We start from the raw sequence: 56,540 nt of genomic DNA on the forward strand, positions 1-56,540 counted from the left end.
GTCGTTCGGCAATCGGTGTTTTCTCGATCAGGGCGATCAGCATTTGCACGGCCCTCTGGCCGAAGGTTTCGGCAGGTTGAGAAAGAGTGGTCAGCGGCGGATCACAGTAGGCAGCGAAAGGAATGTCATCAAAACCCACCAGTGAAATGTCCTCGGGCACCCGCAACCCCATTTGCTTGATGCGCTTGAGCGCGCCAATGGCCATCTCGTCGTTTTCACAAAACAGCGCGCTGGGGCGCTCGGTCAGCTCCAGCATCGCGCCGGCCCCGTCGTAACCGGCCTTCAACGTGAAGTCGCCGTGGCAGATCAGGTCAGGGTCGGCGGCGATACCGGCCTGGCGCAAGGCATCCTGGTAACCGGCGACGCGATCCAGGGTCAGGGGACTGCTTCGGGGCCCTTTGATGATGCCGATGCGCCGGTGGCCGAGGCCGATCAGGTGTTCGGTCATGGCCTGGGCGGCGGCCCGGTTGTCGAGGCTGATGGTCGGGTAAGGGGCGCCTTTGACTACTTCGCAGGCGTTGACCAGCGGCAAGGATTCGGCGCCAGGAGGAAGCGATTCGAAAGGGTTGCTCGCCCGCAACTGGATCACCCCGTCGGCCTGGTGCGCGTAGACGAGGGCAGCAAATTCGCGCTCGATTTCTTCCCGACCCTGGGTGTCGCACAACAGCAATCGATAACCGGCCGCCTGCGCAGCCTGTTGGGCGCCGCTGATGACCCGGGCGAAAAAGGTATTGGCGATGGTCGGGACCAGAATCACCAGGTTGCCGGTTCGCCGGGAGCGAAACTGCACGGCCATCAGGTTGGGCCGATAACCGGCCTGTTCCACCGCCGCGTTAACCTTGTCCCGAGTCTGGGGTAGCACCCGTTCGGGAGATTTCAGCGTTCGGGATACCGTGGCCACCGAAACTCCGGCCAGCCGGGCCACTTCACGGATATTGGACAAAATCACCTCGATTCGGCGCCAGGAATGCCGGCACGGTTGGGGAGCTTACCGCAGGTTGCGTGTCGCACAAATGCTCATGCAGGGTCCGACGGGTTTGACACGCTGCAAAACTGAGCCTAGATTTCCGCCATGATGTAACCGGTTACATCGTCATCAGTCCCAGCATGAGAGAGTCGTGATGAATCCTGTAGCAACCAAAATAAGAATGGGCTTTGTCGGCGGTGGAGAGGGCGCTTTCATCGGCCAGGCCCACCGTCAGGCCGCGGGCCTGGACGGTGGTTTTGAACTGGTGTGCGGTGCGTTCAGCCGTGATGCGCACAACAATCAGCAGACCGGTGCGGCGCTGGGGCTGGCCGCGTCCCGTTGCTACAGCGATTGGCAGGGCATGCTCGACCGCGAAGCGGCGCTGCCGGCCCACCTGCGCATGGAACTGCTGGTAATCGTCACCCCCAATCATCTGCACGCCCCCATCGCCAGCCAGGCGCTGAAGGCGGGTTTTCATGTGTTCAGCGAAAAGCCCGCCGCTTTGAATCTGCGTGAATTGTTGGCCCTCAAGCAAGTGCTTGAAGGGAGCGACCGGCTCTACGGCCTGGCCCATACCTATCTGGGTTATCCGATGGTCTGGCAGGCCCGGGAGATGGTACGCAGCGGCGTGATCGGTGCGGTGCGCAAAGTGTTGGTCGAATACCCCCAGGGCTGGCTCAGCCAGGACGTCGCCGGGCAAGGTAACAAACAGGCCGGCTGGCGCGACGATCCTGAACAGTCAGGGCTGGGTGGTTGTATTGGCGACATCGGCACCCATGCATTTTCCCTGGCGGAGTTCGTCGCCGACCAACCCATCGAGCAGATATGTGCGGCGTTGGGCACCCACATTCCGGGTCGGCAACTGGACGACGACGCTGCCATGTTGTTGCGCATGGCCGGCGGCGCCAGCGGCGTGCTGATTGCCAGCCAGGTCTGCGCGGGTGAAGAGAACCCGCTGAAAATCCGCCTGTATGGCGATAAGGGGGGATTGGAATGGCGCCAGGAAGAACCGGCCAGCCTGATCCATCGCCCCATCGATCAACCACTGCGAGTCTTGCGTTCCGGCGTGGGTCAGCCCTGGCTGTGTGAGGCCGCCCGCCAGCGGATGCGTCTGCCGGCCGGGCATCCCGAAGGTTATCTGGAGGCGATGGCCAACCTCTACGGTGATTTGGCCCGCGCCATACGGGACCCTGCGCCAGGGCCAGACGCCCCCGGCGTACCTGGCATCGAAACCGGCCTGCGGGGCATGGCCTTCATCGAAGCGGCCATCGCCAACCATCGCGGCGACGCGAAGTGGACCGCACTGGCCTGCACCCAATGAATCAGGAGAGCGCCGTCGTGAACCCCATTGCCGAAACCCCCACCGGCCTGCGTGGCCCAGGTATTTTCCTCGCGCAGTTCATGTCCGCCGATGCGCCTTTCGACACCCTGGCCAACATCGCCCAATGGGCGGCCTCGCAAGGTTACAAGGCCATACAACTGCCGACGTCGGGCACGCAATACATCGATCTGGCCCGCGCCGCCGAGAGCCAGGAATACTGCGACGAACTCAAGGCCACATGCGCCCAGGCCGGTGTCCAGATCAGCGAGTTGTCGACGCACCTGCAAGGCCAGTTGGTGGCGGTGCATCCGGCGTTCGACGCGCTGTTCGACGACTTCGCCCCGGCCCATCTGCGCGGCCAGCCCCAGGCGCGGACCGAATGGGCGATAGAGCAATTGAAGCTCGCCGCCCGCGCCAGCCAGCGACTGGGTCTTAAAGCCCATGCGACGTTTTCCGGTGCGCTGTTGTGGCCGTACCTGTACCCGTGGCCGCAACGTCCGTCTGGTCTGGTGGAGCAAGGATTCGCCGAACTGGCCCGACGCTGGCTGCCCATTCTGGACTGCTTCGACGCAGCCGGCGTGGACCTGTGCTACGAAATCCATCCGGGTGAAGACCTGCACGACGGCGCCTCGTTCGAACGCTTTTTGCAGGCCGTCGATCATCACCCGCGGGCGGCGATCCTCTACGACCCCAGCCATCTGCTCCTGCAACAGATGGACTACCTGGGCTTCATCGACCGCTATCACGAGCGCATCCGCATGTTCCACGTCAAGGACGCCGAGTTCCGCCCCGACGCCCGTTCCGGTGTGTACGGCGGCTACCAGGGCTGGGTCGATCGCCCCGGGCGCTTCCGTTCGCTGGGCGATGGCCAGATCGATTTCAAATCGATCTTCAGCAAACTGACCCAATACGATTTCAGCGGCTGGGCGGTGTTGGAGTGGGAGTGTTGCCTGAAGGACTCGCAACAGGGCGCCGCAGAAGGCGCGGCGTTCATCCGCCAGCACATGATCAGCAAGACCCGAAAGGCGTTTGACGATTTTGCCGGGGTAACGGCCGATGAAGATTCCAACCGGCGGTTATTGGGCCTGTTGAGGTAGCCGGCCCAACCCAAAACCCTATGGCGAGGACACTCATTGTGGGAGCAAGGCTTGCCCGCGATGAACGAAAACGCGGTTCAACGGTTAGACCGCGGTGCGGCCATCGCGGGCAAGCCTTGTTCCCACAGCGGCTCGCCACAATAGCGCTCCTGAGCATTTTTCTTCACAAGAACAACAATAAAACGGTGACTGTCATGACCACGATGAACGCACGCTTGAGCGTGATGATGTTTTTGCAGTTCTTTATCTGGGGAGGCTGGTTCGTCACCCTGGGGACCTTTCTGTCCAGCACCCTGGGTGCCAGCGGTGGACAGATCGGCATGGCGTTTTCCACCCAGTCCTGGGGAGCGATCATTGCGCCCTTCGTGATCGGCCTGATCGCCGACCGCTACTTCAATGCCGAACGCATCCTGGCGGTGCTGCACCTGTTGGGCGCGGTGTTGTTGTATCAGCTGTATTCAGCGCCGGACTTCAGCGTGTTTTACCCGTACGTGCTGGCCTACATGGTGATCTACATGCCGACGCTGGCCCTGGTCAATTCCGTGGCGTTCCGCCAGATGCGCGACCCGGCGCTGGAGTTCTCCCGCATCCGGGTGTGGGGCACGATCGGCTGGATCGTCGCGGGCGTGGTGATCAGCTTTGTGTTTGCCTGGGACTCGCGCGAAGCGATCTCGGCGGGTGGCTTGCGCAATACCTTCCTGATGGCGGGCATCGCCTCGCTGGTCTTGGGACTCTACAGCTTCACGTTGCCGGCCACGGCACCGCTCAAGGCGCAAGCGAACGGTGGTGGCGTCAAGCAACTGCTGGGCCTGGATGCCCTGGGGCTGTTAAAGGATCGCAGCTATCTGGTGTTCTTCATTGCCTCGATCCTGATCTGCATCCCCCTGGCGTTCTATTACCAGAACGCCAACCCGTTCCTGGCCGAAACCGGCATGACCAACCCCACGGCGAAAATGGCCATCGGGCAAGTGTCCGAAGTGCTGTTCATGTTGCTGTTGCCACTGTTCATCCAGCGCTTTGGCATCAAGCTGGCGCTGCTGGTGGGCATGCTGGCGTGGGCGCTGCGTTACGTGCTGTTCGCCTACGGCAATAACGGCGACCTGGCGTTCATGCTCTTCACCGGTATCGCCTTGCATGGCATCTGCTATGACTTCTTCTTTGTCTCGGGGCAGATCTACACCGATGCCAAGGCGCCGGAGCGTTTTCGCAGCTCGGCCCAGGGGCTGATTACGTTGGCGACCTATGGCGTTGGCATGCTGATCGGCTTTTGGGTGGCGGGGCAGGTGACCGATCACTATGCCGTGGACGGCGGCCATGAGTGGAAGAGCATCTGGTTGTTCCCGGCCGGTTTTGCGCTGCTGGTGTTCGTCTGCTTCCTGTTTACCTTCAACGGTCGGCAGGCGGTCGTGGCCGCTTCAAAGGCTTGAGGTGCTGGACGTCAGTCATTTATGGCTGACGTCCAGTTTGGTGTAGGTCACTTTCCCGCCTTCGCTGGACGAACCGACGTTGTCCAGGGTGTAGACGCCGGCCTTGAAGTAGAAGTTGTAGCCCTGCCAGGAACGGTCCAGCTTTACCTGCTTGCCCACGTTGTTGATCAGCACTGTGAGCTTGCCTTGCTTGTCCATCTGCAGGGAGTAGTTGAAGGTCTTGTTCAGCGCCACTTTCGGCAGGGTATAGATCACCGGGCTCTTCTTGTCCTTGGGTTTTACCCGATATTCCACATCGATATTGCCGGTGCCCTTGGCGTAGCGATACACCAGCTTCAACAGTGGCGTGGGGGCATCCTTGGCGTGGATCTGCGCCACGACTACACGGCCCTGTGAAGGAACCTGGTTCACCGCGAGGGTGCCTTTGAGGGTATTGACGCCGCTGTTGTAACGCCAGTTGCGCAACTTGCCGTCTTTGGTGGTTTCGCGCAATTCGGAGCGCGGGTAGTCACTTTTACCGGTATGGGAGCCAGTCACTGGCGCCCAGAAGATAATCCGCTCGCCGGTGCGGTTGAAGTACTTGTTTTGCAGCTTGGGCATGGCCTTGGTCGCCACGACCTGCGCCGGGGTCTGCACGGGCAGGGTGATGTTCCAGACAGTCAAATCAATCATGGTCAATGCTCCATCGGAACCGGCCATCACTCATTAGCCGGAATGGGCGAAATGACTTTGCGTGACACAGTGCCCATGGTATCGACGAAGGCTCGGTTCGCTGCAGGGGCACCTGACGAATGGCTCTGCGTCGAGTCTTCCAGAGGCTCGAACGGGGTGATGTCAATTTGATGCTGATCGGTTAGAGTACGCGCCGCCCGAGAGATGGATCCCGGGCGTTTTCTCATGGAGTATTCAATGAACCACCTCAGCAAAATTGTCGCCTGCGCACTGGTTGGCCTGGCCCTGGCGGGTTGCACCGGCACCCCGATGAAAACCAAGCAGTACGACAGCAGCCAATACACCGTCGTCGGTCACAGTGAAGCAAAGGCTACCGGCCTGCTGCTGTTCGGCATGATCCCGATCCGGCAGAACAACCGTTTCGTGCGCGCTCAGAATGCCGCGATCCTGGCCAAGGGCGGCGACGCGATGATCAACACCCAAGTGCAGGAAGACTGGTTCTGGGCCTGGGTCCTGACCGGTTACACCACCAAGGTGTCCGGTGATGTGGTCAAGCTGAACACCGTTCAGTAAGACCCCTGCCGTTGTGGGGGAGGGATGTGCAGGGCCGGCTGGCGTGGATCGATCTTATCCAGTCACCGCTAGCCAACAGCATGAGCACCTTCCTCCTCCCGAAGCTCAAGGCTCATGCCATCGCAACTTTGCGACCAGGCGCTGAGCCATTCGGGCATGGCCGGTGAGTGTTCGGCCAACCCCAGCGCGCGAACAAACTCTTGCGGTGCAATCGTGCCCTGGGCCGAACGGAACAGGCCACGCATCATCACCACGCCCACCACGCGCCCCTGGCTCAGGAAACGGTGTTCCATGAAGGTCCACTTCTCGTCCCAACCCAGCAGGCGGGTGTGCACCTCGAACGCTTCAAACAGCTTCAGCTCCCGCCGAAACTTGCCCCACACATCCCCCACGATCGGCACTGCCCGGTTGCGCAAGGCCACTTTGTAAGCGCCGCTGCGCAGCACGTAATCCATACGCCCTACGTCGGCCAGGGTGAAATAGCGCCCGTTGGTGACGTGGCGGTTGAGGTCCAGGTCCAACGGCCACACCCGCATGCGCACCACGGTGGTATCCAGGGGACCTGTCGGCTTGCGCCAGGGACGCCGAAACAGCATTAGCAACAGTCGGAACCAGAGATTCATAAAATGCGCGCCCGCAAGGGTGGAAAACGCTGCACTTTAGACAGGCGCCGAGGTTTGGGCCAGGTGCGCAAATGACTGTTTTCGCGCAAGTCGCGCATTTGGGCCATGTCCGGCGGGTTTGAACTCATCAAGAATCTGTGGCGAGGGGATTCACCCTAGGAGGTTGACCTCAAACTCCGCGCCAAATCTTCAACAAAGCCGCAACCTCAGCCTTTGGCCGCCATCGCAGTCACTTCCACTCGCATCCCTTCAACCGCCAACGCCGCCACACCCACTGCGGCGCGTACCGGCCAGGGTTTGGCGAAGAAGCGCTGGTACACCTCGTTGAAGGCCGCGCGGTCGGCCATGTCGGTGAGGTAAATGGTCAGGTGCAAGACCCGGTCCATGGAACTGCCGGCGCCTTCCAGGGCTGTCTTGAGCGCCTGCAATGTGCATTCGCTTTGCAGGGTGATGTCGCCCAGTTCCAGGCTGCCGTCGGGGCGAGTGGGGATCTGGGTGGAAACCAGCAGGCCGCCGAAACCAGCGACGTCGGAAGAGATGGAGTCGGCGTCCGGGTCGGGGATGAACGTGATGTCTTGGTTTGCCATGAAAGTCTCTTTCAAGAAAGGGTAATGGGACGCTCGCCACGCAAGCGGCCTTTGCGGGGCCAGTTTACCGTCCATCGTCGAGCCTTTCGTGATTTCCTTTTTCTGCCCATGAACACTGCGATTGCGTGTGCTTCACGGGCCATGTACGCCTACGTCGATGCGTGACAAGCGGTTCGTTGGAGGGGGCGGCTGTTTAGAAGTGGTCTCTGTTCTCATTGATGAAATCCACGAAAGCCCTCAACGGCGAGGGCAGGTAACGGCGGCCTGGGTAGTAGAGAAACGGTCCGGTAAAGCGCTGCCACCAGGGTTCGAGTACCGGCACGAGGGCGCCGCTGTCCAGGTAGGGCCGCAGCCAGTCCTCGAACAGGTAGACGATGCCCAAACCCTCCACTGCGGCTTGTACCGACAGGTCCACCGCGCCGCCGATCCGAACGATCAACGGGCCACTCGGGTCGACGCTGACGATTTCGCCGTCACGTTCATATTCCCAGAGTGGCATAGCGCCGCTAGGGAATTTGCCCCGCAGGCACGCGTGGTTCAGCAGGTCTCTCGGGTGTTCCGGTCTGCCCCTGGCATCCAGATATGCCGGTGAGGCGGCGGTCGCGAAGCGCTGGAACCGTGGGCCGATGGGGAGGGCGATCATGTCCAGCTCAAGGCGCTCGTCGTAACGAATGCCCGCGTCACAACCGGCGGCGAGCATGTCGACGAAGCTTTCTTCGGTGACCACTTCAAGGCGAATGTCGGGGTAGCTCTTGAGGAATGGCGCGATGATGGCGGGCAACACCAGGCGAGCGGCGCTGACCGGCACATTCAATCTGAGGGTGCCCGAGGGCCGATCACGGAAGTCATTGACCACATCCATCGCCGACTCGACTTCGCCCAAGGCCGGCACGATGCGCTCCATCAACCGGGCACCGGCCTCGGTCGGCACCACGCTGCGGGTGGTGCGGTTGAGCAGGCGCACGCCGAGTCGGCTTTCCAACCGTCGTACGGCATCGCTAAGGCTGGAGGCGGATTTACCGCTCACCCGAGCGCCTTCTCGAAACCCCCGCGCATTGACCACGGCCACAAAGGACAGCAGGTCTTGAATATCCGTCGCCATTGTTCTCTCTGCCGTACAACCTGTTCAGATTGCACCTGATTATCAGTGGAGTGGTCAACGCCTATAGTCGGCTCACGCACATTTATCCAAGGGGCACGAGATGAGCAGGGCACAGAACGCAGGGACTTTTTTACTGGGTGATCATACGGTCAATCGCATGGGTTACGGCGCGATGCAACTGGCGGGGGCCCAGGTATTCGGGCCGCCCAAGGATCCGGCGGCGGCCATCGCCGTGCTGCGTGAAGCCTTGGCGGCTGGGGTCAACCACATCGATACCGCTGACTTCTACGGACCTCATGTCACCAACCGGCTGATCCGTGAAGCGTTGCACCCCTACGCCGACGATTTGGTCATCGTGACCAAGGTCGGTGCCGTTCGCGGTGCCGATGCTTCTTGGAACCCCGCCCACAGCCCCGCCGAGCTGGTTCGTGCGGTCCACGACAACCTGCGCAACCTGGGCGTTGAGGCATTGGACGTGGTCAACCTGCGGGTGTGGGGAAATCTGCACTCGCCGACGCAAGCGTCTATCGAGGAACCGTTCACGGCACTGGCCGAGCTGCAGCGCCAAGGCCTGATCCGGCACCTGGGCCTGAGTAATGTCACTGCGTTGCAAGTCAAGGAGGCCCAGGGCATTGCCAAGGTGGTCTGTGTGCAGAACCACTACAACCTGACCCATCGCGACGACGAACAGCTCATTGCCGACCTGGGCCGGCAGGGTATCGCCTACGTGCCATTCTTCCCGCTGGGTGGGTTTACACCGCTGCAATCGGACACCCTTTCGAGCGTAGCCGCACGCCTGGAGGCGTCACCGTTGTGCGTGGCATTGGCGTGGCTGCTGCAACGCGCGCCGAATATCCTGCTGATTCCCGGTACGTCGTCAGTGACGCACCTGCGAGAAAACCTCACGGCGAGCGAACTGAGGATTCCAGTGCAGATGCTGGCCGAGTTGGACGGGTTGGCCTAGTGGCCTGTGTGGTTAGTTCTAACCACACAGGCCACTAGGCAGGCTGGAGCACCAACGTCGCGCCATCTTCCGGTATCCGCATCCGGCCTTCGAGCCCGGCCATCGCATCGGCGCCAGTTTGGGCGCGTGCGACGCCGGGAGACAGATCAGCTGCGCGCCTCATCCGTCTCGTTTCGATGATGGTCAGGCCAACTGTCGACGGGGCGCGCGCGGTCTTCGTTGAACATCTCCGTGAGCAACGCGTTAGCGCGCCGGTAGGCGTCGTGCCTGAACTTGAGGTCGTCTTCCGGCTGGGCGACGATTTCCTCCAGCATCTGCAGATTCAAACGACGGAACTGATCCGCTCGCTCGCGCGCTTCGTAAGCCCCGACACCCATCTGCACCAGCGCACTTCGGCCCAATGCCAACGCGCTCTCGAAGGTTTCCCGCTCGGCGGCCTGCACGCCCATCTGCCGCAGGGTGATCAGGTGCCCCATGTCCCGCGCACGGACGATCAGTTTCAATGCGGGGAAGTGCTCCCGGGCCAGTCGGGTCAGCGTCAGGTTGTCCTGCTGGTCGTCGATCGCATTGATCAACACCACCGCCTGGCTGGCGCCGGCCGCGTGGAGCAGATCGAGGCGAGTGGCGTCGCCGTAGAACACTTTCACGCCGAATTTGCGCAGCGTCTCGATGTTGTCGGGGTCATGGTCCAACACCACCACCTCGACGCCGCAGGACATCAACAGACGTCCGGCGATCTGTCCGAAACGGCCGAACCCGGCGATGATCACCCGTGGGTTCTGCTGATCGACGAGGTCGGATTCCTGGCGGTCTTTGCTGGTAGCGGACTCTATTCGATCCAGCAGCAGGATCAGCAAAGGCGTCAGGCACATGGACAGGGCCACCGCCAGCGTCAGGCTCTTGCCCCATGGGTCGGTCAGAATGCCGGCCAGCGTAGCGGCGCCGAACACCACGAAGGCGAACTCGCTGCCCTGGCCCAGCAATACCGCTTGCCATGAGCGTTGGCCGGTAGGAACGTTGAGGAACCGGCTGACGGTCTTGATCACCAGCAATTTGATCAGAATGAAGCCCAGGGTCAGGGTCAGGACCTTCAGCGGTGCATTGATCAGCGTGCCAAAATCAATCGACATGCCGACGCCGATAAAAAACAGCCCCAGCAGTAAGCCTTTGAACGGTTCGATGTCGCTTTCCAGGGCATGGCGATATTCAGAGCTGGCCAGCAGCACCCCGGCGAGGAACGCGCCCATGGCCATCGACAAGCCGGCCTCTTCCAGCAGAAAGCCGAAGCCGAACACCAGGAACAGCGCCACGGCGCTGAAGATCTCACGCAGACCCGAGCGCGCGGCGAAGCGCAGCAGCGGGCGCGTCACGTAGCGTCCCAACAGCACCACGACGCTGATGGCCACGACGATCTTGATGATCGAAAGCACCAGGGCGGTGCCTGACGGCGTGTCGCCGTGGGCCGACAACAACGGAATCATGGCAACCAGGGGAATGGCCGCGATGTCCTGGAACAACAGGACGGCGAAGCTGCTGCGCCCGACGGCGGTCGACGTCAGGTTGCGCTCGTTCATCGCTTGCATGGCGATGGCCGTGGAGGACAGGCTCAGGGTCAAGCCGACCAGCAGCGCGGCCGTCCAATTCAGCCCCAGGGCCGCGCAGAACACCGCGATTGCCCCGCCACAGGCGAGCATCTGCAAGGCGCCGCCACCGAACACCATCCTGCGCAACGCCCAGAGCCGCTTGGGATCGAGTTCGAGCCCGATCACGAACAGCATCAGGACGACACCGATTTCGGCGAATTCCAGGATCGCCTGTACGTCAGTCACGAGCTTGAGCCCCCACGGGCCGATCACGCACCCGGCCAGCAGATAACCCAACACCGGGCCCAGGCCCAACCTGACGGCAATCGGCACGATCAACACCGCCGAACCCAGGTAGATAAGCAGTTCAATCAGGCTGTGAGTCTCCATATCAATCTTCCTTCCAGGAGGCCAGGCGTGCGCTGTAGTGTTCGATTTGTGCGTCCAGGGCCTCGGACGCGCGGGCGTAAATAATCAGAATCATCAGGGCAATTCCGGGAGGTCGGTCCTGGTCAAAAGGCCGGACATCCTACCGAGGAAGGCGCGTGTTGTTTAGAACATTGTTTGCCGGCGTGTCGTGCCCGGGTCAATTGAGCGGTAGCGACACCTTGACCTCCAGGCCGCCTCCCTGCCGATTCCTGAGGGTCAGCGTCCCGCCATGCTCCAGCACCGTCGCCCGTGCCGCCGACAGGCCCAGGCCGACACCGCCGGTGTTCTTGTTGCGTGAGCCCTCGATGCGGAAGAAGGGTGCGAAGACTTGCTCGTGCAACTGCGGCGCGATGCCAGGCCCGCGGTCGTGGACGCGAATTTCGACGCGGTCCATGAACGCCTTGAGCTGAACGCCCGGCTCGCTGCCATATTTGCTCGCATTGTCGATCAGGTTGACCAGCGCTCGCTTGATCCCGATGGGCCGGCCCACGTAAACGAACCGTTGAGCGCCCTCGAATGAAACCTCGGTGCCGGCATCCTTGAAGTCGTCGACGACGGTGTGCAGCAGTTCGGCCAGGTCGAACGCGGTGGCGTGTTCGAGCCGAGCTTCGTCGCGGAAGAATTCCAGTGCGCAATTGACCATTGCCTGCATTTCATCCACGTCCCTGAACAGTCTCGATTGCTGTTCGGCGTCGTCGATGAATTCCCCCCGCAGGCGCATGCGGGTCAAGGGCGCGCGCAGGTCGTGGGAGATGGCCGCGAGCATTTGCGTGCGGTCCTGGACGAAGTGCTGGAGTTGGGCCTGCATGGCATTGAACGCGAGGATCGCCTGGCGGATTTCGTGAGGGCCGACCACGGGGATGGGCGGCGCCTTGAAGTCCACGCCAAAGCGCCTGGCGCCCTCGGCGAAGCGTTCCAGTGGGGTCGCCAGGTGCCGCGTGGCAATCAGGCCGACGATGAAAGTCGATAAAAGAATCAGCGCGATAATGATCAGGTTGCGCATCCATTCCTTCATGCCCCAACTGCGAGAGGGCACGGAAAACTCCACCCAGGAATGGTCGGCCAGTTGGATGAGGACCGCGTAACGTCTGTCTGGCTGATCGGCGGGCCAATCGCCGGGCTCGAAGGCCTCTATCCTGGCGTCGGGCCTGGCCAGTTGCTTGCGCAGGAACGCCGAGCCCTCACTGAATTGCGGGTCGTCGATCACCGGCAATCGCGCGTCCTCACGGCGGGGTAACCATTGCACGGCGAACGCCTGGTCGCTGGCCGCCCTGGCAATATCGGGCCGTTGTCCGGGCGCAACCGAGTCGATGATGCGGGTGATCGCGGCGACCTTCTCCATCAGGCCGGTTTCCATCAGGGGAGGGCGCGCCCAGGTCCCGGCCAACAGGCCGAACAGCTCGTTCAGGGCCAGTAAAGTCAGCATGGCGAGCATGGTGGTCAGGGCAATCCAGCGGGCTACCGTATCGCGTGGTCGATTGAAAGCTGAGTGCCGGGGCTTCATCGCTTCACCACATGAGGGCTGAAAAGATAGCCGCTGTTGCGAATGGTGCGGATCATCGATGGGCCAGTGATATCGCTCTCCAGCTTGCGGCGCAGCCGGCTGACCTGGACGTCGATGCTGCGATCGAACGCGTCGTACGTTTCGCCGCGGGCCAGGTCCAGCAGTTGCTGGCGAGTGAGGACCCGGCGCGGGTGTTCGGCAAAGACCAGCAGCAACTCAAACTCGCCGGTGGACAGCGGGATCATGACTTTGTCCGGTGAGCGCAACTCGCGACGGGTGACGTCCAGCTGCCAGTTTTCGAATTCCAGAATCAGACGCGAGGTGCTGTTCAATGTGCCCCTGGCTTCGCCGGTGCGCCTGAGCACGGCGCGCACCCTGGCCAGCAGCTCGCGCGCATCGAACGGCTTGGTCAGGTAATCATCCGCCCCCAGCTCCAGACCGACGACGCGATCACTCAGCTCACCCATGGCCGTGAGCATGATGATACCCACCGTATGCTCGGCCCGCAGGCGCTGGCAGAGCACCAGTCCACTGTCTCCCGGCAACATGACATCGAGGATGATCAGGTCCGGCAACCGACGCGCCACCGCCTGCCACAGGGCGGCACCGTCGGCGGCCACTTCGACGCTATAGCCATGTTGCTCGAGGAATTTACGCAAGAGGGCGAGGACTTCGAGGTCGTCGTCCACCAGTAATAGATGGCTCACAGTGGGCACGCAGGGCAATGAATACAGAGGGGATACTAGGGTCAATCCGGGGCCTGCGTCATATATTTCAACTTGGTAATAAAGTTGCCGACGGGCAATGTTGTGGAAATCTTCAGGCAAAAAAACAAGGGCAGGATCGCCCTATGTCAGTCAGTTAAAAGTAGCCAGCCCAACGCTGAACCCTGTTTGGACCGGGGCCATGGTTAACCCTTGTGGCGAGGGAGCTTGCTCCCGCTGGACTGCGCAGCAGTCCCAAAAAACCAGGGTCGCTTCGCAACCCAGCGGGAGCAAGCTCCCTCGCCACGGGATTTGTGCACGGCTGTGTTTCTCCTAACTGACCGGTATCGCCCCATCCCTTGCCGAGATAGCCTTGTATGCCGATCACCAAGCCCGTTGCGCTGTTTGTCCGTTGCACTGTTGTCGTAGGACTCGTGGCATTCGCCGGTGGCTGCACCAGCACGCCCGCTGCAACCCCTGGCAGTTGTGAACGTGCGAGCTACACCGTCGATGATCCGGCAGAGCCGGTCAACCGGGGCATCTTCGCCTTCAACCGGACTGTCGATGACTATGCGCTGGCCCCGGTTGCCCGTGGTTATCTCAAGCTTCCGGACGTGGTGCAGACTGGGGTCCATAACTTCGTCGCGAACTTCGGTGAGCCCAAGGTCTTCATCAACGATCTGCTGCAAGGCAACGCCCAGCGCTCGGTCAACACCCTGGGTCGCTTCGTCATCAACACCACCGCAGGCATCGTCGGGCTGATCGATGTGTCGGGCAAACTGGGTATCGAGCGACACAAGGCCGATTTCGGCCAGACGTTCGGCGCCTGGAACATCGCTCCCGGGCCGATCGTCGAACTGCCGCTACTGGGAACGTCCAGCCTGCGCGACGCAACGGGCAGACTGCTGAGTTCTGCGGTCGATCCGTTCGGCAGCAACAGCGACACGGTTGATACGTTGGGTACGATCAATACCGTAGGCGGGGTTGTCGATGGTCGTGCCGAGGCGCTCCCGCTGACGGACACGTTGCGCGCCCGACCGGATTACTACGCGGCGCTTCGTGACTCGGTAGCGCAGCGGCGCGCCGATTTTGTCGCCCAGGGCAAGTTGGGCGTGGTGGCGGGGGACGACGCCGATTGCCAGGGAGCGACCGTTGATGAGTAACCCTGTATTGGTGCTGCACCGGCGAGTGAAAACCCTCGACCGAGGCATTCTGCATTGCCGGGAGATCGAGCTGCAGCTGACGGAGGATGGTCGACATCTACTGCTCAGCCGCTACCTGGAGTTGTACAACCATGACCAGGCCGGTGCGAGCGACATCCAGAATTACCGGGTGCCGCTGGCGAGCATGATTCGCTGGATGGTCAGTCATGGGGAGCGGGTGACTCCACTGGTCCGGTAGCCTTGCGCTGACGTAGGGACTGCTAGACTTTACCGTCCAGTTATCTCTCGGAGAGATCGGATGAATAACAAAAACACGATTTGTCTCTGGTACGACGGTGCTGCGCTGGAGGCTGCGCAGTTCTACGCCGCGACGTTTCCAGACAGTGCGGTGCAGGCCGTTCATCACGCCCCCGGTGACTACCCGATGGGCAAGCAGGGCGATGTGCTGACGGTCGAGTTCACGGTGATGGGCATTCCATGCCTGGGGCTGAACGGAGGCCCGGCGTTCCAGCACAACGAAGCCTTTTCGTTTCAGGTCGCGACCGATGACCAGGCCGAAACGGACCGCTTGTGGGACGCGATTATCGGCAATGGCGGCCAGGCAAGTGCTTGCGGCTGGTGCAAGGACAAGTGGGGCCTGTCCTGGCAGATCACCCCTCGCGTGCTGACCGCCGCGATAGCCAATCCCGATCCAGCAGCCGCCAAGCGCGCGTTCGAAGCCATGATGGAGATGACAAAGATCGACATCGCGGCCATCGAAGCGGCGTTGAAAGGTTGAGCGGTGCAGGCTGACAGTCCGCTATCGCGAGCAGGCTCGCTCCCACATTGGATCTGTGTCGGTCTCGATGAGTGGGCCAACGCAACCCCCTGTGGGAGCGAGCCTGCTCGCGAAGACGGCGGGACATTCAACATTGCCGCAACCTGACTCACTGCCAGTCAGCTCACCCCCGGGCGGCTTCAGGCAACCTGGCAATCACCTTGATCTCGAACTGAAAACCATACAGCCACGTCACCCCCACCGCTGTCAGCGTTGGATGCGGTGCGCTGCCCCAGAATTCGGGCACCACTTTCCAGATCGTTTCGAATGTCGACTCTGGATCGACGATGAAGACCGTGACATCGACCACATCATCAAAGGTGCAATCGGCGGCGGCGAGAATCGCCTTCAGATTGTTGAACGCCAGCCGAACCTGGTCCTCCAGTTCGGGTTCTGGCGAGCCATCTCCGGTGCTGCCGACTTGCCCCGATACGAATAAAAAGCCATTGGAGCGAATCGCCGGCGAATAGCGATTACGCTCATAAAGTGCCTGGCGTCCGGCGGGGAAAACTACATCGCGCTGGGTCATGGGTGTCTCCATCAAAAGGTCGGATTCAACGTTGAGAGCACTCTAGGGGCTTGTGCGCGGACGATAAACGAGCAACCTTGGCGATCACTGTTTGTAAAATCCAAACAATCTGACGGATACCGGGGCAGCAATGGATCGTTTCGACGCGATGCAAGCATTCGTTCGAGTGGTGGAGGCGGGCAGCTTCACCAAGGCCGCCGAAACACTGCACATGAGCAAAACCACCGTGACCCAACTGGTGCAGCAACTGGAGGCACGGCTGCGCGTCAAGTTGCTCAACCGCACCACGCGCAAGGTCAACGTCACCGCTGACGGCGCCGCTTATTACGAGCGGGTGATCCGCCTGCTGGCCGACATGGACGATGCCGAGACCAGCCTGTCCGGCGCCCAGGCACTGCCCCGGGGACGACTGCGAGTGGATGTGCCAAGCCCGTTGGCGACCATGATCCTGGTGCCGGCATTGCCGCAATTTTACGCACGATACCCGGACATCCAGATCGACATGGGCGCCAGCGACCGCATCGTCGACATCATCGATGAAAATGTCGATTGCGTGGTGCGTGGCGGCGAGCTGACGGACCAGTCGCTGATCGCCCGGCGCGTCGGCGACCTGGCCCTTGGCGTGTTTGCCGCACCGAGCTATCTGCAGCGCGTCGGCACGCCTGCGCATCCGCGAGAACTGGAAGATTCCCAGCATCGTATCGTCGGTTTCCTCTGGGCGCGCACCGGCAAAGCGCTCCCTTACGCCATGCACAACCACGGCGAACATCTGCACATCAAAGGACGCTACGCACTGGCGGTCGACGATGGCAACGCCTACCTCGCGGCCGGCCTGGCGGGGTTGGGTGTGCTCTGGCTACCCGAGTACATGTCCAGACCCCACCAGGCGCGAGGGGAGTTGGTGCCCCTGTTCGAAGACTGGCGCCTCGACCCGATGCCGCTCTACGTGGCCTATCCTCCGAACCGGCACATCAGCGCCAAGTTGCGGGTGTTCATTGAGTGGGTGGTGGAGTTGATGGCGCAACACGGGCCTGTTATTGACCGGTCCAGGTTATGAAACCCGACCGCATGACTGTAGAGGAGACGCACCATGGACCGATTCACCGGCGGTTGCCTGTGCGGCAACGTTCGCATCCAAGCCTCGGGCCGTCCCTACCGGGTCGGCCTTTGCCACTGTCTTGACTGCCGCAAGCATCACGGGGCGCTCTTCTACGCCTCTGCCGTGTTCCCCCAGGATGCCGTGACGATCGAGGGTGAAACCCGGGACTACGCCGGGCGCTTCTTCTGCCCGCGCTGCGGCTCGTCGGTGTTCGCCCGTACCGGCGACGAGGTTGAAGTGAACCTGGGAACGCTGGATGCCCCGGATCAACTGGTGCCCACCTACGAAAGCTGGACGGTGCGCCGTGAGTCCTGGTTGCCGGCGTTTCCGTTCGCCAGGCACTACCCGCATGATCGTGAGGGTACGGGGCGCCTCGAGGAGTAGGCGCGGTATCGGGTCTTAGTCAAAGCCCACAATCGCCTTGATCTCCAGATACTCCTCGAACCCGTGAACCCCGTACTCACGGCCATTGCCCGAACGCTTGTAGCCACCGAACGGTGCCATCGGGTTCCACGCCGGGTAGTTCAACAGCACTTGCCCTGCGCGGATACGCGACGCAACGGCGCGCGCAAGCTCAAGATCCTGGCCCTGGACATGCGCGCCCAGCCCATAGACGGTGTCGTTGGCAATGGCGATGGCTTCATCCACCGTGTCATAGGGGATGATGCACAGCACCGGGCCGAAGATTTCTTCCTGGGCGATGCGCATGGCGCTGTCCACCTGGGAGAACACAGTCGGGCGCGTGTAGAAGCCTTTTTCAAAGCCCTGCACGCGTCCCGGTCCGCCGCACAGCAGTTTTGCGCCCTCGTTCAGGCCCACTTCGATCATGGCCTGCACGCGCTTGAACTGGGCTTGATTGGCGATGGGACCGAGGATGGTTTCTTCCGATTGCGGATCACCGACGATGATCGCATTGGCGGTGGCGGCAGCCAGGGCTTCGACCTGGGCCAATCGGTTCCTTGGCACGATCATGCGGGTCGGTGCGCTGCACGATTGGCCGACATTGCGAAACGCCGACATCACCCCCGGTGGCACGGCTTTGTCGAAGTCGGCGTCTGGCAGCAGCACATTCGGCGACTTGCCGCCCAACTCCTGGGTCACGCGTTTTACCGTCGGGGCGGCCGCCTGGGCCACCAGCGCGCCCGCGCGGTTCGAGCCGGTGATCGAGATCATGTCGATATCGGGATGCGCCGCTATCGCCGCACCGACCTCGGCACCGCTGCCGTTCACCAGGTTGAAGACGCCGGGAGGAAGACCCGCGTCATGCACCAGTTGCGCGAAGAACAGGGCGCTCAGGGGTGACAGTTCGCTGGGTTTGAGAACGACCGTGCAGCCCGCCGCAATGGCCGGAGCGACTTTTGCGGTGATCTGATACAGCGGCCAGTTCCACGGCGTAATTAGGCCGCAGACGCCGATGGGTTCGCGGGTAATGGCGGTGCCGCCTTCGACCTTCTGGAAACAATAGCTGGACAGCACATCACGGGCCACGCGCACGTGTTCGGCGGCCAGTGGCACTTGCATCGCCCGGGCAAAACCGATGGCCGCGCCCATTTCCAGAGAGAGTGCCTGGGCCAGCGCCTCCTTTCGTTCAAGGATCAGTTCATGGATTCTGCCGATCACCAGCGCGCGCGAGGCTGGCGAAGTCGAGGACCAGCCGGGGAAGGCCGCACGCGCCGCCGCGACCGCCCGATCAACATCCTCGCACGAGCCTTGGGCGACTTGGGCAACCACCTCTTCGGTGGCCGGGTTGATCACCGGCAACGTTGCCTCACGGGCCGGGGACGACCAGTCACCATTGATATAAAGCTGTCTGGTTGTGTGCGGGTCGAGGGTGTAGCTGTTCGAAGATCGGGTTGTCATCCAACGGGCTCCCTTAGAGCGTTTTATGGCATCGCCGGCAGCAGATCGTTATGCCGTGTCTGCCCAATAAGCTAACAAAGCGGCCCTGATGAAATGTGCCGTTCTTGACCTTGGCAAAGGAGAATCTGCTGTATCTGGCGCGCTAACTTGGCAAAAACGTAGCGGCACCGGTTTCAGAGTTTGGCCCTCGGCTTCGGACAAGCTTTCCAGTGCCGGCGACGCTGGCCGATTTAGGGTTTGCCAGGGCCGTTGTCGCGCAAAATTCGCAGCGCACGGGTGCAGGCGTTGGTGAGTTTTCTTGAGGCTGAGTTGAAAGCCTGAAGCCATCGCGAGCAGGCTCGCTCCCACAATGAATCTGTGGCGAACACAAAGATGGCTGCCCCATCAAAACCCTGTGGGGGCGAGCCTGCTCGCGATGGCGGCGGCCCATTCAACACAGATGCTGAAACTGCCCGCCCCAGGCGTAGATTCTGCCGCAAAGCGGCCTTCACAGCGTCGCCGCATGCACCATAACTGTCCGCAAACCCACAGAAACACGGGTGCAACGCCCGCGTCTGGAGCATCCCGCAAAGTCTGCTGGGCGAGCCCTGAAAAACGGTGGTTTGTACCAAACGGCCGGTATTTTTAACCGTTTATCCACGGTCTCATGGTGTTGTAATGAAAATGTGATGCAGCGTTGTACCGATGCTTCACGAACGGCATCAATGGTTGCCTCGGCATTGCCTTCAACAACAAATTCAGGACCGCACTCATGAGCTTTCTTCGACCCAAGTACATCACCTTCGACTGCTACGGCACGTTGACCAACTTCCAGATGGGCAGCATGACCCGCGAGCTGTTCGCCGATCGTGTCGATGCCGGGCAGATGGACCAGTTCGTCAAGGATTTCTCCGCTTATCGTCTGGATCAGGTGATGGGCGAGTGGCGGCCCTATGATGAAATCATCAAGACGTCCCTGATGCGGGTCTGCAAGCGCTGGGGTGTCGAATATCGGGGCGAAGGCCAGCTCTATTACGACGCCGTGCCAACGTGGGGCCCTCACGCCGATGTACCGGCGGGCCTGTCGAAAATCGCCGACAAAATTCCCCTGGTGATTTTTTCCAACGCGATGGACGAACAGATCATGTCCAACGTCGATAAGCTCGGCGCGCCTTTCCATAAAGTCTTTACTGCCCAGCAGGCCCAGGCCTACAAGCCGCGCCTGGCCGCCTTCGAATTCATGCTCGATAACCTCGGCTGCGGGCCGGAGGATGTGCTGCATGTCTCGTCCAGCTTCCGCTACGACCTGATGTCGGCCCACGACATGAAGATCAAGAACAAGGCCTTCGTCGCCCGCGGCCATGAGCAACCGGCGAACGCTATGTATGGCTACCACCAAATCCCGGACATCGGCGGTTTGGCCGGTCTGGTCGGGCTCTGAGTTGAGCGCACTCTTCAAGGTGAAAAGGGGTTAGACATGGGCAGTGAGTCTTACTGGCTCGATACCGCACCGGCCTTCACCGGTGCCCAGCTCGGCGGATTGCCCGGGCGGGTAGACGTGGCCATTGTCGGTGGCGGTTTCACCGGCCTGGCGGCGGCCCGGGCCCTGGCCTTGAAGGGCGCCAGCGTGGCGGTGCTGGAAGCGGGCAGGGTGATTGGCGAAGCGTCGGGGCGCAATGGCGGTCAGTGCAACACCGGCGTTGCCCAGGACTACGCGTCACTCACCGCCAGCCTCGGCGCCGATAAAGCGCGGGCTTATTACCTGGCTTATGAAAGCGCCGTACAGAGTGTGGTTTCGCTGGTGGAGCAGGAAGCGATTGCCTGCGATCTGACTCGCCACGGCAAGCTCAAGCTGGCCGCCAAGGCGTTGCACTACGAAGGGTTGGCACGCACCTGTGAGTTGATCCGCAAGGAAGTCGATGCCGACGTCGAGTTGCTGTCCGCCCAAGAGGTGCGGGCGGAGGTCAATTCGGCCCAGTTCCACGGTGGCCTGCTGCAGCGCAACGGCGTGCAGATGCATGTCGGGCGCTTCGGTGTCGGCCTGGCCGAGGCGGCGGCCCGTCACGGGGCGTTGGTGTTCCAGGGCGTGTCGGTGAAGGACTGGAAGGCGCGCACCGGCGGCTATCAGGTCAACACCAGCAAAGGCGCACTGCACGCCTCGCAGATCCTGCTGGCGACCGGCACCTGTCAGCAGGGTGGATTGGGCTGGTACCGGCGGCGAATCGTACCGGTGGGCAGCTTCGTCATCGCCACCGAAGTGTTGCCCCAGGCGCTGATCGACAGCTTGCTGCCGGCGCGTCGCTCCTACGTCACCAGCCGCATGATCGGTAACTACTTTCGCCTGACGCCGGACAACCGGCTGCTGTTTGGCGGTCGGGCGCGGTTTGCCATGTCCGACAGCGTTTCCGACGCCAAGAGCGGCAAGGTGCTGCAAGCAGCGATGGTGCAGATGTTCCCGCAGTTGGCCCACGTCAGGATCGACTATTGCTGGGGCGGGCTGGTGGACATGACGTCCGACCGTTTACCCCGGGCCGGCCAGCATGGGGGGGTGTATCACTCCATGGGCTACAGCGGCCACGGCGTGCAGATGTCGGTGCACATGGGGCAGGTCATGGCCCAGGTCATGGCCGGTGAGGTCGAGGCCAACCCTTGGCGCGAGCTGGATTGGCCGGCCATTCCCGGGCATTTCGGCAAGCCCTGGTTCCTGCCGCTGGTAGGCGCGTATTACCGCCTGCAGGACTACCTGCACTGAGTTTCATGGCGCTGTTTGGCGTTTCAACCACGTTGCGTTAATCGTGCGCAATCGAGCCCTATCATTTTCCGAAAGGTAGAACTGACATGACTGACAACAAAAATGGCATTGAAGACCAGTTGATCACCGGTGCAGAAAGTCTGCGTGTTTTCGAAGGGCTCAATCGCGGCATGTCTCGCCGCAATGCATTGCAGATGCTGGGGTTGGCAGGCGTGGCCGCAGCAGGTGCCGGCAGCCTGTTCGGCGCCGCCGGCAAACTGTTCGCCGAAGAAGCGGCAAGCCCGGGCAAAGGCAAGCCGGGCGGGCGTATCCGTGTCGCCGGCATCTCCAGTTCCACCGCCGACACCCTGGACCCGGCCAAAGGCTCATCGTCCACCGACTACGTGCGTCACTACATGTTCTACAACGGCCTGACGCGCTTCGACAGTCACATGGTGCCGCAACTCGAACTGGCCGAGCGCATCGACACCACCGACGCCACGCTCTGGGTGATTACCCTGCGCAAGGAAGTGACTTTCCACAATGGCAAGGGGCTGACCGCCGCTGACGTGGTGTTTTCCCTGTTGCGACACAAGGATCCGATCACGGGATCCAAGGTCTTGCCGCTGGCGTCGCAGTTTGCCGAGGTCAAGGCCAACGGCAGCCATGAAGTACAGATACGCCTGAGTGGTCCGAATGCCGAGCTGCCATCGGTCCTGGCCATCTCCCATCTGTTGATCGTGCCTGAAGGCACCACCGATTTCAGCCAGGGCATCGGTACCGGTCCGTTCAAGGTCAAGGAATTCAAGCCGGGGGTGCGCTCCATCGGTGCGCGCAATACCAATTACTGGAAACCTGGCCTGCCGTACCTGGACGAGATCGAGTTCATCGGCATTCCCGACGAGCCATCGCGGATCAACGCGCTGCTATCGGGCGATGTGCAGATCGTCAACGAGGTCAACCCGCGCTCGACCACGCGGATCAAGAACAGCGTTGGCCATCGGGTCGTGGACTCGCCGTCGGGTAACTACACTGACTTGATCATTCGTCAGGACCAGATGCCGGGCCAGAGCCCGGAGTTCACTCAGGCGATGAAGTTGCTGTTGGACCGTGAACAGATCAAGTCGGCAATCTTCCGTGGTTACGCCAGGGTCGGCAACGACCATCCGATCGCCCCCGGTGCACGGTTCTTCAATGCCGACCTGCCACAGCGGGCCTATGACCCGGAAAAGGCGCGCTTCCTGCTGAAGAAGGCGGGCATGGAAAGTATCACCATGCCGGTGATGTGCTCGCCGGCTGCCACCGGCTCGGTGGACGTTGCCGTGCTGCTGCAGCAATCGGCCAAGGAGGCCGGGCTCAAGCTTAATGTCAACCGCTTGCCGAGCGATGGCTACTGGTCCAACCACTGGGCCAAGCACCCGATCAGCTTCGGCAATATCAACCCGCGGCCCAACGCCGACATGCTGTTCTCGCAGTTCTTCCAGTCCACCGCGCCGTGGAACGAATCGGCCTGGAAGAACCCGCAGTTCGACCAGTTGCTGGTCCAGGCCCGGGGCGAAACCGACGAGGCCAAGCGCGGCAAGATGTACGCCGACATGCAGACCCTGGTGCATGACCACTGCGGCATCGGCATCCCGGTGTTCATCAGCAACATCGACGGTGTTGACCAGCGCGTCAAAGGCTATGGCACCAACCCGCTGGGCGGTTTCATGGGCTACATGTTCTCCGAGCAAGTTTGGCTGGACGCCTGATGAACGTCGGGTATTGGCTGGGTGACAGGGCAGGAGGGCAGGCTGATGAATAGCAGCACACTTTGGTTGATCGGCCGGCGCATGGGCGCCGCGATCGTGACGTTGTTGATCGTCTCGATGGTGGTGTTCGCCATCACAGCGGTGTTGCCGGGAGACGCGGCGCAACAAGCCCTCGGACAGTTCGCCACGCCGGAGCAAGTGGCGGCCCTGAGGGTAAAAATGGGCCTCGATCAGCCGGGTGTGTTGCGCTACCTGCATTGGCTGACGAGCCTGCTCGGCGGCGACATGGGCGAGTCTGTATCCAACGCCGTGCCGGTCACTGAACTGATGGCGGGACGGGTGCCCAACACCCTGATGCTGGCGGCCGCCACGGCGCTGGTATCGGTGCCGGTGGCATTGACCCTGGGCATTGGTTCGGCGATGGGGCGTGGTGGTCGCGTCGACAGCTTTATCAGCTTTTTTACCTTGATGATGGTGGCGGTACCGGAGTTTCTGGTCGCCACCCTGGCAGTGTTGATTTTCGCGGTGAATCTGGGTTGGCTCTCGGCGTTGTCCTATTCCAGCGAGATCACCTCACCGTGGCAATTCATGCGCACCTATGCCTTGCCGGTCATGACCCTGTGTTGCGTGATCATCGCGCAAATGGCGCGCATGACCCGGGCGGCGGTGATCGATCAACTCGACAGCCCCTACGTGGAGATGGCCCGTCTCAAAGGTGTGAGCCCGGTGCGGGTGGTACTGCGTCATGCGTTGCCCAACGCCATCGGGCCTATCGCCAACGCCATCGCCTTGAGTCTGTCCTACCTGCTGGGCGGGGTGGTGATCGTCGAGACAATTTTCAACTATCCCGGCATTGCCAGCCTGATGGTCGATGCCGTGACCAACCGTGATATGGCGTTGGTCCAGGCCTGCACCATGTTGTTTTGTACCGCGTACCTGACATTGGTGTTGATTGCTGATCTGTGCGCGATCCTTTCCAACCCGAGGCTGAGAAATCAATGAACAATCTCATTGTGAAACCCCCGACTGCGGCGGTCGCTCTGGCGTTGGGCAAAGACGCTCACGCCACGTCCTGGCTTGGACTGGTGGGCGCCGCGATGTGTGTATTCTGGTTGCTGGTGGCGATCTTCGGCCCGTGGCTGGCACCGCACCCGGTGGGGGAAGTGGTCTCTGACAATGTTTTCGACAGCCTTAGCGTCGTTTATCCGTTAGGCACCGATTACCTGGGCCGCGACATGCTCAGTCGGGTTCTGGTCGGCGCCCAGTTCACCGTGGGTCTGGCGCTGGTGGCTGCGGTCCTGGCCAGTGGGTTTGGGACCAGTTGCGCACTGTTGTCGGTGGTATCACCCAAGTGGCTGGATGAGCTGATCAGTCGCCTGATGGACGCCTTCATTTCGATCCCGAGCAAGATGCTGGCGTTGATCATGGTCTCGGCATTTGGCTCGTCGGTGACTTTGCTGGTGTGTACGGCGGTGTTGAGCTACTCGCCGGGCGCGTTCCGTATCGCCCGCAGCATGGCGGTGAACATCGAGGCGCTGGAGTACGTGCAAGTGGCCCGCACCCGTGGCGAGCGTCGACTGTACATCGCTTGCGTGGAAATCCTGCCCAACATGCTCAACCCGGTGCTGGCTGACCTGGGCCTGCGTTTCGGCTTCATCGTGCTGCTGCTCAGCGGCATGAGCTTCCTCGGCCTGGGTGTGCAACCACCGGATGCCGACCTGGGTTCGCTGGTGCGCGAAAACATTGGTGGCCTCAATCAGGGGGCGCCGGCCATTGTGATTCCGGCCCTGGCCATCGGCACCCTGACCATTGGCGTCAATCTGTTTATCGACCGTCTGTCTTCGCGACGTAGCCGACGTACGGGAGGGCATTGAAATGAGTGAATTGATCCGAGTCGAAAACCTGCGGGTAGTTGCTTGCGGCGAGCGCGGTGAGGTGGAGATCGTCAAGGGCGTGAGTTTCTCCCTGGAGAAAGGTGAAGTGCTGGCGCTGATCGGCGAGTCCGGTTCCGGCAAGACCACCATAGCCCTGGCGCTGCTCGGTTATGCCCGGCGCGGCTGTCGCCTGGCCGGTGGCGTGGTACAGATTGGCGAACATGACATGCTGGCGTTGAGCGACAGCGAGCTGCAAGGCCTGCGCGGCAATCGTGTCTCGTATATCGCCCAAAGCGCCGCCGCGGCGTTCAACCCGGCGAAAAAACTCATCGACCAGGTGGTGGAAGGGGCGTTGATTCATGGCCTGGGCAGCCGGCCCGTACTGGAAGCCAAGGCCATCGAACTGTTCCGCGACCTGGCGCTGCCCGATCCCGAGCGCATCGGCCAACGCTATCCCCATCAAGTCTCTGGCGGGCAACTGCAACGGGTGATGGCGGCCATGGCGCTGATCAGCGATCCGCTGCTGGTGGTGCTCGATGAACCGACCACGGCCCTGGACGTGACGACCCAGATCGACGTGTTGCGCGCTTTCAAGCGCGTTGTGCGCGAACGCGGCGCGACGGCGGTCTATGTGTCTCACGACCTGGCGGTCGTCGCGCAGATGGCCGATCAGATCGTGGTGCTCAACGGCGGGCAGATCTTCGAGCAGAGCGCCACCGCGCCACTGCTCAAAGGCCCGGCTCACGCCTACACCCGCAGCCTGCTGGCGGCGGCGCGGCCGGATACGACGATCCGTCCGCCCTGCGGCGTGGCCGGCGATGCGCCGCTGCTGACCATCCAGGGCTTGACCGCTGGCTACGGCAACAAGAATCAACAGGGCATGCCGTCGATCCGGGTGCTGGAAGACATCGACCTGACCGTGCGCCGGGGCCAGGCCATCGGTGTGATCGGCGAATCGGGCTCGGGCAAATCAACCCTGGCCCGGGTGGTGGCGGGGTTGTTGACCCCGGCACTCGGCGGGCTGACGTTTGACGGTCAACCCTTGGGCGGCAGCTTGTCCGAGCGCACTGACGAGCAATTCCGGCGCATCCAGATGGTTTTCCAGAACGCCGACACCGCACTCAACCCGATGCACAGCGTCAGCAACATTCTGAGCCGGCCACTGAAGATGTATTTCGGTCTCAAGGGCGTGGCGCTGCGTGAGCGCATCGGCGAGCTGCTGGACCTGGTACGTTTGCCTCGGGAGCTGGCCGAGCGTCGCCCGAGCGAACTCTCCGGTGGGCAAAAACAGCGAGTCAACCTGGCTCGGGCGCTGGCGGCCAAGCCGGATCTGATCCTGTGCGATGAAGTGACCTCGGCACTCGATACCGTGGTCGGTGCGGCAATCCTCGAGCTGCTGCGCGACCTGCGCCAGCAATTGGGTGTTTCGTACCTGTTCATCAGTCACGACATCTCCACGGTGCGGGCGCTGTGCGATGACATTGTGGTGATGTACAGCGGCCATAAGGTTCAAGAGGGCACCCGGCAATCGCTCGCCCAGCCACCCTTCCATCCCTACACCGACCTGCTGATCCATTCGGTGCCGGAATTGCGCCAGGGCTGGCTGGAAAACTGTGGCACCACCACCTGCGGCACGCTGCCCGCGTTGGGTGCAAAGACCAATGCGCCGCAGCTGTGTACCTTTCTCAATCGCTGCCCGGTGCGGGTCGATGGCCTGTGCAACCACACCGCGCCACCCCGGCGAATCATCGACGGTGGCAGTGAAGTCCTCTGCCATCACGACAGCGCCGAACTGCTCAAGAGCCAACAGGATGCCAACAGCATGATCGTGGGAGTCTACGCATGAACGCTCGTTTCGTGAGGTTGGCCGAGCAGGACCGGCCCGTCGTCAATTTGAAAGTCGATGGCGAACCCATCCAGGCCTTGCAGGGTGACACGCTGATGGTCGCGCTGTTGACCCGGGGCCCAGCGTTGCGCCAGTCGGAGTTCGATCCGGGCAGCCGGGCCGGTTTCTGCCTGATGGGCGCCTGCCAGGATTGCTGGGTCTGGACCCGCAACGGCGAACGGTTGCGGGCCTGTTCCAATGAAGTGCGCGAAGGGCTGGACATCATCACCAAGCAACCGGAGGCGATATGGCCACTGCGCGGCTGAGCAATCATCGAGTCGTCATTGTCGGCGCCGGGCCCGCCGGCATCCGTTGCGCCCAGACCCTGGTCGCGGCGGGCTTCAAGCCGATCCTGATCGACGAAAACCGTCGCGACGGCGGACAGATCTACCGGCGCCAGCCTGAAGGCTTCACCCGCAACTACGCCACGCTCTACGGCACCGAGGCGGACAAAGCCCAGGACTTGCACGAAAGCTTCGACCGTTTACGCCCACAGATTGACTATCGCCCGGACACGCTGGTGTGGAACCTCACGCCCGGGCAACTGTGCTGCGTCAGCCAGGGCCTGCATTCGACGGTGGATTACGATGCATTGATCCTTTGCACCGGCGCCACCGACCGCTTGATGCCGATCGAGGGCTGGCAGTTGGGCGGCACCTACAGCCTCGGCGGGGCGCAGATAGCCTTGAAGGCCCAGGCGGTGTCCATCGGCCACCGCGTGGTGTTCCTGGGCAGTGGGCCGTTGCTATACCTGGTCGCCAGCCAATACCTCAAGGCCGGCGCCAACGTAGCGGCGGTTTTGGACACCGCGCCGCTGGGCCTGCGCATCAAAGCCTTGCCCAAACTCATGGCGCGTCCAGGACTGCTGTTTACCGGCATGAAGCTGCTGGCTCAGTTGTATCGGGCGAAAATCGCGGTGCACCTGGGTGTCTCTCCGTTGCAAGTGCTGGGTGAGGCGACTTCCGGCGTCAGTGGCGTGCGGGTACGCACGGCGGCCGGTGAAACCTTGACGGTGGATTGCGACGCGGTGGCGCTGGGTTATCACCTGCGCCCGGAAACCCAACTGGCCGACCTGGCGGGCTGTGCTCTGCGCTTCGACGAGGCGTCGGGTCAATGGTGGCTGGACACGGACGAAGAGGGCCGAACCTCGGTCAGCGGCGTTTATGCCGCCGGAGATGGGTCGAAGATCCGTGGCGCTGATGCCGCCGAGCACGCCGGGCGCCTGGTCGCCCTGGCGTTGTTGAGCGATTTGCAGCAACCAGTGGACGCCGCGCAGGTCGCCGCGCAGCGTCAGGCGCTCAAAGTCATGGATGAATTTCGTCTCGGTCTGGCCCAGGCGTTTCCCTGGCCCGCCGCGCAAGCCAAGGCCTTGCCGGATGAGGCCATTGTCTGCCGCTGCGAGATGATCAGCGCCGGCGAATTGCGCCGTACCGTCAGTGAAAAGGGCGCCTGTGAAGTCAATCGGGCCAAGGCCTTCAGTCGGGTGGGCATGGGCCGCTGCCAAGGGCGTTATTGCTCTCAGGCCGGGGCCGAGGTCATTGCCGCAGCCGCCGGTGTCCACGTCCAGGAAGTCGGCCGGCAACGCGGCCAGGCGCCGGTCAAACCGCTTTCGATGCTCACCCGGGAGGTGACGCCATGACGGTCAATAAAGCCGATGTGCTCATCGTCGGCGGTGGTTTGATGGGCTCGGCGGCGGCGTTTTTCCTGCGCCAGCGGGGCCAGTCGGTGATCCTGCTGGAGCGAGACCAGATCGGTCAGTACGCCAGTGGCGTGAACTTCGGCAACGTGCGGCGCCAGGGGCGTTTTCTCGGCCAATTGGAACTGGCGAACCGTTCCTGGGCGTTGTGGAAGCGCCTGCCGGAACTGATTGATGATGACCTGGAGTTCATCGCCAGCGGGCACATGCGCGTGTGTTATCGCGAAGACGAGATCGCCGAACTGCAAGCCTATGCCGACGCTCCTGAGGCAGAGCAGTTGGACTTGAAGATCTTTCGTGGCGCTGAGCTGCATGAGCGCTTTGCGTTCCTCGGGCCAGACGTCAAGGGCGGCTCCTATGCGCCGCACGACGGTCACGCCAACCCGCGTCTGGCGGCCCCGGCGTTTGCCAGGGCGGCGCGGCGACTCGGCGCACGCATCGAGGAGCGCACCGAAGTGGCCGAAGTGCAGAAGGCCAATGGTGATTTCAGTGTCACAACCACCGATGGCCGTCAGTTCAGCGCCGCTCAACTGCTGATTACGGCGGGCGCCTGGGGGCAGAAACTCTCGGCGCAATTCGGTGAACCGGTGCCGCTGGACACTAACGGTCCACAGATGGCCGTCACCGAACCGGTGCCTTATGCCTTGCCGACGGTGATCGGCGTGTATACCAAAATTCCTGAGGAAGTGATCTATTTCCGGCAGATCCCGAGGGGCAACATCGTCATCGGTGGCGGCTATCGCAGCAAGCCGGACATGCTCAACCGCCGGGCCTATGTCGAGCCGCGCAGCATTCTCAACCAGCTTGACCAGATGCGTCGCTTGCTCCCAGGCGTCGGCAACCTGAACATCATTCGCGTGTGGAGCGGCATCGAAGGTTATCTGCCCGATTCCCTGCCGGTGATGGGCCCCAGCGGCAACGTGGACGGCTTGTATTATGCGTTCGGCTTCTGCGGTCACGGTTTCCAGCTCGGGCCGGGGGTTGGCGACGTCATGGCCGAGCTGATCAGCACCGGCAGTACCAGTACCTCGATCGAACCGTTCTCCATTCGCCGGTTCGCCCCCACTGCCGAGCAACGGAGCAAAGCCTCATGAAACCTCGCGTACTAGCTATTTTCGAACGCCTGCTGGCGTTTGAAACGGTCTCTTCAGAGTCGAACATGGCCCTGATCGAGTACGTGCGCGAGCTGCTGTTGAGCAAGGGCATCGAGTCGCTGATCGTCAAGGATGAAAGCGGCAAGAAGGCCAACCTTTTCGCCAGTACCGGCCCACGGGAGTTGCCGGGGATTCTGTTGTCCGGGCACACCGACGTGGTGCCGGCGGCGGGGCAGGCCTGGACCGTTCCGGCGTTCCAGGCGACGGTGCGGGACGGGCGGGTGTACGGTCGTGGCAGTTGCGACATGAAAGGGTTCATTGCCTTGGCCATCGATGCCATGCTTGATGCCGCCGACCATCCCCTGAACCGACCGCTGCAACTGGCGCTCTCCCATGACGAGGAAATCGGTTGCGTGGGGGTTCGCCGCTTGCTTGACGTGCTGCACCTGGCGCCGGTGCGGCCGTTTTTGTGCGTGATCGGCGAGCCGACCAACATGCAGTTCGTGCTCGGGCACAAGGGCAAAGGCTCTTATCGCACTTACTGCCGTGGCCTGGAGGCGCACTCGTCCCTGGCACCGCGCTCGGTCAATGCGATTCATGTGGCCTGCGATTTCATCGCCGCGTTGCGCCAGAGCCAGCAGCAGCTGCAAGAGCAGGGCGCCCGGGACGCCGATTACGACGTGCCCTACAGCACCGTGCACGTCGGGCAGATTGTCGGTGGCAAGGCGCTGAACATCGTGCCAAACCTGTGCACCCTGGATTTCGAAGTGCGCAACCTGCCGGCCGACGACCTGGATCAGTTCCTGGAGCAGCTGCGCGAGCACGCTGAAGTGATCGTGCGCGAGGCCAGGAAACTCTCCAGCGTGGCGGACATCGAGATCGAAACCCTGAATGTCTATCCGGGGCTGGATACTCATCCGAGCGTTGAGGCGGTGCGCTTTCTGAAGAACTTCGCCGCGACGGACACCGGCACCGCCAAGGTTTCCTTCGGCACCGAGGGTGGTCTCTTCAAGCAGCGCCTGGATGTGCCGGTGGTGGTCTGCGGCCCTGGCTCCATCGAGCAGGCGCACAAGCCCGACGAGTTCATTGAAATCAGCCAGATGGAAGCGGGGGAGCGTTTTCTGGAAGGGTTGCTCGGGTCCTTGAAACGGTAAGCCATACGCAGAGCAAATGTGGGAGCGGGCTTGTGGGAGCAAAGCTTGCTCGCGATTGCGGCGGATCAGGCGACATCGATCAAGAACCGTGTCATCGTTCATCGCGAGCAAGCTTTGCTCCCACAGGTTTCGGTGTTTAGCCTGGGGCTTCGGTAGAGCCTGCCGTCCCACCTCGAAACTTCAGCATCCAACACTGCCCAAAACCCGCTTTCAGCATCCTCATCCGCGGCATCTCCCTAGACTGGAAATACCTCGGAACAGGACGCGATCATGCTCAAGAATCAATTGAAAGACCCCAGCCTTTTAGTAGAACTCGCCTACGTCGACGGGCAGTGGATCGGTGCCGATGACGCCGCCACGCTCGACGTCATCGACCCGGCCACGGGGGACGTGCTCGCCCGGGTGCCGGCCATGCAGGGGGTGGAAACCCGGCGTGCCATCGACGCCGCCGAGCGCGCCTGGCCGGCCTGGCGTGCACGCCCGGCGGCGGAACGCGCGGTGCTGCTGGAGCGTTGGTATCAGGCCATGATCGACAACCTGGACGATCTCGCGCTGATCATGACGTTTGAGCAGGGCAAGCCGCTGAACGAAGCCAAAGGCGAAATCCGCTATGGCGCCGGTTTCGCTAAATGGTTTGCCGAAGAGGCTCGACGGGTTTATGGCGAAACCATCCCGGCCCCCAGCGGCGACCGTCGCCTGCTCACGCTCAAACAGCCGGTGGGCGTCTGCGCAGCGATCACCCCGTGGAATTTCCCCAACGCGATGATCACCCGCAAGTGCGCCCCAGCCTTGGCGGCGGGTTGCCCGGTGATCGTCAAACCGTCGGACCTGACACCCTTGTCGGCCCTGGCGCTGGCGGTGCTGGCCGAGCGGGTCGGGATTCCGCCGGGAGTGTTCAATGTTGTGACGGGCATGCCGGCGGGCATCGGCGAAGAGCTGACCGGCAACCCGACGGTGCGCAAGATTTCCTTCACCGGGTCCACGGCGGTTGGTCGACTGCTGATGCGCCAGAGCGCCGAACACATCAAGCGCCTGAGCCTGGAGCTGGGCGGCAACGCGCCGTTCATTGTGTTTGACGACGCGGACCTGGAGCAGGCCGTGGCCGGGATCATGCTCAGCAAGTTTCGCAACGCCGGCCAGACCTGCGTCTGCGCCAACCGCATCCTGGTGCAGGACGGCATTTACGAGCGTTTCGCCGAGCGCCTGGTGCAAGAGGTGGGCAAGCTCAAGGTCGGCAATGGCCTGGAGGCCGACGTGATGATCGGTCCGCTGATCAACATGGCGGCGGTGAACAAAGTCGCTCGACATATCGATGATGCGTTGAGTCAGGGGGCGCGTTTGCTCTGTGGCGGCATTCCCGAGGGTGACAGCCAGTTCGTCCAGCCCACGGTGCTGGGTGAGGCCCACGCCGATATGTTGCTGGCCAATGAAGAAACCTTTGGCCCGGTTGCGCCGCTGATGCGCTTTACTACCGAGGAGCAGGCGTTGGCTCTGGCCAATGCCACACCGTATGGCTTGGGCGCTTACTACTTCACCCAGGACCTGCGTCGTTCATGGCGGTTCGGCGAGGCGCTGGAGTTCGGTATGGTCGGCCTCAACACCGGGATCATTTCCATGGAAGTCGCGCCCTTCGGTGGCATCAAGCAATCGGGCCTGGGCCGGGAAGGCAGCAAATACGGCCTGGATGAATACCTTGAAGTGAAAGCTTTCCACATCGGTGGGCTGTGATGCGTCCATTGTTTGAACAAACACCAGGGAGCCACGATTGATGAGCAAACCATTTCGAATCGCTGCCATCGCCGGCGACGGCATCGGCAAGGAAGTCCTGCCTGAAGGGCTTCGGGTATTGGAGCAGGCCGCGAAAAAATGGCAGTTGTCGTTGAGCATCGAAGTGCTCGATTGGGCCCACTGCGACTACTACCTGGAACACGGGCAGATGATGCCCGCCGACTGGTTCGAGCAACTCAAGGGCTTCGATGCGATCTACTTCGGCGCCGTGGGCTGGCCGGACAAAGTGCCGGATCACATTTCCCTGTGGGGCTCGCTGCTCAAGTTCCGCCGCGACTTCGACCAGTACGTGAACATTCGCCCGGTGCGGCTGTTTCCGGGCGTGCCATGCCCCTTGGCCGGGCGAGAAGCGGGAGATATCGATTTCGTGGTGATCCGTGAGAACACCGAAGGCGAATACTCCTCCGTGGGCGGCAAGATGTTTGAAGGCACTGAGCATGAGTTCGTGCTCCAGGAGTCGGTGTTCACCCGGCGCGGGGTCGATCGGATTCTCAAGTTCGCCTTCGACCTGGCCCAGACCCGACCGCGCAAGCGCCTGACCGCGGCGACCAAGTCCAACGGGATCTCCATCAGCATGCCGTATTGGGACGAGCGCACGGCGTTGATGGCCGAGCAGTACCCGGATGTGCAATGGGACAAACAGCACATCGATATTCTGTGCGCCCGTTTCGTTCTGCAGCCGGACCGTTTTGATGTGGTGGTGGCGTCAAACCTGTTCGGCGACATCCTCTCCGACCTCGGCCCGGCCTGCGCCGGCACCATCGGCATCGCACCGTCGGCCAACCTCGATCCGCAGCGGCGCTTCCCGTCGCTGTTCGAACCGGTGCATGGCTCGGCGCCGGATATTTATGGACAGAACATCGCCAACCCGATTGCGATGATCTGGTCAGGCGCGTTGATGCTCGATTTCCTGGGCAATGGTGATGAACGTTATCGCGCCGCTCATGACGGGATTCTCAGGGCCATTGAGCAAGTGATTGCCCAGGGGCCGATCACCCCCGACCTGGGCGGACAGGGCTCGACCCAAGACGTCGGCATGGCCATCGTCGCGGCGCTTTGACGCTTTACTAACCTGTGACACCTTTTTGCCCGCTCACACTGCGGGCTTTTTTTTGGGCTTCGATCGCAAATCCAGATTCACCAAAAATCCCTGTGGGCGCAGGCTTGCTCGCGAAAGCGGAGTGTCAGCCAACGGGGGTTTTGACTGTGCCGCCGCCATCGCGAGCAGGCTCGCTCCCACAGTTTTTTTGGAGCGGCTGCAAGATTCACATCCACCGAAAATCCCTGTGGGAGCGGGCTTGCTCGCGAAAGCGGAGTGTCAGCCAACGGGGATTTTGACTGTGCCGCCGCCAACGCGAGCAGGCTCGTTCCCACAGTTTTTTTCGGGGTGGCTGCAAGATTCACATCCACCGCAGATCCCTGTGGGAGCGAGCCTGCTCGCGATGGCGGTGGTGCTATTTGACGACGTAAACCTTGCGTACATACACGCTGCTGTCCCAGGCGCAAGGGGCAGCCAGGGGGACGAACACAGTATCGCCGGCGTTGACCGTCAGATCGGTTCCGTCGGCTGTCTGCAGGGTGACGCTGCCTTCGATCAGGTGCATCAATTCATGCAGCTTGTGGGGTCTGGCCCGGCGGGTGTACGGCGTTGAGTCCCAGATACCAATGCGCAGGTGGGTCGCTTCTTCGACAAACAGATTGTGCGAGCGACATTGCGGTGGCGGGCTGAGCAGTATTGCGTCGTCGGGGGCCGCCGAAGGCGAGAGCATCGTGTGCGCCGGGAGTGCTGTCAGCCCGGGCTCGCTGGCATTCACGCGCACGGTATCGGCACAGAAGGCCCAGAAAGACCCAGGTTGCGCGTCGATCTCAAGCGCCGTACCACGGGCGATCACCGCACTTTCACCGGCGCGCAGGCGCAGCGTTTGTGCCTGGCTGCGCAGTTCAACGCCACCGGCATGCACCACGATCATTTCGCTGAACGGGTATTGGTCGCTGCTGAACTGACCGCTGGCGCGGACGACACCAGCGGCGATGCCATCCGCCCCGGCATAAGCGATGAGCCTGTCGAACGGATCATTGGCCCCCAATGAACCTGGGGTGAACGAGGTGGAGGCAAGGCTACCGTCGGCATGCGCCAACAGCACTGCAGTGGGTTCGAGCATGAACATGATTCTCCAAAAAAGACCTGGATAAGCGATGGGATTTGTCAGCCAACGGCCTGGGTCACCAGCACGAACTGCCGCACTGAGCCGGTCGCTTGCGGGGGCGTGCCACGGGCCATCTGGGCGACGGTGTCGACCTGCTTGAGGCCCGCCTCTTCGAGCCAGGGGCCCAGCCCGGTGTCGGAGGGAATGTCGATCCGAACGAACGCATCCGGCACCCGGGCCAGCAACACGGCGATCAGGTGCCTGGCCTGTTCAGGGTTCTGCGCGATGACCGGACCGATGCAACGGCCACGACCGAAGGGGCGCAGCAGGGCGAAAGCGCACAACTGGCCGTCCCGCTCAATACCCACTGCATGCTCAACGACATCGAACAGATCGGTGAGCACGGCCTGACGGTCCAGGCCGCTTCCCGCATTGGCCAGTTTGATCATTTGAGAGTGATCGGCTTCGGCCAACGGGCGGCAGCGTTCGTTGTCGGCCAACGCCTGCGGTGCAGGCGGCAGCGCCAGTCCCTGATGTTGCTGGATATGCCCAAAGTCAACGAATCCCTGGCTGACATACAGCGGTGCACCGGCCAGTGTTGCATTGAGGATGGCAGTGCGTGATCCGCACGCTTCAATGGCCAGCTCCATCAGCTTGCGACCGATCCCCTGGCCCTGGTATTCGTCATCGACAATCACCAGGCCTATGGTGGCGTAGCTTCCCTGGGCACAGGTGAATGCAGTGCCGATCAGGCGGCCCTGGTCCTCCACGACAAAACCCTGGGCGACGCGCTGCAGCATCGCCCAGTCCTCCAGGCGATGGGGCCATTTCAATTGCACGGATAAGGCATGGGCCGAGGGCACATCGGCGGCGGTCATGGCACGATAGACGTAGTCAGGGCGTTTCGAAGTGGACATGGCAGATCACCATTGAAAGGGGTGTAAACGGTCGGATTTATCCGCGGGTAATGCTTGTATCTCACCTGCAAGCAGGCCTGACAAGGGTCGCAAAACGATTCGGCAGGTTCCTTCCGCAACGGCGCTTGCGGCCACATTTCTTGCTCAAATCAGCGGCCGGGCCAGCAGTAAATACCGGATGGATTTTCGGAAGATGCCGGGCGCCACACACGGCTCAGTAGCTTCGCTCACGGTCCACCAGGCCAAGCATCGATTCGCCCCGTTGATGCCGGCGAATATTGTCCAATAACACGCCAAACGCACTCTCGGGTTGAGTCATCGCTGCGATATGGGGCGTCAGCATTATTTGCCGATGATTCCAGAACGGATGATCCGGCGCGGCCGGTTCCTGTTCCAGCACGTCGAGCACCGCCGCGCTGAGCTGGCCGCTGGCAAGGGCTTCAAGCAAATGCGCTTCTACCAGATGCCCACCGCGGCCCATATTGACCAGCGCCGCGCCTCTGGGCAGGTGTTGGAACAACTGACGGTTGAGAATTCCCTTGGTCTGTTCGGTCAGCGGCAGGACACACAGCACAATATCGCATTGGCTGAGGAAGGCCGGCAGTTGCCCGGTTCCGGCAAAGCACTCCACCCCATCAATGTGATGTTCGCTGCGCGCCCAACCCGACAAGGCGAAACCAAAGGTCTTCAAGGTGCTGAGTATCTGACGGGCCTGCAACCCCAGGCCCATGACCCCGACCCGACGCTGCTGCGCAGGTACCAACCGGTGTGCTTGCCAGCACCGCTCGGCCTGTTGCTGGCGATAGCGCAACATGTCGCGGTGCAAGCTGAGTACGGCGAAACTGGCGTATTCGCACATGCCCTGACTGATGCCGGGGTCGAGCAATCGCACCACCGGCAGCGTCGCCGGCAAGCGGCCCAGATCCAGTTGATCGACCCCCGCCGACAAGGCGAACAGCACTTGCAGATTGGGTAATAAGGTTTCGATATCGTCCGGTGCCTGCCAGGCCGCCAGGTAACGAATATCCCGAGGATCGCCGATGTCCGGCCAGGCACGCCATTGGATATCCGGGGCATGTTTGGCGAACAGGCGCTGCCATTGTTCGCCGCGCACCGGGTCAGCTTTATACAGCAGGGCCATGGGGCATTTCTCGCATGTGATAAGGAAGTATCAAGCATGCCCTAATGCCAGAGCAGGATCTGTCGAAAGGGCCTGTGCAGCAGCGTGTCGCTGCGTTGCAAGGCACCTCTGCCGGTAGATTCCATGGCGCGAGGTGCTCTTGGAGGATTCTGCTGTTTGCCGGGGTGTAAACAGTCGATCCGAATTTCTCAACGACCAAGTTCGGCTTAGACAATCGTGTCGAACGCTTAACCTGTGAACACACCGCAGCCGCTTCCTGGTTGCGAGGCTCACGATGGGAAATGCCATGAACAGTAAAGTCGAAGAAACCCCAAGTCTGCTCCGTCAACGTGATCAATTTGTGCCGCGTGGCCTGGTCACCGCCCACCCGCTGGTGATCGACCGGGCCCAGGGCTCGGAGTTGTGGGACGTGGACGGCAAGCGCTACCTGGACTTCGTCGGCGGCATCGGTGTACTGAACATCGGCCACAATCACCCCAAGGTGGTCGCGGCGGTGCAAGCCCAACTGCAAAAAGTCACCCATGCCTGTTTCCAGGTCGTGGCCTATCAACCTTATCTGGACTTGGCCAAGCGCCTGTGCGAAATGATCGGGGGTGAGCAAGCCTATAAAGCGGCGTTCTTCACCTCCGGCGCCGAGGCCGTAGAAAACGCGGTGAAGATCGCCCGAGCCTACACCCAGCGCTCGGCGGTGATCGCCTTTCGCGGGGGCTTCCATGGCCGGACGTTGCTGGGCACCACGCTCACCGGTATGAGTCAGCCTTATAAACAGAATTTCGGGCCATTCGCACCAGAGGTCTTTCACACGCCCTATCCGAATGCCTACCGGGGTGTCACCAGCGAAATGGCGCTTCAGGCGCTGGACGAATTGTTGGCCACTCAAGTGGCACCTGAGCGGGTCGCAGCGATCATCATCGAGCCGGTGCAAGGCGACGGAGGGTTCCTCTCGGCGCCCGTTGAGTTCCTCCAGGGTCTGCGCGCGCTGACGGAAAAGCACGGCATTGTGCTGATTCTCGATGAAATCCAGACCGGGTTTGGTCGCACCGGTAAATGGTTTGGCTTCCAGCATGCAGGCATCCAGCCAGACCTGGTCACCGTTGCCAAAAGCCTTGCTGGTGGCTTGCCGCTGTCGGGTGTGGTCGGCAAGGCCGAGATCATGGACGCGCCACTGCCTGGCGGACTGGGCGGTACCTATGGCGGTAACGCGCTGTCGTGCGCGGCGGCGCTGGCGGTGATCGAGGCTTACGAGCAGGAACAGCTGTTAGCCCGTGGCGAGGCCTTGGGCGAGCGGTTGCGTCAGGGCCTGTTGCGCCTGCAAACCCGTTACCCGCGTATTGGCGACGTGCGCGGCAGCGGCTTCATGCTGGCAATCGAGCTGATCAAGGATGACGATGCGCGTACCCCGGATGCCGACCTCAACCAGCGCTTGATCGACGAAGCGCGGGCCGGTGGATTGCTGGTCATCAAGTGCGGGGTGTACCGCAACGTATTGCGCTTCCTTGCCCCTCTGGTGACCAGCGAGGTGCAGGTCGATGAAGCCTTGCAGATCCTCGACGGTGCGCTGGCACGGGTCATGGGCTGAAGGCCTGGTGTTCATGGCGTTTGCCAGGGCAAGCGCCAATGCAAATCAAAGGAGCGTGGATCGATGGGACATCAGCGGAGGCTTTACCCATGAGGTTGACTGAATATCGGGCATTGTTGATCGACTGCGATGAGGTCCTGGTGGATCGGGACTCCGCCATCTGGACGGCGCTGCAGCCGCTGCTGGAAAACCACGGCGAATCGCCGGAAAAAACCCAGGTGCTGGCCGAGTTCGACGAGGTGCTGCAAGCGCTGTATCCACGTTTCGGCGAATTGGGCTTCAGCGGTTTGCTGTGTTTCGCCCACCGTCAGTTGGCCGAACGCTGGAAACTCAAGGTCAGTTGGGAGGAGGGCATGAGTTTCGCCCGCTCGGCCGCCGCCTGGACGTTGTTCGAGGATGCGCCGGGGGCGATGCTCTATCTGCGCAAGTTCTATCGCCTGCTGGTGCTGGGCGACCGCGATGCAGAAGACCGGGGTGCGTTGTGCGAGCGCCTGGGCATCGAGCCGGAAGATTTTATTTCACTGGCCAGTGACCCCTTGCACGATCCCGATTGGCTCAAGACCAACGACCTCGATGCGCAAGCTATTCTTCAAGTGACCCGCCCTGGCGCCCGCCCGGCCAAGGTTGGGGCGGTTTGCCTGATCTGTCGCAGCCCCGACAACCCGCCCAAGCCGTGCGCGGGCCAGTATTGCATCAACAGCATGGCCGACCTGGTGGCTCAGCATCAGCTGTCTTTACGGTGCTGATTTTGTTAGAAGATTGTCTTACAAATGGCAGGCAGAGGTAGGCGATGGAAGGTGTAGCGAAACTGGACCGGATCGATATCAGCATTCTGGTAGAGCTTCAGAAAGACGGCCGCATGACCAACGTCAGCCTGGCCGATGCCGTTGGCCTGTCCGCCAGCCCATGCCTGCAACGGGTCAAACGGCTGGAGTCGTTGGGGTACATCTCCAGCTACAAGGCCCACTTGAACCTGGCCAAGATTACCGACTCGGTGACGGTCTTCACCGAAATTACCTTGAGCGACCATAAGCGCGAGGACTTCGCCAAATTCGAATCCAACATCCGCCTGGTGGATGAAGTGCTCGAATGTCACCTGATCAGCGGCGGCTACGATTACCTGGTGCGCTTCATGACCCGCAGCATCCAGGATTACCAGGACGTGATGGAAAGCCTGCTGGACAGGAACATCGGCATCTCCAAGTACTTCAGCTACATCGTCATCAAGTCGCCTGTGCGCAAGGACGAGATTCCGTTGCGCAAACTGTTGCGGCATTGATTCAAGGAGAAGGGGTCACGGTGATCCAGCGCCATCCTCACTGGAGTGAATCAACGCACCCACCCGCTGGCCCAGGTCAGTCAAGCTGAAAGGTTTGGCCAATACTTGGGTCGTGGCGTCGACTGAAACCAGATTTTTACCCTCGGCGAAGCCGGTGATGAACAACACTTTCAGCAAGGGGTATCTGGCCTTCATTTCATTCGCCAGGCTGACGCCATTCATGGTTCCGGGCAGGCCGATGTCTGTCAGCAATAAATCGATGTGCTCGGTGTTATCGGCTTGCTTCAGGGCAGAGACGCTGTCCAGGGCATCGATCACGTGATAGCCGGTTTCAGTCAGAAATTCCGAGACCAACTGGCGAATTGCCGCTTCGTCGTCCACCACCAGGATGGTTTCGTTGGCGCCGGGCTGCAAGGGTGCGATTTCATCCAGATGAGCACTTTTGGCCCTGATGCGGGACTGGCTGACAACCGGAAAATACATTGTCACGGTCGTGCCCACGCCGACGCTGCTCTGAATCTTCACCTGCCCTCCGGATTGCTGGGCAAACCCGTAGATCATCGACAGACCCAGGCCGGATCCTTCGCCAATGCGCTTGGTGGTGAAGAACGGATCGAACACCCGAGACAGGATGTCGGCGCTGATCCCCGTCCCTGAGTCGGTAACCGAGATCGCCACATACGGACCCGGTGGCATCATTTTTTCGCTGGAAGATATCGCATCGATAACGCAGCGCTGCACGTCAAGTTTCAGGGTTCCGCCGCCGGGCATCGCGTCCCGGGCGTTGATCGCCAGATTGAGCAGTGCGTTCTCCAGTTCATTCGGGTCGCATTTGATCGGATCGTGGCCCTTGAAAGAGCATTCGACATGAATACTCGGTCCCACGGAGCGCCGGATCATTTCCTCCAGGCCAGCCACCACCTTGCGTGGTTCGAGAACTTCCGGTTGTAGCGATTGCTGCCTGGAAAATGCCAGCAGGCGCTGGGTCAGGGCGGCTGCACGTGTGGCTGAAGTGAGGGCGACCGAGTTGTAGCGAGACAATTCGTCATACCGTTGGCGGTCGATGCGCCGTTGCATCAGCTCCAGGCTACCGGTGATGCCGGCCAGAAGGTTGTTGAAGTCGTGGGCGATACCTCCCGTCAGTTGGCCTACCGCTTCCATCTTCTGACTTTGCCGCAGTTTCGACTCGGCCAGCGCACGCTCCTGTTGTTCGGCTTCAAGCTGCTCGGTACGGGTTGCGATGCGCTCTTCAAGCAGGTCGTTCCAGTCCCTCAGTGCCGCCTCCAGTTGCACCCGCTCGTCGATGTCTTCGACGGTGCCGTACCACTGCTCGCATCGTCCTTCAGGATCCAGGCTACAAAACGCGCGGATTCTGAACCATCGATATTCCCCTGTGGATTTTCGCAACTGGATCTGCGCGTCGAAGGGTTGCAAACTTGCCAAAGACTGGTTCCATAACCTGGCAAATGATATTCGGCCATCGGGGTGCGTTGCGTTTAACCACTGGCGCCCCAGTGTCTGCGCCGGCGACCTTGCGGTGTATTCATACCAGCGTTGATCCAGCGATGTCACCGCGCCATGGCTGTCGGCCGTCCAGGGCCAGAGTGGATTGAGCTGCGCGGCGATTCGATAGTGTCTTTCGCTTTCACGCAATTTTTCTTCAGTCAGGCGCATGGCCTGCATGGTTTTACCGCGTTTCAATGCCGCACCCAGCAGGTTGCTGTAGCCGCGCAGAAAGTCGATGTCGCTCTGGCTAAACTGCCGTGGGCTGCGGCTGTCGACTTCGAAGATGCCGAAGGGGCGCGTCTCGGTGGCGCCGTATACCAGCACATTGACGAACGCCTGGACGCCGTTGCGCCTTTGGAAGTCGTGATAGTGAAAGCGTGTTTCTGTTGCAATATTCGTGGAAATGACAGCGCCGCCGGTGTCCAGGGAATGCCGTTCCGGGGTGCCTTCCAGTGCCTGAACCCGGACTTCGCCGACGACGCCCGGCGCCCAGCCGACACCGTTGCGCACGAGGAAAGTGACCCCGTCGTCTTCCAGCGACATGAACTTCGCCAGATGGGTTTCCAGTGCCTCACCGACGAGACGACACGCCTCGTCGAGGATGTGCTCCAGGTCGTCTGAAACCAGGGCCAGCTCGCCGAACTCGGCAAGTACCTTGCGTTGACGTAATAAAGTGTCTTCGATTGTCATGGGGGTCACCCTTGGTACGTCTTGAATATCCGAGGGTTGGAGGACGGCTAGGTTCACCTGAATTGATGAGCGTGCCAGTCAGGGCCATATGCTGGATTTATGTCCCATCCCGAGGGCTCCAGTCCTGGTAGTACAGATGCACGCCCTTCCGGGTGGTGAGGTAGCTGGCGGACTGAATAACGCTCTCGACGGCGGACGTGCTCGCAGCGGTCTGGGCAGGGGAGGCAGCCAAGGGCAGGAAGGTGGACCGCACCATCGGTTTGGGACGGGTTTGCGTCTATGCTTATTCAGTGAGTTCCATCAGGCCCGTGCGTGAACACCGATCGGCCTATCAGGAGAATATGTGAGACTTTCGACATCGGCTGCAGCGCTGCTCTGTCTATTGCTTGGCACTGTGGTCAGGGCCGGGGAATATCAGGTGGTTACCGAAGAATGGGCCCCGTACAACTACCAGGAGAACAATCAGCTCACCGGCATGACCACGGAGATCGTGCGGGCCATCATGGCCCTGACCGGGGACGACTTCGAGGTGCTGCTGCAACCCAGTATGCGCGCCACCCAGGTACTGAGGACCCGAAGCAAGACCATCATGTTTTCCCTGTTCCGCACGGCGGAGCGCGAGCCGTTGTACAAGTGGGTCGGGCCGATCGTGGAAGAGTCCATTCATGCTTATCAGTTGGCCAATGTGCCGCCGCTGACCTCCCTCGAGCAACTGCTGCACGCCCCGCGGATCACCACGCGACATGCCGGCTTGGTGCCCAATATGTTGCAGTCACTGGGCTTCGACAACCTGGACAGAAGTGCAACCGAGAGTAAGCAGCTCTACCGCATGCTGCTCGCCGGGCGCACCGGCATCATCGTAGGCGACACCGATGCCGGGGTGGCTTACTACAGCCGCCAGTTGAATATCGCGCCTGGCACACTGCGCAAAATTCCCATCGAGCTCTATCGGTCCTCGCTTTACATCGCCTTCAGCCCTGACTCTGAAGACGAAGTGGTGGCTGCGTGGGCCAAGGCTTTGGAGCAGTTGCGCCGCTCTGGCGAAGTGGGGCGGATTCAGCGGCGGTATGAGCGGCCCGTTGGGCAATAAATGAAAGCTCGCGCCGCCTGAAAGCTGTACGGAGCGTGATTTTGCAGTGGTCATCCGGCCACCCTCGGAAAAGGACTTCATTGATGAAACGGCTACTCGCCTGCGCCCTCGTTGTTCCGGGCGAAAACCCTTTCCTCCATCCAACCCCCTCAAAGCAACCTTTAAATGCCAGAATCTCTTTACTAGATCGTTTTGGAGATCACGATGCTTCACGCATTTGAACAACGGCTCGACCCTTTTCCTCCCGACGAGGCGCCGCCACCACCTGAAGGTCTGGCCCGGTTCCTGTGGGCCTGCACCCGGGGCGCTCGCGGTTATATTCTCGCGCTTGCGCTGCTCAGTGCCGCTGTGTCGATTTACGAAGCCTGGCTGTTTTCTTTTCTCGGGCAGGTCGTGGACATGCTCTCGACCTGGCAGGCAGGCGGCGATGCGGCCAGGCAGGAAAGTCGAGTGCTGTGGGGCATCGGCGTGGTGCTGGTGACCAGCATAGGGCTCGTAGCGTTGCGCACGATGGTGCAGCACCAGATATTGGCGATCAACCTGCCGTTGCGGCTGCGCTGGGATTTTCATCGGCTGATGCTGCGACAAAGCCTTTCGTTCTTCTCCGATGAATTCTCCGGCCGGGTCACCACCAAGGTGATGCAGACGGCGCTGTCGGTGCGCGAGGTGCTATTCACCATTATCGAGATCGCTCCGGGGATCGGGGTGTACTTTATCGCGATCATCGCGCTGGCCGGCGGCTTTGACCTGAAGCTGATGCTGCCTTTCATTGCCTGGGTGGCGTTGTTCGGTCTTGCCTTGCGCTACTTCGTGCCCCGCCTTGAGAAAGTAGGGCAGGAACAGGCCCACGCGCGGTCATCAATGACCGGGCGTATCTCAGACGCCTACACCAACATCACCACGGTAAAGCTGTTCTCCCACTCCAAACGTGAAGCCCACTTCGCGCGCGCGGCCATGGAGGATTTCAAGCAAACCGGTTTTCGCCAGATGCGCCTGGTCAGCCAGTTCGAGATCGTCAATCAGGTACTGGTGGTCGGGTTGATCATGGGTGCAGGCGGTTATGCCCTATGGCTATGGCACCAAGGCGAAGTGGGCGCGGGTGCCGTGGCGGCGATTACTGCCATGGCGTTGCGCATCAATGGCATGTCGCACTGGATCATGTGGCAAATGACCTCGCTGTTCGAGAGCATCGGCACCGTGCAGGATGGCATGGCGACCCTGGCCCGTGGCCCCAAGGTGCAGGATGCGCCGGACGCCGACGAGCTGGTCACCACAGGCGGCGCGGTGACCTTCGACAATGTGAGCTTCAATTACAACGGCGAACGCCAGGTGCTCGATGGCCTGAGCCTGAGCATTCGCCCGGGCGAAAAGATCGGGCTGGTGGGCCGCTCCGGCGCCGGTAAATCCACGCTGATCAACCTGCTGCTGCGCTTTTACGACGTGGACAGCGGTGAGATTCGCATCGACGGGCAGAACATCGCGCACGTCACCCAGGACAGTCTGCGCAGCGCCATCGGCATGGTCACTCAGGATACTTCCCTGTTGCATCGCTCCATTCGCGACAACATCGCCTATGGGCGCCCCGATGCCACCGACGAGCAAATCCGCAGCGCCGCGGCCAGTGCCCAAGCCGATGGGTTCATCAGCCAACTGAGCGACAAGCAAGGCCACAGCGGCTACGACACCCTGGTGGGCGAGCGGGGTATCAAGCTCTCGGGCGGCCAGCGTCAACGCGTTGCGATTGCCCGGGTGATGCTCAAAAATGCCCCGATCCTGCTGCTTGACGAGGCCACCAGCGCCCTGGATTCAGAGGTCGAAGTAGCCATCCAGGAAAGCCTCGATGAAATGATGCAGGGCAAGACCGTGATCGCCATTGCCCATCGGCTGTCCACGATTGCGGCGATGGACAGGCTCATTGTCATGGATGATGGACGCATCATCGAACAAGGCACCCACGCCGAATTGCTCGGGAAAAACGGCACCTATGCGCGACTGTGGCATCACCAGAGTGGCGGATTTCTCGGGGAGGATCAGGGCGTGGCTGAGGCGGTGGAGTAGGCATGAGGAGCAACAGTCTGGAGCGATCACTGTTCGGGCTGGCCATTGAGATATCTTGTCGATCCGCCAAACATTCCAGGGAAGCCCATGCTCAGCTCGCTCATATCAAATGGTCAACCACGAACGCCTGACCCATCAGAGCTGATGGTCCCCTGGTGGAGTTTTACCAAAACAATCCTGGCCGCGACGGCTCTATCGTTGGTGCGTGATGGGCTGATTGGATTGGACGACCCCCTTGCTGATCAGCCTTTCACGCTGCGCCAGCTGCTGCGGCATGAGGCAGGACTCGCCGATTATGGCGAACTTGCGGAGTATCACGCCGCCGTTACGAACAGTGAATCCGCCTGGTCGGCCGATGAAATGATGCAACGCCTTGACGGTGCTCGACTTCGATACACCCCCGGCACCGCTTGGCGCTACTCGAATGTGGGCTACTTGCTCATCGGCAGGCTTATTGAACGACTAACTGAGCTGACACTCGATGAGGCAGTGAGTCAGCGCGCACTAACCCCGCTGGGCCTGTCGAATGTTCGCTTCGCTAAAACGCGAGCAGACCTACAAGCGACCCATCTTGGAAGTGCCTCAAATTATGACCCCGCCTGGGTCTATCATGGCTTGCTGATCGGCCCGGTTTCGCAAGCAGCGCTATTTTTGGATCGACTCCTTTCTGCCGATCTTCTCTCCACGGGCTTGCTCCAGCAGATGCAGGCAGCCCGAGCATTGGGTGGCCCGATTCCCGGACGCCCATGGATCACGCCGGGGTATGGCCTGGGTGTGATGCAGGGTTCGATTGACGGTGGATTTTCCCTCTGCGGACACACAGGCGGCGGGCCTGGCAGTGTCATTGCCGTTTACCGTATCTGCGACGGCGGCGCATCGGTTTGTTGCGCCGCTTTTGAGAGGGGAGTCAGTGAAGGTGCGGTCGAAACCTTTGTTGTTGGACAGATGCTGCAAGTTCTGCGGCCGGGGGTTGAAGGCGGTTAAATGAAAGACAAAATCCGAAGGCTCGAACCGCTCGCTCGTATCCATACGAACATTACGCAGCCCCACGGTTTCCAGGTGTGAGGCGTACAACTGCGCCGAAAAATAACTGATCAGTATCGAGCGACGGCGCGTGCCCACCAAATTCAGACTACCCGCATGTATCAAATCAACATCGAACACCAGGATGTCACCGGCGCCGCCTGAAAGCTGTACGGAGCGTGACTCGTCGGTGAAGTCTAATGGCGGCTCCCCCAGCCCGGGTCGATGGCTGCTGGGCACGATACGCGTCGCGCCGTTCTCGGGACCATAGTCGTCGAAAAAAGCCAGGGCGATGGCGATGTCGCCTGGCCGATGGGCCGACAAGTCGCGGTGCAACTGTTGACGGCCGCCCCCGGCAAGAGGTTCGCGTCCCTCCACCTGCGAGATAAAGAACCGCTCCCCGATCAACTCACCCACCACCGCCAGCACCTGGGGCAGACGACACACAGCCTGAACCTTCGCATCATCGTCCAGCATCGAATAACGCCAATCCATCCCACGGGGCACGGGCCACTGGTCCGACGGCCTCACACCTGCATCGAACACGGCACGCAGGTCTTCCATCCATTCGGTCGGGATCGCTTGACGGAGCAGAGCGTAACCATCTCGATGGAGTTGATCGCGGTCAGTCATGGTTTTCTCGACTTCCTTGTGTGGACGTTGGCAAGGCTAGTATTCAAAGCAAAGTTGGACCACACGACACTACAAAATCGAAAACGACCAGAGACAGAACCCGGAAGGTTTGCAGTTATCGTCTGGCCACCATCCAGGAAAAGGACGTCACCGATAAAGCGTCTGCCCCCGAACAAAGCCTCGTTGCAAAACCCACCGCCACAACTCAAATCGCGCCTCCAGCGCCGCCCGACGTTGCCTATGAACCCTTGCCCGTCAGTGCCGAGCGTGTCGGGCCCTCTACCACCCGGACCCTGGGGACGGGGACCGCGCTGAATTATCAAACGCGCGCTGGGGTGGTGAAGGTCATACCTCCGGTTGAGGTGCGCACTGTACAGAGGGTTTATTCAGACTGCCGAATGGAAACGCTGCGTCTGAAGGGTTGTCCGATTTTTCACAATCCGTCTGAACTTACCCTCTCCGCCAACCCTCGCAAAAGTAATCACAGCCAGGAGGGAGCCCGATGAACAGTTATCCGAAACCACCATTCAAGACACAACAGCAGCCCGTGCCCGGGGAACAGCGCAAGATGGACCCGCTGCCCGATTGTGGTGAGCAGACTTATAAGGGGTCGGGCCGCCTCGCCAATAAAATAGCCTTGGTCACCGGCGCCGACAGCGGTATTGGCCGTGCGGTGGCCATAGCCTTCGCCCGTGAAGGCGCGGATGTGGCGGTCTCCCCAGGGCCAATCCGGACGCCGTTGATCGTCTCGACGATGACCGAGGACTCGGTGAAAGATTTCGGTGGCAATACGCCGCTGGGACGCCCCGGCCAGCCGGTTGAAGTGGCGCCGATCTATGTGCTGTTGGCGTCGGATGAGGGCAGCTATATCTCCGGTGAACGCTACGGCGTGACGGGTGGCAAACCCATTCTCTGAATTAAGGGAGGAGTCCAATGACGATGACAGTAGGCGATTTTCTGGTTGAGCGGCTCAGCCAATGGGGCGTGAGCCGAATCTTTGGTTACCCGGGCGACGGTATCAACGGCGTATTCGGCGCGTTGAGCCGGGCGCAGGGCAAGATCGAATTCATCCAGGCCCGTCATGAAGAAATGGCCGCGTTCATGGCGTCGGCGCATGCCAAATTCACTGGCGGACTGGGTGTGTGCATCGCTACTTCTGGGCCGGGGGCCTCGCACCTGATCACTGGGCTGTATGACGCACGCATGGACCATATGCTGGTGCTGGCGATTGTCGGGCAGCAAGCGCGGGCGGCACTCGGGGGCCATTATCAGCAGGAACTGGACCTGGTCTCGATGTTCAAGGATGTGGCGGGGGCATTCGTGCAAGAGGCTTCGGTGCCGTCCCAGGTGCGTCACCTGGTGGATAGGGCCGTACGCACGGCGGTGGGTGAGCGCCGAGTGACGGCGATCATCCTGCCCAACGACTTGCAGGAAGCAGCCTATGAGCCGCCGGCCAGAGCGCACGGCACTGTCCATTCAGGGGTTGGTTATTCAAGGCCTCGGGTGGTGCCTTATGCGGCTGATCTACAGCGCGCCGCAGATGTGTTGAATGCGGGTGAGAAAGTGGCGATTCTCGTCGGCGCGGGGGCATTGGCGGCCACCGATGAAGTCATCGCTGTCGCCGAAGCACTGGGCGCTGGTGTTGCCAAGGCGTTACTCGGCAAGGCCGCAGTACCCGACGATTTGCCCTGGGTCACCGGCTGCATTGGCCTATTGGGCACTGAGCCCAGCTACAAGCTGATGACTGAATGCGACACCTTATTGATGATCGGTTCGGGGTTTCCCTATTCCGAGTTCCTGCCCAAGGAAGGCGATGCCCGTGGCGTGCAGATCGACCTGCAACCTGACATGTTGAGCCTGCGTTATCCCATGGAGGTGAACCTGGTGGGCGATGCTGCCGAAACGCTGTCGGCGCTCATGCCGTTGCTGACCCACAAGACGCAGCGTAAGTGGCGCAAGAAGGTTGAAGGTTGGCGCGCGACCTGGGAGAAAACCCTGGAGAAACGCGCCCTGGCCAAGGCCAAGCCGATCAACCCACAGCGGGTGGTGTACGAGCTGTCGCCACGCTTGCACGACGGCGCCATCATTACCAGTGATTCTGGCTCCTGTGCCAACTGGTATGCCCGCGACTTGAAGATTCGCCGTGGTATGCAATGTTCATTATCCGGCGGCCTGGCTTCCATGGGGGCGGCTGTCCCCTATGCGATTGCCGCCAAGTTCGCCCATCCGCAGAACACGGTGATCGCGCTGGTGGGCGACGGTGCGATGCAAATGAACAACATGGCTGAGCTGATTACTGTCGCCAAATACTGGCGACAGTGGCAAAGCCCTAAATGGATTTGCGCGGTGTTCAACAACGAAGACCTGAACCAGGTCACCTGGGAACAGCGCGTGATGGAAGGCGATCCCAAGTTTGAGGCGTCGCAAACCATTCCTGACGTGCCGTATCACCTGTTTGCGATTTCGCTGGGGCTCAAGGGGATTTTCGTCGAGCGCGAGGAGGATGTCGCTGCGGCCTGGGAGCAGGCGTTGGCGTCGGATGTGCCGGTGCTGCTCGAGTTCAAGACCGACCCCAACGTGCCGCCATTGCCACCGCATATCAAGCTGGAACAGGCCAAGAAATTCGCCTCCACCTTGCTCAAGGGCGACCCGGATGAGGCCGGGGTGATTGTGCAAACCGCCAAGCAGGTGCTGGCCAACGTATTGCCAGGAGGTACAGAAAAATAACGAACACCTGCGCGACCGCGTAGCCAAAGATGTAAGGACATGGACATGAGAATCCGGCGATGACGCAGATTTTCAGGCGCTCGGCCGATACTTGGCTGCGGGTGGGACTGTTGCTGCTGATCGTCGGCCTTTCGGGAGGCTTGCTTGTGGCGTTGACTCTGGACAGCACCGACTACCGCACCGGGCGTAACTGGGCGGTCGAGCAGCCGTTGCCCTTCAGCCATGCCCACCATGCGGGCGAACTCAAGATCGACTGTCGTTATTGCCACAGCGCGGTGCAGTCCTCAGCGATGGCCAGCCTGCCGCCCACCGAAACCTGCATGAGTTGTCATTCGCAAGTGTGGACAAACGCCGATGTGCTGGAGCCGTTGCGCAAGAGCCTGCGTGAACTTGAGCCCCTCCACTGGCAACGCGTCGCCAAGCTGCCGGACTACGTGTATTTCCATCACGGCGTACATGTGAGTGCCGGCGTCGGCTGCAGTGAATGCCACGGTCAGGTCGACCGCATGCAACTGATGTTCAAGGCGCAACCGCTGAATATGGGGCAATGCCTGGCCTGTCACCGTGACCCAGCTGCGCATCTGCGTCCTCCGGAGCAGGTCACCAATATGCAGTGGAAGACTGCCGAGGACCGTCGCCATTTGGGTGAGCGTCTGATGAAAGCGCGGCATATCGATACCAGGGGCCTTACCGACTGCGGGACGTGCCACCGATGAGTAAGTCGCTGGACTTCGCCGTTTTGCGTGAGCAACTGGCCGGACTTGAAGGGCAGGCCTATTGGCGCGGGCTTGAGGCGCTTGCCGAGTCCCCTGAGGCACAGGCACTGTTGGAGGCGGAATTTCCGGGTGTGGCGCCCTTGATGGATCGACGGCGTTTCCTGCAGTTGATGGCAGCGTCCATTGCCATGGCCGGGTTGGCCGCCTGTGGCAAAACCCCGGAACAGGCGGTGACGGCGGTCAGCCAGCCGGTCAACCTGACGCCAGGCGTGCCAGCCTGGTACGCCACCGCCATCCCGTTTTGCGGTGTTGTCCAGCCCGTAGTGGGCAAGACCGTCGCCGGGCGGCCGATCAAGCTCGAAGGCAATCCGGAACATCCCGTGTCGGGCGGCGCCTGCGATGCATTTACCCAGGCGGCGATCCTGCAACTCTATGATCCCGACCGTTCCCAGGCGCCGCGCTTCAAAGGCCGGGAAGCCAGTTGGCCGGATGTCCGCGCGGCGCTGTCGCGTGAGCAGCAGGTGTTGGACAGCGCTCGCGGCAAGGGCTTGCACATCGTCTGCGGGGCCAGTAGTTCACCGACCCTCAAGCGCCAGCTCGATCAGTTGCAACAACGCTGGCCCGAGGCGCGCCTGTACCATGGCGAAGCCTTTGCCGAGACCGCCGCCCTGCGCACCAGCGCACGGGTGTTCGGCCAGCCATTGACCGCGCGCGTTCATCTGGAACAGGCCGACGTGCTGGTGTGCCTGGAGTTTGACCCGCTGGGCAGCGGCCCCTATCAGACTGCGTTGCAGCGCGGCTGGGCTGAACGTCGCCGCCAGGCAGCGAAGGGGGAGGGCGCCGCGTTGGTATTCGTGGCCGAAAGTGTTCCGAGCCTCACCGGCGCTGCCGCTACGTCGCGCTTGCCGACGGCACCGTTGGAGTTGCCCAACCTGCTGCTGGCGCTGAGCCAGGCTCTGGGTCAAGACCTGCCGGGCACGCCATTCTTGAGCTCGGCGCAACGGCGGTGGGTGCAAGACGCCGCTGCTGCGCTCAAGGCCCATCCAGGACGCGGCCTGATCGGTATCAGCCGGCAAGCATCCGAGGCGTTGCAGGCGCAGGTCATGCTTCTTAACCAGCGTCTGGGGCACATAGGTCAAACGTTGGACTGGCAGGTGCCGAGCCTGTTGGGTCATGAGTCCGATCACTTTTGGGGGGCGCTTGAGCAATTGCGTCGTGAACAGGTGACCCACTTGCTGATCCTCGACTGCAACCCAGTTCAAAACGCCTACCTGCAAGACGTGCTGCCCCAAGTGCCGTTCCGTTTGCATGCCGGGCTTTACTACGACGAAAGCGCCGCGCAGTGCCATTGGCACCTGCCGCTCAATCACGCTCTGGACGGTTGGAGTGACGGATGTGCGGCGGATGGCAGTGCCTGCATCGTCCAGCCGCTGATCGAGCCCATGTATTCGACTCGCACCTTGCATCAGGTCCTCGAATTGCTGATGCACTCAACCGAGGCCGATGCATTGACGCTGGTGCGAGCAACCTGGGCGCATATTGCGCAACAACAATGGCGCCAGGCGTTGGCCAATGGTTGGATTGAACCGGCCCCACAGGCAGTGAAGGTGTGCGAGACGACGGCAATTGCCCCCACGCCGGCAGACGTTGGTGAGTTGCAGGCCGTGATCCGTCCCGACCCGACCGTGTGGGACGGGCGTTTCACCAACTCCGGCTGGCTGCAGGAGTTGCCCAAGCCCATCAGCACCCTGACCTGGAGCAACGTGGTCGGGCTGTCGCCATACCTGGCCGAACAGTTGGGCGTGAGTAACGGCGACGGTGTGCAGGTGACGTTGGCCGAGCAGATCGTGCGCGGCCCGGCCTGGGTTGAACCCGGGCAGGCCGATCAGGTGATTGCCTTGTACACCGGCTACGGCCGCAGCCACGCCGGGCGCGTCGGCAATGGCCTGGGTTACGCGGTGAAGCCTGTGGGGCAACTGTCTGTCACTGCCTCCCTGCGAAGCACCGGCGAGCACTTCCCATTGGCGGCCACCCAGTCACATCACCAGTTGCCCGACGCTACCGAACCGCCCATCCGCGTCGTCCCACGGGATGCACCTCAGCTTGCGGCGCAGGCCATCCCCGCGTCGCTCTACAGCCCGGTGGCCGACAGCGGCCCGCAGTGGGGCATGGTCATCGACCTGGACCTGTGTACCGGCTGCAATGCCTGTGTGGTTGCCTGCCAGGCCGAGAACAACATCGCCGTGGTCGGCGCCGAGCAGGTCGCCCACGGGCGCAGCATGCACTGGCTGCGCATCGATCATTATTACCAGGGGCCGCTGGCGGCGCCGCGCTCGCGCTTCCAGCCATTGCCCTGCATGCACTGCGAACAGGCACCCTGCGAAACCGGCTGCCCGGTCAACGCCACCGTACATAGCCGCGACGGCTTGAACCAGATGGTCTACAACCGCTGCATCGGCACACGCACTTGCGCCTCTTACTGCCCATACAAAGTGCGGCGCTTCAATTGGCTGGACTGGAGCGCCGACGCCGCGCCGTCGATCCAGGCCCAACGCAATCCCGAGGTGACGGTACGCTCCCGCGGCGTGATGGAGAAATGCACGTACTGCATCCAACGCATCAGCAACGCCCGCATTGACGACAAGCAACACGGTGCCGATTTCGATCCTTCTGCCGTGGTCACCGCTTGCCAGCAAACCTGCCCCAGCCAGGCCATCCAGTTTGGTGACATCCACAACCCCGCCAGCGCCGTCAGCCTCGCGCGCCGTGATCCCCGTCATTACCGCTTGCTCGAAGCCCTCGGCACACGGCCGCGCACCAGTTACCTGGCGCGCATCGAGGAGGAGGGCGCCGGCGATGAACGCTGAGCCGCGCGTGCCTGTCACCGGACACTTTCTGCCAAAGGATTTGAGCGACGAGCATGTTTCTCGCCAGGTATTCGGGCCGTTGCGGCAGTTTCCTCGCCGCGTTGCCTGGCGCTGGATGTTCGGTGTCGGCGTGGTGTTGCTGATGATCTACCTGGGCTCTGTCGCCGTACTGCTTGGCTATGGCGTGGGCATGTGGGGCAATAACCAGCCGGTGCATTGGGGCTTTGGCATCCTCAACTACATCTGGTGGCTGGGGATCGGCCATGCGGGGACATTCATCTCGGCCTTGCTATTGCTGATCGAGCGACCCTGGCGCCATACCCTCAACCGGCTGGCGGAGTTGATGACGCTGATGGCGGTGATCTGCGCCGCGCTATACCCGATCCTGCACCTGGGCCGGCCCTGGTTGTTCTACTGGACCATGCCCTACCCGAATGAAATGGGGCTTTGGCCCCAATTCAAGAGCCCGACGGCCTGGGATATGTTTGCGATCCTGTCGTACCTCACGGTGTCGGTGCTGTTTCTGGGGGTGGGCGCCATACCGGATTTCGCCACCGCCCGTGATCGCGCCAGAACGCCGATCCGCCAGGTGCTCTATGGCCTGCTGGCGCTTGGGTGGCGCGGGTCGCAACGGCATTGGGCGCTGTGGCGGCGCACCACGCGGGTGCTGGCAATCCTCGCGATACCGCTGGTGTTTGCGGTGTCGAGTGGCTATTCGTTTCTGCTGACCATGGGCACCCAAAGCGGTTGGCATTCCACCTTGTTTCCCGCGTATTTCGTGGCCGGTGCGGTGTTTTCCGGGTTCGCCCTGGTGGCGTTGCTGGCCATTGCCGTGCGCTGGATGCTGTGTATCCAAAGCCTTATCACCCCCCGCCACCTGGACATGCTCGGTCGCCTGTTGCTGGCGACCGGCTGGCTGACCACCTACGGTTATCTGGTCGATTTGTTTACGCCGTTCTACAGCGGTGACGCCCACGAAATCGAGGTATTGCTTGCGCGGATCAGTGGCCCGCATGCCTGGAGTTTCTGGCTGGCGATCATCTGCAATGTCGGAGTGCTCCAGGCGCTGTGGTGGCGGAGTGTACGCCAACGTCCACTGCAACTGGCGCTGGTGGCGCTGGCCGTGCTGGTGGGCATGTGGGCCGAGCGCTTCATGCTGCTGATCCCGCCGCAGACTCATGAGCTGCTGGTTTCGAGCTGGGGTGGCTACACGCCGACCCTGTGGGACTGGACGTTGTTTATCGGCAGCTTCGGGGTGTTTCTGGTGCCCTATAGCCTGTTTCTGCGCTATGTGCCGATGGTTTCCACGTTCGAGGTCAAGCAGGCGCTGCATCAGGAGCGCAGCGATGGCTGAGTGCCTGGGTTTGCTCGCACGGTTCCCGGCGCCCCAGTCTCTGGTGGATGCCACCTTGTGCGCGTGGGATCTGGGTTATCGGCGGCTGGATGCCTTCGCACCGTTTGCGCTGGAAGCCTTGGAGCCGGTGCTGGCGGTCAGCGCCAAACGCGTGTCGCGCATGGCATGCCTGGGAGCTGGGCTCGGCGTCGTCCTGGCGCTGGTGATGCAGGTCGGTTCGGTGTGGGCCTATCCCTTGAACATCGGCGGGAGACCCTTGGTGGCGTTGCCTTCATTCGTCGTGGTGACGTTTCTGTTTGCCGTGGTGTTTGCAGCGGCAGCGGCAGTGTTGACCTTGTTGCTGTGCAGTCGCCTGCCGCGTTTGCATCATCCGTTATTCGGTGTCGAGGGGTTTGAAGGCGCCAGCGATGACGGGTTTTTCTTGTTTATCGATGCGCGCGATCCGTTGTTTGATGCGCGCGCGACCCATGCCTGGCTGGCCGAGCGCGCGCAGAGCGTGCAGGAGGTAGGGCCGTGAATGTCTGGCCGTGGGCATTGAGCCTGATGCTGCTGTGCAGCGGCTGCGATGACATGTCACGCCAGGCCAAGGTGCTGGAGCAGCGCCCCGGCGCCTTGTTCGCCAATGGCCTCAGCAGTCGCCAGCCTCCCGCCGGCAGTGTGGCGCGCGGGCAACTGCAGCGTGAAGCGCTGGCCCGACAACGGCCGGCCATGAGTGCGGCCTTGCTGGAACGCGGCGAGGCGGGTTACCAAACGTTCTGCACGCCGTGCCATGGCCTAGGCGGGCTCGGTGATGGGCTGGTGGTGGGCCGTGGTTTTCCGGCGCCGCCGTCGTTTATCGAACCGCGCTTGCTAAACGCCTCCGATGACCAGTTGATGCAGGTGATTGCTGACGGACAAGGCTTGATGTACGGCTACGCGTCGCGCATTCAGCCCGATGAGCGCTGGGCGATTGTCGCTCACCTGCGCGTATTGCAGTTGAGCCAGCACGCCGACCTGCAAACACTGCCGCCGACATTGCGCCAGGCCTTCGAGGAGCCGGGCCAATGAGCCGGTTGTTGCTGCTGGCCGCCGCCATGGGTCTTGTCTTGTTTGGCTTTTGGCAGCCTGGCTGGGTCGGTGCGGGCGCCCTGGCGGCAGCGGTCAATGGCAGCAACATCGCCTTGGGCTGCTTGCTGCTTGCCTTGCTGACGCCTCTGGTCAGTGGCCGCTGGCAGCCTTTGCTGAGCCCCGGTAGCCGCTTGGGCGCAAGCGCCGTGTTGCTGATCATCCCGATGTTTTTGCCGGTGCTGGTCACGATGCCCTGGGTGTATCCGTGGTTCCATCATGAGGCGCCCGGTTTTCGTGGCCTGTGGTTGTCGCCGTGGTTTTTCGTGCTGCGCACGCTGATGTACGGTGGGCTTGCCTGGCTGTTGCATGGCTGGGTCGGCAAGCGCAGTGCGGCGGGGCTGATCCTGTACGCACCGGTGGCGAGCCTGGCCGCCGTGGACTGGCTGATGTCCTTGCAGGCGGGGTTTGTCTCCAGCGTGTTTGGCCTGTTGTTGATCGCCCGGCAACTGCTCGATGGCTTGGCCTTTGCCGGGCTGTGTGTCTTGTGCTGGAACGTGGTGCTGCCAGCGCGACAATGTGTGCTGTTGCGCGGTCTACTGGTCAGTGCCTTGGCGTTCTGGATCTACGTGCAGTTCATGCAGTACCTGATTATCTGGTCGGTGGACTTGCCGCACGAAACAGTCTGGTACCAAGTGCGGGAGACCGGTGGATGGGGCGCACTGACGGCCCTGTTGGTCGCCGGGCAGCTTGTATGCCTGGTCGTGCTCGCGTCGCCAGGCGGCGATCGGATGTG

50 protein-coding genes and 1 pseudogene (2 of these 51 only partly in view) are annotated in these 56,540 nt (G+C 61.6%); 36 read left to right on the plus strand and 15 right to left on the minus strand.

Annotated features, from left to right (window positions below; all coding sequences use genetic code 11):
• Positions 1-943: the 5' portion of a LacI family DNA-binding transcriptional regulator gene (locus MA884_RS03160; protein ID WP_256228984.1), read on the minus strand. It extends 77 nt beyond the left edge of the window; 943 of the gene's 1,020 nt are visible here — the first part of the coding sequence; its start codon is at positions 941-943; the stop codon falls past the left edge of the window.
• A gap of 178 nt (positions 944-1,121) precedes the next feature.
• On the opposite strand from MA884_RS03160, the gene MA884_RS03165 reads away from it, so the two are divergent.
• The 3 genes from MA884_RS03165 to MA884_RS03175 all read left to right on the plus strand — a co-directional run bounded on the left by MA884_RS03165 (position 1,122) and on the right by MA884_RS03175 (position 4,812).
• Positions 1,122-2,288, plus strand: a complete 1,167-nt coding sequence (locus MA884_RS03165) for a Gfo/Idh/MocA family protein (protein ID WP_256228985.1) — start codon at positions 1,122-1,124, stop codon at positions 2,286-2,288.
• Positions 2,285-3,385, plus strand: a complete 1,101-nt coding sequence (locus MA884_RS03170; protein ID WP_256228987.1) for a sugar phosphate isomerase/epimerase — start codon at positions 2,285-2,287, stop codon at positions 3,383-3,385. Before MA884_RS03165 ends, MA884_RS03170 begins: the two co-directional genes overlap by 4 nt.
• 194 nt (positions 3,386-3,579) lie before the next feature.
• Positions 3,580-4,812, plus strand: coding sequence for a nucleoside permease (locus MA884_RS03175; RefSeq protein ID WP_256228989.1), 1,233 nt, complete (start codon positions 3,580-3,582; stop codon positions 4,810-4,812).
• Positions 4,813-4,827: 15 nt separating this feature from the next.
• Here MA884_RS03175 and MA884_RS03180 read toward each other — a convergent pair whose 3' ends face one another.
• Positions 4,828-5,484 (minus strand): polysaccharide lyase family 7 protein, encoded by a 657-nt coding sequence (locus tag MA884_RS03180; protein ID WP_256228990.1) that lies wholly within the window; start codon positions 5,482-5,484, stop codon positions 4,828-4,830.
• Positions 5,485-5,721: 237 nt separating this feature from the next.
• On the opposite strand from MA884_RS03180, the gene MA884_RS03185 reads away from it, so the two are divergent.
• A complete protein-coding gene (locus MA884_RS03185) occupies positions 5,722-6,057 on the plus strand; it encodes a hypothetical protein (RefSeq protein WP_256228991.1) in 336 nt (111 codons plus the stop codon).
• Positions 6,058-6,125: 68 nt separating this feature from the next.
• Here the strand turns inward: MA884_RS03185 and MA884_RS03190 are convergent, their stop codons facing one another.
• From MA884_RS03190 to MA884_RS03200, 3 genes are all read right to left on the minus strand, one after another.
• On the minus strand, positions 6,126-6,680 hold the full coding sequence (locus tag MA884_RS03190) for a thioesterase family protein (RefSeq protein WP_256228992.1): 555 nt from the start codon (positions 6,678-6,680) through the stop codon (positions 6,126-6,128).
• 206 nt (positions 6,681-6,886) lie between these two features.
• Positions 6,887-7,267, minus strand: coding sequence for a RidA family protein (locus MA884_RS03195; protein ID WP_047227689.1), 381 nt, complete (start codon positions 7,265-7,267; stop codon positions 6,887-6,889).
• Positions 7,268-7,460: 193 nt separating this feature from the next.
• Complete coding sequence (locus tag MA884_RS03200) at positions 7,461-8,369, minus strand: LysR family transcriptional regulator (RefSeq protein WP_256228993.1); 909 nt, start codon at positions 8,367-8,369, stop codon at positions 7,461-7,463.
• 100 nt (positions 8,370-8,469) lie between these two features.
• Here MA884_RS03200 and MA884_RS03205 point away from each other — a divergent pair, with 100 nt between their 5' ends.
• Positions 8,470-9,333 carry an aldo/keto reductase family oxidoreductase gene (locus tag MA884_RS03205; RefSeq protein WP_256228994.1) on the plus strand — a complete coding sequence of 288 codons (864 nt, stop codon included), beginning with the start codon at positions 8,470-8,472 and terminating at the stop codon, positions 9,331-9,333.
• A 146-nt stretch (positions 9,334-9,479) separates the two neighbouring features.
• Here the strand turns inward: MA884_RS03205 and kefC are convergent, their stop codons facing one another.
• The 3 genes from kefC to MA884_RS03220 all read right to left on the minus strand — a co-directional run bounded on the left by kefC (position 9,480) and on the right by MA884_RS03220 (position 13,556).
• Entirely contained in the window at positions 9,480-11,306 is a 1,827-nt protein-coding gene (kefC, locus tag MA884_RS03210) for a glutathione-regulated potassium-efflux system protein KefC (protein WP_256228995.1), read from the minus strand.
• Positions 11,307-11,502: 196 nt separating this feature from the next.
• A complete protein-coding gene (locus tag MA884_RS03215) occupies positions 11,503-12,849 on the minus strand; it encodes an ATP-binding protein (RefSeq protein WP_256228996.1) in 1,347 nt (448 codons plus the stop codon).
• Entirely contained in the window at positions 12,846-13,556 is a 711-nt protein-coding gene (locus MA884_RS03220; RefSeq protein WP_256228997.1) for a response regulator, read from the minus strand. The genes MA884_RS03215 and MA884_RS03220 overlap by 4 nt, the downstream gene beginning before the upstream one ends.
• A 374-nt stretch (positions 13,557-13,930) precedes the next feature.
• On the opposite strand from MA884_RS03220, the gene MA884_RS03225 reads away from it, so the two are divergent.
• The 3 genes from MA884_RS03225 to MA884_RS03235 are packed head-to-tail and all read left to right on the plus strand — an operon-like array spanning position 13,931 to position 15,494.
• Entirely contained in the window at positions 13,931-14,716 is a 786-nt protein-coding gene (locus tag MA884_RS03225) for a VacJ family lipoprotein (protein WP_256228998.1), read from the plus strand.
• Positions 14,709-14,954 (plus strand): hypothetical protein, encoded by a 246-nt coding sequence (locus MA884_RS03230; protein WP_256228999.1) that lies wholly within the window; start codon positions 14,709-14,711, stop codon positions 14,952-14,954. The genes MA884_RS03225 and MA884_RS03230 overlap by 8 nt, the downstream gene beginning before the upstream one ends.
• 60 nt (positions 14,955-15,014) lie before the next feature.
• On the plus strand, positions 15,015-15,494 hold the full coding sequence (locus tag MA884_RS03235; RefSeq protein WP_256229000.1) for a VOC family protein: 480 nt from the start codon (positions 15,015-15,017) through the stop codon (positions 15,492-15,494).
• A gap of 163 nt (positions 15,495-15,657) precedes the next feature.
• Here the strand turns inward: MA884_RS03235 and MA884_RS03240 are convergent, their stop codons facing one another.
• Positions 15,658-16,062, minus strand: coding sequence for a RidA family protein (locus MA884_RS03240; RefSeq protein ID WP_256229001.1), 405 nt, complete (start codon positions 16,060-16,062; stop codon positions 15,658-15,660).
• A 130-nt stretch (positions 16,063-16,192) separates the two neighbouring features.
• Between MA884_RS03240 and MA884_RS03245 the strand changes: the two genes are divergently transcribed.
• Positions 16,193-17,119: a LysR family transcriptional regulator gene (locus MA884_RS03245; protein WP_256229002.1), complete on the plus strand. Its 927-nt coding sequence runs from the start codon at positions 16,193-16,195 to the stop codon at positions 17,117-17,119.
• A gap of 33 nt (positions 17,120-17,152) precedes the next feature.
• Positions 17,153-17,545: a GFA family protein gene (locus tag MA884_RS03250; protein WP_256229004.1), complete on the plus strand. Its 393-nt coding sequence runs from the start codon at positions 17,153-17,155 to the stop codon at positions 17,543-17,545.
• Positions 17,546-17,560: 15 nt separating this feature from the next.
• On the opposite strand, the gene MA884_RS03255 is transcribed toward MA884_RS03250, so the two are convergent.
• Positions 17,561-19,021, minus strand: coding sequence for an aldehyde dehydrogenase family protein (locus MA884_RS03255; RefSeq protein ID WP_256229005.1), 1,461 nt, complete (start codon positions 19,019-19,021; stop codon positions 17,561-17,563).
• A gap of 751 nt (positions 19,022-19,772) precedes the next feature.
• Between MA884_RS03255 and MA884_RS03260 the strand changes: the two genes are divergently transcribed.
• The 12 genes from MA884_RS03260 to MA884_RS03315 all read left to right on the plus strand — a co-directional run bounded on the left by MA884_RS03260 (position 19,773) and on the right by MA884_RS03315 (position 34,033).
• Positions 19,773-20,441 carry a haloacid dehalogenase type II gene (locus MA884_RS03260; RefSeq protein WP_256229006.1) on the plus strand — a complete coding sequence of 223 codons (669 nt, stop codon included), beginning with the start codon at positions 19,773-19,775 and terminating at the stop codon, positions 20,439-20,441.
• A 36-nt stretch (positions 20,442-20,477) separates the two neighbouring features.
• Positions 20,478-21,752, plus strand: a complete 1,275-nt coding sequence (locus MA884_RS03265; protein ID WP_256229007.1) for an FAD-binding oxidoreductase — start codon at positions 20,478-20,480, stop codon at positions 21,750-21,752.
• A gap of 86 nt (positions 21,753-21,838) precedes the next feature.
• Positions 21,839-23,482, plus strand: a complete 1,644-nt coding sequence (locus MA884_RS03270; RefSeq protein WP_256229008.1) for an ABC transporter substrate-binding protein — start codon at positions 21,839-21,841, stop codon at positions 23,480-23,482.
• Positions 23,483-23,527: 45 nt separating this feature from the next.
• The gene (locus MA884_RS03275) at positions 23,528-24,484 is read left to right on the plus strand and encodes an ABC transporter permease (RefSeq protein ID WP_256229009.1); all 957 of its coding nucleotides are present in this window, start codon (positions 23,528-23,530) and stop codon (positions 24,482-24,484) included.
• Positions 24,481-25,356 carry an ABC transporter permease gene (locus MA884_RS03280; protein ID WP_256229010.1) on the plus strand — a complete coding sequence of 292 codons (876 nt, stop codon included), beginning with the start codon at positions 24,481-24,483 and terminating at the stop codon, positions 25,354-25,356. The genes MA884_RS03275 and MA884_RS03280 overlap by 4 nt, the downstream gene beginning before the upstream one ends.
• Position 25,357: 1 nt before the next feature.
• Positions 25,358-27,202 carry an ABC transporter ATP-binding protein gene (locus MA884_RS03285; RefSeq protein WP_256229011.1) on the plus strand — a complete coding sequence of 615 codons (1,845 nt, stop codon included), beginning with the start codon at positions 25,358-25,360 and terminating at the stop codon, positions 27,200-27,202.
• Positions 27,199-27,507, plus strand: coding sequence for a (2Fe-2S)-binding protein (locus MA884_RS03290; RefSeq protein ID WP_256229012.1), 309 nt, complete (start codon positions 27,199-27,201; stop codon positions 27,505-27,507). The genes MA884_RS03285 and MA884_RS03290 overlap by 4 nt, the downstream gene beginning before the upstream one ends.
• A complete protein-coding gene (locus MA884_RS03295; protein WP_256229013.1) occupies positions 27,489-28,880 on the plus strand; it encodes an NAD(P)/FAD-dependent oxidoreductase in 1,392 nt (463 codons plus the stop codon). The genes MA884_RS03290 and MA884_RS03295 overlap by 19 nt, the downstream gene beginning before the upstream one ends.
• Entirely contained in the window at positions 28,877-30,031 is a 1,155-nt protein-coding gene (locus MA884_RS03300) for an FAD-binding oxidoreductase (protein ID WP_256229015.1), read from the plus strand. Before MA884_RS03295 ends, MA884_RS03300 begins: the two co-directional genes overlap by 4 nt.
• Positions 30,028-31,185, plus strand: coding sequence for an acetylornithine deacetylase (argE, locus tag MA884_RS03305; RefSeq protein ID WP_256229016.1), 1,158 nt, complete (start codon positions 30,028-30,030; stop codon positions 31,183-31,185). Before MA884_RS03300 ends, argE begins: the two co-directional genes overlap by 4 nt.
• Before the next feature lie 270 nt (positions 31,186-31,455).
• Positions 31,456-32,913: an NAD-dependent succinate-semialdehyde dehydrogenase gene (locus MA884_RS03310; protein ID WP_256229017.1), complete on the plus strand. Its 1,458-nt coding sequence runs from the start codon at positions 31,456-31,458 to the stop codon at positions 32,911-32,913.
• A gap of 40 nt (positions 32,914-32,953) precedes the next feature.
• The gene (locus tag MA884_RS03315; RefSeq protein ID WP_256229018.1) at positions 32,954-34,033 is read left to right on the plus strand and encodes a tartrate dehydrogenase; all 1,080 of its coding nucleotides are present in this window, start codon (positions 32,954-32,956) and stop codon (positions 34,031-34,033) included.
• A gap of 394 nt (positions 34,034-34,427) precedes the next feature.
• Here MA884_RS03315 and MA884_RS03320 read toward each other — a convergent pair whose 3' ends face one another.
• From MA884_RS03320 to MA884_RS03330, 3 genes are all read right to left on the minus strand, one after another.
• The gene (locus MA884_RS03320) at positions 34,428-35,135 is read right to left on the minus strand and encodes a cupin domain-containing protein (RefSeq protein ID WP_256229019.1); all 708 of its coding nucleotides are present in this window, start codon (positions 35,133-35,135) and stop codon (positions 34,428-34,430) included.
• Between the two features lie 44 nt (positions 35,136-35,179).
• Positions 35,180-36,037, minus strand: coding sequence for a GNAT family N-acetyltransferase (locus MA884_RS03325; protein ID WP_256229020.1), 858 nt, complete (start codon positions 36,035-36,037; stop codon positions 35,180-35,182).
• A 214-nt stretch (positions 36,038-36,251) separates the two neighbouring features.
• Positions 36,252-37,178, minus strand: coding sequence for a glyoxylate/hydroxypyruvate reductase A (locus MA884_RS03330; protein WP_256229021.1), 927 nt, complete (start codon positions 37,176-37,178; stop codon positions 36,252-36,254).
• Between the two features lie 286 nt (positions 37,179-37,464).
• Between MA884_RS03330 and gabT the strand changes: the two genes are divergently transcribed.
• The 3 genes from gabT to MA884_RS03345 all read left to right on the plus strand — a co-directional run bounded on the left by gabT (position 37,465) and on the right by MA884_RS03345 (position 40,036).
• Positions 37,465-38,757, plus strand: a complete 1,293-nt coding sequence (gabT, locus tag MA884_RS03335) for a 4-aminobutyrate--2-oxoglutarate transaminase (protein ID WP_256229022.1) — start codon at positions 37,465-37,467, stop codon at positions 38,755-38,757.
• Positions 38,758-38,846: 89 nt separating this feature from the next.
• A complete protein-coding gene (locus MA884_RS03340; protein ID WP_256229023.1) occupies positions 38,847-39,503 on the plus strand; it encodes an HAD family hydrolase in 657 nt (218 codons plus the stop codon).
• A 44-nt stretch (positions 39,504-39,547) separates the two neighbouring features.
• Positions 39,548-40,036, plus strand: a complete 489-nt coding sequence (locus tag MA884_RS03345) for an Lrp/AsnC family transcriptional regulator (RefSeq protein ID WP_256229024.1) — start codon at positions 39,548-39,550, stop codon at positions 40,034-40,036.
• 15 nt (positions 40,037-40,051) lie between these two features.
• Here the strand turns inward: MA884_RS03345 and MA884_RS03350 are convergent, their stop codons facing one another.
• On the minus strand, positions 40,052-42,232 hold the full coding sequence (locus MA884_RS03350) for an ATP-binding protein (protein ID WP_256229025.1): 2,181 nt from the start codon (positions 42,230-42,232) through the stop codon (positions 40,052-40,054).
• A gap of 343 nt (positions 42,233-42,575) precedes the next feature.
• On the opposite strand from MA884_RS03350, the gene MA884_RS03355 reads away from it, so the two are divergent.
• From MA884_RS03355 to MA884_RS03365, 3 genes are all read left to right on the plus strand, one after another.
• A complete protein-coding gene (locus MA884_RS03355; RefSeq protein WP_256229026.1) occupies positions 42,576-43,322 on the plus strand; it encodes a transporter substrate-binding domain-containing protein in 747 nt (248 codons plus the stop codon).
• Between the two features lie 204 nt (positions 43,323-43,526).
• On the plus strand, positions 43,527-45,380 hold the full coding sequence (locus MA884_RS03360) for an ABC transporter ATP-binding protein (RefSeq protein ID WP_256229027.1): 1,854 nt from the start codon (positions 43,527-43,529) through the stop codon (positions 45,378-45,380).
• Between the two features lie 87 nt (positions 45,381-45,467).
• Positions 45,468-46,364 carry a serine hydrolase gene (locus MA884_RS03365; RefSeq protein WP_256229028.1) on the plus strand — a complete coding sequence of 299 codons (897 nt, stop codon included), beginning with the start codon at positions 45,468-45,470 and terminating at the stop codon, positions 46,362-46,364.
• Between the two features lie 6 nt (positions 46,365-46,370).
• Here MA884_RS03365 and MA884_RS03370 read toward each other — a convergent pair.
• Positions 46,371-47,036, minus strand: a pseudogene (locus tag MA884_RS03370) (phytanoyl-CoA dioxygenase family protein); the annotation flags it as partial.
• 502 nt (positions 47,037-47,538) lie between these two features.
• Here MA884_RS03370 and MA884_RS03375 point away from each other — a divergent pair.
• The 8 genes in view from MA884_RS03375 to MA884_RS03410 are tightly spaced (at most 59 nt apart) and all read left to right on the plus strand, a layout consistent with a single transcriptional unit that may run on beyond the window.
• Positions 47,539-47,952 (plus strand): SDR family oxidoreductase, encoded by a 414-nt coding sequence (locus MA884_RS03375; RefSeq protein WP_256229029.1) that lies wholly within the window; start codon positions 47,539-47,541, stop codon positions 47,950-47,952.
• 17 nt (positions 47,953-47,969) lie between these two features.
• Positions 47,970-49,763, plus strand: coding sequence for a thiamine pyrophosphate-requiring protein (locus tag MA884_RS03380; RefSeq protein ID WP_256229030.1), 1,794 nt, complete (start codon positions 47,970-47,972; stop codon positions 49,761-49,763).
• A gap of 59 nt (positions 49,764-49,822) precedes the next feature.
• Positions 49,823-50,479, plus strand: a complete 657-nt coding sequence (locus MA884_RS03385; RefSeq protein WP_256229031.1) for a cytochrome c3 family protein — start codon at positions 49,823-49,825, stop codon at positions 50,477-50,479.
• On the plus strand, positions 50,476-53,346 hold the full coding sequence (locus MA884_RS03390; protein WP_256229032.1) for a TAT-variant-translocated molybdopterin oxidoreductase: 2,871 nt from the start codon (positions 50,476-50,478) through the stop codon (positions 53,344-53,346). The genes MA884_RS03385 and MA884_RS03390 overlap by 4 nt, the downstream gene beginning before the upstream one ends.
• Positions 53,336-54,700, plus strand: a complete 1,365-nt coding sequence (gene nrfD / locus MA884_RS03395; RefSeq protein ID WP_256229033.1) for an NrfD/PsrC family molybdoenzyme membrane anchor subunit — start codon at positions 53,336-53,338, stop codon at positions 54,698-54,700. Before MA884_RS03390 ends, nrfD begins: the two co-directional genes overlap by 11 nt.
• Positions 54,693-55,217 carry a DUF3341 domain-containing protein gene (locus tag MA884_RS03400; protein WP_256229034.1) on the plus strand — a complete coding sequence of 175 codons (525 nt, stop codon included), beginning with the start codon at positions 54,693-54,695 and terminating at the stop codon, positions 55,215-55,217. The genes nrfD and MA884_RS03400 overlap by 8 nt, the downstream gene beginning before the upstream one ends.
• On the plus strand, positions 55,214-55,747 hold the full coding sequence (locus MA884_RS03405) for a cytochrome c (protein ID WP_256229035.1): 534 nt from the start codon (positions 55,214-55,216) through the stop codon (positions 55,745-55,747). The genes MA884_RS03400 and MA884_RS03405 overlap by 4 nt, the downstream gene beginning before the upstream one ends.
• Positions 55,744-56,540, plus strand: the 5' portion of a protein-coding gene (locus MA884_RS03410; RefSeq protein ID WP_256229036.1) for a hypothetical protein. The gene runs 193 nt beyond the window's last position; 797 of the gene's 990 nt are visible here — the first part of the coding sequence; its start codon is at positions 55,744-55,746; its stop codon lies beyond the right edge, outside the window. The genes MA884_RS03405 and MA884_RS03410 overlap by 4 nt, the downstream gene beginning before the upstream one ends.

The organism is Pseudomonas sp. Q11, from assembly GCF_024494355.1.
Classification (GTDB): Bacteria; Pseudomonadota; Gammaproteobacteria; order Pseudomonadales; family Pseudomonadaceae; genus Aquipseudomonas; species Aquipseudomonas hefeiensis.

What these genes read in the sequence shown, in the direction of transcription:
- nrfD (WP_256229033.1), top strand. Translation starts at nt 53,336, where the DNA reads ATGAACGCTGAGCCGCGCGTGCCTGTCACCGGACACTTTCTGCCAAAG.
- gabT (WP_256229022.1), top strand. Translation starts at nt 37,465, where the DNA reads ATGAACAGTAAAGTCGAAGAAACCCCAAGTCTGCTCCGTCAACGTGAT.
- MA884_RS03390 (WP_256229032.1), top strand. Translation starts at nt 50,476, where the DNA reads ATGAGTAAGTCGCTGGACTTCGCCGTTTTGCGTGAGCAACTGGCCGGA.
- kefC (WP_256228995.1), bottom strand. Translation starts at nt 11,306, where the DNA reads ATGGAGACTCACAGCCTGATTGAACTGCTTATCTACCTGGGTTCGGCG.
- MA884_RS03310 (WP_256229017.1), top strand. Translation starts at nt 31,456, where the DNA reads ATGCTCAAGAATCAATTGAAAGACCCCAGCCTTTTAGTAGAACTCGCC.
- MA884_RS03170 (WP_256228987.1), top strand. Translation starts at nt 2,285, where the DNA reads ATGAATCAGGAGAGCGCCGTCGTGAACCCCATTGCCGAAACCCCCACC.
- MA884_RS03375 (WP_256229029.1), top strand. Translation starts at nt 47,539, where the DNA reads ATGAACAGTTATCCGAAACCACCATTCAAGACACAACAGCAGCCCGTG.
- MA884_RS03340 (WP_256229023.1), top strand. Translation starts at nt 38,847, where the DNA reads ATGAGGTTGACTGAATATCGGGCATTGTTGATCGACTGCGATGAGGTC.
- MA884_RS03345 (WP_256229024.1), top strand. Translation starts at nt 39,548, where the DNA reads ATGGAAGGTGTAGCGAAACTGGACCGGATCGATATCAGCATTCTGGTA.
- MA884_RS03180 (WP_256228990.1), bottom strand. Translation starts at nt 5,484, where the DNA reads ATGATTGATTTGACTGTCTGGAACATCACCCTGCCCGTGCAGACCCCG.
- MA884_RS03235 (WP_256229000.1), top strand. Translation starts at nt 15,015, where the DNA reads ATGAATAACAAAAACACGATTTGTCTCTGGTACGACGGTGCTGCGCTG.
- MA884_RS03280 (WP_256229010.1), top strand. Translation starts at nt 24,481, where the DNA reads ATGAACAATCTCATTGTGAAACCCCCGACTGCGGCGGTCGCTCTGGCG.
- MA884_RS03215 (WP_256228996.1), bottom strand. Translation starts at nt 12,849, where the DNA reads ATGAAGCCCCGGCACTCAGCTTTCAATCGACCACGCGATACGGTAGCC.
- MA884_RS03295 (WP_256229013.1), top strand. Translation starts at nt 27,489, where the DNA reads ATGGCCACTGCGCGGCTGAGCAATCATCGAGTCGTCATTGTCGGCGCC.
- MA884_RS03400 (WP_256229034.1), top strand. Translation starts at nt 54,693, where the DNA reads ATGGCTGAGTGCCTGGGTTTGCTCGCACGGTTCCCGGCGCCCCAGTCT.
- MA884_RS03205 (WP_256228994.1), top strand. Translation starts at nt 8,470, where the DNA reads ATGAGCAGGGCACAGAACGCAGGGACTTTTTTACTGGGTGATCATACG.
- MA884_RS03320 (WP_256229019.1), bottom strand. Translation starts at nt 35,135, where the DNA reads ATGCTCGAACCCACTGCAGTGCTGTTGGCGCATGCCGACGGTAGCCTT.
- MA884_RS03190 (WP_256228992.1), bottom strand. Translation starts at nt 6,680, where the DNA reads ATGAATCTCTGGTTCCGACTGTTGCTAATGCTGTTTCGGCGTCCCTGG.
- MA884_RS03290 (WP_256229012.1), top strand. Translation starts at nt 27,199, where the DNA reads ATGAACGCTCGTTTCGTGAGGTTGGCCGAGCAGGACCGGCCCGTCGTC.
- MA884_RS03200 (WP_256228993.1), bottom strand. Translation starts at nt 8,369, where the DNA reads ATGGCGACGGATATTCAAGACCTGCTGTCCTTTGTGGCCGTGGTCAAT.
- MA884_RS03270 (WP_256229008.1), top strand. Translation starts at nt 21,839, where the DNA reads ATGACTGACAACAAAAATGGCATTGAAGACCAGTTGATCACCGGTGCA.
- MA884_RS03260 (WP_256229006.1), top strand. Translation starts at nt 19,773, where the DNA reads ATGAGCTTTCTTCGACCCAAGTACATCACCTTCGACTGCTACGGCACG.
- MA884_RS03315 (WP_256229018.1), top strand. Translation starts at nt 32,954, where the DNA reads ATGAGCAAACCATTTCGAATCGCTGCCATCGCCGGCGACGGCATCGGC.
- MA884_RS03240 (WP_256229001.1), bottom strand. Translation starts at nt 16,062, where the DNA reads ATGACCCAGCGCGATGTAGTTTTCCCCGCCGGACGCCAGGCACTTTAT.
- MA884_RS03285 (WP_256229011.1), top strand. Translation starts at nt 25,358, where the DNA reads ATGAGTGAATTGATCCGAGTCGAAAACCTGCGGGTAGTTGCTTGCGGC.
- MA884_RS03350 (WP_256229025.1), bottom strand. Translation starts at nt 42,232, where the DNA reads ATGACAATCGAAGACACTTTATTACGTCAACGCAAGGTACTTGCCGAG.
- MA884_RS03275 (WP_256229009.1), top strand. Translation starts at nt 23,528, where the DNA reads ATGAATAGCAGCACACTTTGGTTGATCGGCCGGCGCATGGGCGCCGCG.
- MA884_RS03380 (WP_256229030.1), top strand. Translation starts at nt 47,970, where the DNA reads ATGACGATGACAGTAGGCGATTTTCTGGTTGAGCGGCTCAGCCAATGG.
- MA884_RS03325 (WP_256229020.1), bottom strand. Translation starts at nt 36,037, where the DNA reads ATGTCCACTTCGAAACGCCCTGACTACGTCTATCGTGCCATGACCGCC.
- MA884_RS03255 (WP_256229005.1), bottom strand. Translation starts at nt 19,021, where the DNA reads ATGACAACCCGATCTTCGAACAGCTACACCCTCGACCCGCACACAACC.
- MA884_RS03185 (WP_256228991.1), top strand. Translation starts at nt 5,722, where the DNA reads ATGAACCACCTCAGCAAAATTGTCGCCTGCGCACTGGTTGGCCTGGCC.
- MA884_RS03365 (WP_256229028.1), top strand. Translation starts at nt 45,468, where the DNA reads ATGCTCAGCTCGCTCATATCAAATGGTCAACCACGAACGCCTGACCCA.
- MA884_RS03385 (WP_256229031.1), top strand. Translation starts at nt 49,823, where the DNA reads ATGACGCAGATTTTCAGGCGCTCGGCCGATACTTGGCTGCGGGTGGGA.
- MA884_RS03245 (WP_256229002.1), top strand. Translation starts at nt 16,193, where the DNA reads ATGGATCGTTTCGACGCGATGCAAGCATTCGTTCGAGTGGTGGAGGCG.
- MA884_RS03195 (WP_047227689.1), bottom strand. Translation starts at nt 7,267, where the DNA reads ATGGCAAACCAAGACATCACGTTCATCCCCGACCCGGACGCCGACTCC.
- MA884_RS03265 (WP_256229007.1), top strand. Translation starts at nt 20,478, where the DNA reads ATGGGCAGTGAGTCTTACTGGCTCGATACCGCACCGGCCTTCACCGGT.
- MA884_RS03175 (WP_256228989.1), top strand. Translation starts at nt 3,580, where the DNA reads ATGACCACGATGAACGCACGCTTGAGCGTGATGATGTTTTTGCAGTTC.
- MA884_RS03230 (WP_256228999.1), top strand. Translation starts at nt 14,709, where the DNA reads ATGAGTAACCCTGTATTGGTGCTGCACCGGCGAGTGAAAACCCTCGAC.
- MA884_RS03165 (WP_256228985.1), top strand. Translation starts at nt 1,122, where the DNA reads ATGAATCCTGTAGCAACCAAAATAAGAATGGGCTTTGTCGGCGGTGGA.
- MA884_RS03330 (WP_256229021.1), bottom strand. Translation starts at nt 37,178, where the DNA reads ATGGCCCTGCTGTATAAAGCTGACCCGGTGCGCGGCGAACAATGGCAG.
- argE (WP_256229016.1), top strand. Translation starts at nt 30,028, where the DNA reads ATGAAACCTCGCGTACTAGCTATTTTCGAACGCCTGCTGGCGTTTGAA.
- MA884_RS03360 (WP_256229027.1), top strand. Translation starts at nt 43,527, where the DNA reads ATGCTTCACGCATTTGAACAACGGCTCGACCCTTTTCCTCCCGACGAG.
- MA884_RS03225 (WP_256228998.1), top strand. Translation starts at nt 13,931, where the DNA reads ATGCCGATCACCAAGCCCGTTGCGCTGTTTGTCCGTTGCACTGTTGTC.
- MA884_RS03250 (WP_256229004.1), top strand. Translation starts at nt 17,153, where the DNA reads ATGGACCGATTCACCGGCGGTTGCCTGTGCGGCAACGTTCGCATCCAA.
- MA884_RS03300 (WP_256229015.1), top strand. Translation starts at nt 28,877, where the DNA reads ATGACGGTCAATAAAGCCGATGTGCTCATCGTCGGCGGTGGTTTGATG.